Genomic DNA, 57,514 nt, shown 5'->3' with positions numbered 1-57,514 from the left:
TTGGGGACTGGCGATCGCGGCGATGTGCTCCAGTTGCTCGCGCATGACATCGGGACCTCCTACCAGCAGGTTGAGGACCGTCTCGCTGATTACACAGCGGAGAGTCGGTGGCTTCTCGCGGGTCAGAATGTTCTGACGCCCCAGGCGGGCCGTAACGGCTTCGTTGTCGCCCAGTAGGGCGTGTGCGTATGCCTCGGTCTGGAGCAGTCCGGGGACCATTAGCGGCTGGTAGGTCCGGAGCGTGACGGCGACGCTTTCCTTGTCTCGCCACTTCCCGAACCAGGAGGGGAAGACCTGGCCCTTTCTCCAGTCGAGGAGCCGGAGGAGGGCGCCGCCCGTGTCGAGGGCGGCGTCACATGCCTCCGCGAACTCGGGGCTGGCCGGGAGGTGGCCCGTCTCCACCCCGCTGATCAGGGACTCGCTGAAGTGGATCAGCTCGGCGAGCTCTCCCTGAGTGAGGCCCGCCGCCTTCCGGTAATAACGGAGCTCCCTGCCCCATATTGCCTGAGGCGTGTAAAGGTCGGCCACCATGCCCTCCTAACCGGAGTTCAACAAAAGCCTTGTGAACTCCAACCCGCGGCCTTCGTAATCGTTCGACTACCAAACGTAGCCATGTCTCGGCACCCTGAACATACAAAATCCGAGACAGGAAGAAAAATCATGGAAGAGGCCATCAAGGCGAGTGCGGCACTGACCGAATGCCGCTATACGATGAATCCGGCATTTTCTCCATTGGAGGAAAGTGGATACCGTGCGACCCTAGAAACGTCGCCTCGGCTCGCCGATTCGTGCGTGATACGGCGGCCGATTGGAACGCGGCGGACGACGTCCCGGAAATTGCGCGGAGCCGTCCGATATCCAGGTGATCCTGCCGGGCGTCGAGAACACGCGAATGTGGATTTAGGGGATCGCTTTTGGTGTGTTTCTCGTTCAAGGTGCCGTACTCCCGCTGCTCCTCGATCGGCAGCAGCGGGAGTTCCGCGCGGCGTACGTCCATCTGGGCGCGGCTGCCCACGGTGGCGTAGTTGCGCAGGTTGACCGAGCCGCTCAGGAAGCCCGCCACGAAATGGGGGTCGAGCAGGGCGGGGTCGGGGCGGAGCAGGGAGAGGCGCAGGCCGAGGACGGGGGCGCCCTCCCCGGCGACCCGCGCCGCCGGGCGCCGCGTGACATTGGGCACCAGTACGTCACCGGGCCGCACGATGATCTCGTGCTGTACGGCGATGTCCGGCGTGGTCGCGCTCGGCGGGGTGTCGTCGACGACGTCCTCGGCGGTGAGGACGGTAAGGCCGTCCGGGACCTCGGACGGCTCGCCGGGTCGCACCGGGCTCTGGTGGTGGATCGTCAGCATGCCGCGCCGCAGGAGTTCGGCGAGCGGGACCATCGGGAGGTCCTTCGGTCCCCGGGAGGACTCGACGGCCGGCACCAGCTCCGCGACGAGGCGGAGGAGGTCGGCCATCCGGCTCCGCTGCCCGGTGACCCGCTCGGGCGACAGGTCCGCGGGCGGTGGCGCGAGGTACCGGGCGGGGGTGAGGTCGATGTCGTCGTCGAGCACGTCGATGGCCGGGACGGCCCGGCTCACCCCCGGTTCGTCGACGTCCGCACCGGCCTCGAAGCGTTCCCAGGCGTCCACGGCGACCCGCGCGAAGCCCTCCTGCCGGTCGGAGGTGTCGACCATCAGGACGTGACCCGGAGTGCCGGAGTCCGCGGGTCTGCGCAGTATCCACAGGGTCAGGGCGACCGCCATGTTGGGGATGCTGCCGAGCGGGAGCGTGATCACCGCCCTGAGCGCTCCCCGGCGGATCAGCTGGGCGCGGACCCGGCGACCGGACCTGCGGTTGGCCACGGCGGGCGGCATGAGCATGACCGCGATGCCGCCGGGTCCCAGGTGGGAGAGGGCGTGCTGGACCCAGGCGAGTTCGGACTCCATCCGGGGTGGCAGGCCGTACTCCCAGCGGGGGTCGGCGGTCAACTCCTCGTATCCCCAGGCGCGGTCGTTGAACGGCGGGTTGCACACGACCGCGTCCACCAGGGTGCCGGGGAACGCGTCCTGCCGCAGGGAGTCGCCAAAGGAGACGCGCACGGTGGCGGCGTGCAGCGCGAGATGCGCGGCGGTCAGCCGGGCGGTCGCCTCGTCGGCGTCCTGGCCGAGGAGCAGGCGTACACCGCGATCCGAATGGTCGCGCAGTGCCTTCAGCAGCGCCCCCGAACCGCAGGCCGGGTCGAGGACGACCTCGGGGGAAGGGCCGCAGAGCTCGGCCATGAGCCGGGCGACCGGCTCGGGGGTGGCGTACATCCGCTTGGTGTGCAGTTCGAAGTAGCGCTCGCGGAGGAAGGCGAAGGTCTTCCCGGCACCGTCCTCGGCGGCCAGGGTGGCCACCCGGCGCAGCAGTGGCAGCCGCCCCCGGATGAGGCACTTCGTCGGTGGCGGGTTCCGCATCGGCGCGGCGCACGCGGCCAGGACCCGTTCGGGAAGCACGGCGGCCACGGCCGCGTCGTCGGCGGCGGAGAGCGCCGCCCAGTCGTCGCCCTCCCGGTCCAGGTAGACCAGGAAGGCGCCGAGGTCGGCGATCAGGTCGGCGAGATCCTCCTCCGGCACGCCCGCGCGCAGGTCCTGCCAGAGCCACTCGCGCGCCGGGAGCACCCTGCCCTCGCTGTGGCCGAGCAGCCACTCCTTGATCTCGCCGAGGGAGAAGGCGGGGCTGGTCGCGGTGCCGCCGACGGGGTGGGGGAAGTCGTCGTGCCGACGGCGCCAGTTGCTCACCGCGGCCCGGCCCACATCACCCAGCCGGGCGATGTCCGCCGCGGTCACCTGGACGTCCCTGTCCACCTGGTCCTCCGTGTCGGTCGCCTGGACGCCCTTGTCCACCGGCTCCCCATTATCCGCCGCGGTCATCTGGACATCCTTGTCCATCGGCTCCTTCATATCGGTCTCACCGTGCCCGATCGTCCCGTTCGCCGATTCTTCGGGCGCGGTGTCCGTGTCGATGGGAACGTACCTGAGTTTGTCACCTCCATACAGCGTCCTCAAAGTTATTGGTCGATTCCATCAACACGTGTTTTACTGAATTTCATTGGATACTAAACATCTTCATGGAAGGAACCGATGCCACGTGATCACCCCCACCACGCGCATCGACCGGTTCCAGGCCCGCGCGTCACGCGGCAGGCGGCGCCTCCGCTCCGGGCGGGCCGTGCACCTGCTGGACATCGAGAACCTGACGGGGGCCAGCCGCCCCACCACCCCCGCGGTCGCCGAGGTCATGACCCTCTACCGGCGGATCGTCCCGATCGGCCCGATGGACCAGTTCGTCGTCGCGGTCAACCACGGCGCGCTCGTCGCGGTCGGGATCGCCTTTCACGGTGTGCAGTTGCTGGCCCGTTCCGGCCCCGACGGCGCCGACCAGGCCCTGGCCGAGGCCGCCCGGGGCGACCGGATGGACCAGCGGTTCGACCGGGTCGTGATCGGCTCGGGCGACGGTTACTTCGCGGACCTGGCAGCCTGGCTGGCCGAGTGCGGTGTGCACGTCACGGTCGTCTCCACGCCCGAATCACTCAGTCGCCGCCTGTGCGCCGAGGTGCCCGCCGTCATCACGCTGGAATCGCCGGCGGCACAGGTGGCCTGACCTTGTGCCGGGGGCGTCGAGCGCGACGCCCTCCCTGATCGAACCGCCGACGCCAGGCGTCACCGGCATCTGAGCGGCCCGGTCTCCCGCCGGGACGCGACCTGGTGGAGCGTCTCCTCGCGGGAGGCCTGGTTCCGTGCGTCGCCGACGGCCGTGGGAAACCCGTCGGTCACGACCGGTGCCACTCGATCGAGGCCGTGGCGCGGCGCTCGGCCAGCCATTCGGTGAACGCCACCCGCCCGGCCGCGGCCAGGGTCCGCTCGTCCGCCGACGCGTCCGCGCGCCCCAGGACGACCCCGGTGAGGAAGGTGCCGGCATGGGCCACCGGCCCGACGACGTCTCCCGGCTCGGCGTCACGCAGCGGCTCGGGCAGCTCGAAGGCGAGGCGCTCGGCGATCGTCGTCTCGATCTCGTCGTTGGGACCGCTGAAGGCCGCGCCGAGGAGCTCCATCGGATCGCCGGCCATGTCCGCGAGGCGCTGCTCGGATCCGATGCTCCAGAGTGCGCGTACCCGGTCGAACTTCCTGGGGTGCGCGGCCAGGTAGGCCGGGCCGAGCTCGGCCTCCCTGCGGCGGCGGAACTCGTCCGCCGCGGCCTGCAGTTCCTCGTCGCCGACCGGCGTGTCGTCGTGCCGGATCTCGTTCAGGATCAGGCACTGGTCGACGATCTCGTCGTGCGGAGTCGCGTCGCGGTGTGACAGCGAGCGGATCATGGTGAGCGCCTGGGCGGCCGACAGGTGTATCTCGTCCACGCTGACCAGCCGGCCCGCCGCCCGATGCGTGGAATGGCCGATCAGCTGGGGAACGCCGTCGTCGGCCTGCGTGGTGAGCGCGACCGTCCCGCCTTCCGGATCCTGGAGCAGCAGGTGGAAGTCGACCACCGAGGTGCCGGGACGCTCGTCGACGACGAGCTCCGCCTTCAGCTCGGGGTGGTCGGCCGCCCACGCGGCGGCCGACCGCCGGGCCTGCGGCACCTCTGCGCGGAGGCGAGGTAGGCCGCGCAGCAGCCGCATCCCGGAGGCGAGCGTCGTTCCGAGGTCACTCATCGAATACCTCCAGTGTGGAGACCCGAGCCTTGGCTCTGGGAAATCAAGCTCGTCTCGTCATGAAGGCGCGGCGGAACGGGAATCCCGCTCCGCCGCGCCCAGGCGATCAATGCCCGACCGGCCGGGGCCGGGAGGGGGGCGTGTGCCGCGCCTTCCCCCCTCCCGGCCCCGGCCGGTTCGGCACCTTCCGAAAGGAAGGCGCTTGTCGGCCGAGGTACCTCCGGCGGGTTCGGCACCCTGGGAGAGGTCTCTCTCCCGGACGCCTGACCTACCTTCCGGCATCCTCGGCAGGTGGAGCGCCGCCCTGGACGGGGTATGTTCCCATCCGGGGCGGCGAGCTTGTTGTCGGCCGACCCACCACTCGCCGACCTGGCCCTGGCCGTCGCGCCAGGACAGGGTCACCGGCCGCCGACGACCTCGCCCGGTTCGGCACCCTCGAACGGGAGTTCGTCGATATCGATCCTGGACATGCCCGGCCCCTCCGCGGATCGGGCGCGGTGTTCCTCGTCGAGTGCGGCGCCCGGTGTCTTCCCTTACGGCGAAGACGCTAGCCACCGGCTCTTGCGATCATCTGAAAGTTGACTTGGTAACCACTGACAGTGCTGGTCACAATGGCGAACGGGCCTGTGACGGGCCGGTGTGGCAGGGGGTGACGCGGGGGCCGGCCGGAGGTCCTTACCCGTCTCCACCACAACTGTGTTCTCTTCTGTCACTCGGGTGAGCGCCCGTTTGGCGAACAGGACGCCGACATTCTGGAATGATCGCGTAGATATCCTGTCGGACATCGAGACTGACGGACAGTGACTGATGCCCCCCATCGATCAAATCACCACCTTCGCATCCGACCAGCCGGTGTTAACGATCATCATCGGCGTGTTCGCTCTCGTCCTCCTGGTCGCGGCCTACTTCGTGCTCCGCGCCGTCCAGCGGATGGCGGTCCGCTTCTTCCACTCCCATGTCGCGCCCCGTCCGGTGGAGGACATCCTCACCGTCGTCGCCGCCAGCATCGCGACGGGTGTCTCCGCCCAGGGCATGTGGCGCTTCTCCGGTGACGTGCTCGGCTTCGACGGCCCGCTGCGGCTGCTGCTCTTCGCCTTCATTGAGGTCGCCGTCATCACCAGCGCGGTCCGGGCCCGCCGCAACATGCGGGAGAACTTCTCGGCCGGCATCGACGGCATCGCGGTGTGGGCGCTCACCGGCCTGACCGCGGTGCTGTCCAGCATGGACGCCCGCAGCATGGCCGAGGCCATCTTCCGGCTCGCCGCGCCCCTGGTGGCGGCGTGGCTCTGGGAGCGCGGCATGGCGATCGAACGCCACCGGATCAGCGGGCGCTCGCGCATCAACTGGCGGCTCACCCCCGAGCGGGCGCTGGTCCGCATCGGGCTGGCCGAGGTCAGCGACCGTACCGCGAGTGAGGTCGACGCCCACCGCAGGCTGACCCGGGTCGCGCTGGCGGCCAAGCGCGCCCGCGCGCTCCGCGAGTCCGGGGCGTCCAACCGGAAGATGCGCGTGGCCCTCGCCAAGCTGGACCGTGCCATGGACCGGGCGGTGGAGCACACCGGCCTGGCCGTCGACTCGGTACGCCAGGAGGCCCTGCTCTCCCAGATCGGCGCCCTCTACAACACCTCCGCCCTGATCGACCTCACCCCGCCGGTGCCGTGGGAGCCCGAGCCGATGCGCCCCGCGGTGGCCGCGGGGCGGTCGGTCATCGACGACGATGACGACGAGGTCCAGGTGCTGGACGGCCCGCCGCCGGTCGTCGACACGGCGCAGCGCGCGGCCCTGATGCGGGCCGCGCGGGAGTACTGGGACAAGCAGATCGAGCGGAGGTTCGTGCCCCGGGCGACGGACATCGCCCACGAGACCGGCGTCTCCCTGGCCACCGCCCGGGAGTACCGGGCGCTGTGGAAACTGGAGCCCAAGGCTCACGCGCTGCTGGAGGCGGCCTTCCACGAGCACGGGATCATCGACACCGGCACCTTCCCCGCCATCGAGACCGAGCAGGTCCTGACCGTGAACGGCTCGTCCGCCCGCTGACCCCCGTACCGAACGGTGAGCCCCCGGCCGCGACGCGCGGACGGGGGCTCACCGGCTCAGGTCGACTCGCGCACGATGAGGTCGGTGGGCAGTATCACCGGCTCCACCCGCTCGGCGCCGTCGATCAGGGCGAGCAGCAGGCGGACCGTCTCCTCGGCGACCCGCTCCAGGGGCTGGCGGATGGTGGTGAGCGGCGGATGGGTGCTGAGCGCCACCGCCGAGTCGTCGAAGCCGCCCACCGCGACGTCCTCGGGCACCCGCCGTCCGGCGGCGCGCAGCGCGGCGAGCGCGCCCGCGGCCATCAGGTCGGAGGCGACGAACACCGCGTCGAGGTCGGGGGCACGTTCCAGCAGCCGGGCCATCGCGCTCTCCCCGCCCAATTGGGTGTAGTCGCCGTGCTCGATGAGCTTCCTGCTCGCCTTCCTGCCGAGGATGTCGGCGAAGCCCTCCAGCCGCAGCGCGCCGCCGGGGGTGTCGAGCGGGCCGGTGATGGTGGCGATCCGCCTGCGGCCCCGCTCGACCAGGTAGCGCGTCATCTGCCGGGCACCCTCGCGGTCGTCCGCCGCGGCGTAGGGGATCACGTTCTCCCTGCCGATGACCGCCCCCTGGGCGACGGCGGCCACCGGGATGTCCACCAGCGCGTCCACCAGCCTGTCGCCCGCGTGGGTGGAGACCAGGAAGACCCCGTCGGCGTGGCCGCCCCGCAGGTAGCGGACCACCCGGTCGCGGTCGCCGTCGTTTCCGGCGATCATCATCACCAGCGATATGTCCCGTTCGGCGAGCCGTCGGGTGGCGGTGCGCAGCAGCACGCTGTAGTTGGGGTCCTCGAACAGCCGCTCCTGCGGCTCCGACAGGACCATCACCACCGAACCGGTCCGCTGGGTGACCAGGCTGCGGGCGGCCCGGTTGAGCACGTAGCCGGTCTCGGCGATGGCACGCTTGACCGCGGCGTACGCCGCGGGGCTGACGTACCGGTCGTCGTTGAGCACCCGGGAGACCGTTCCCCGGGAGACCCCCGCCACCGCCGCGACGTCATGAATGGTCGGACGCTTCGCCATGCTCCCATTTTCCCCTCGACCGGGCGAGGCCCGGTCGGACCCGGCCACTAGCTTTTCAGGCCCCCACCTGCCAGATCGGTCCGCCAGTAACGCTGCATGGTGAGGAAGAGCGCGATCAGCGGGATGATCGACAGTAGCGTGCCGGTGAGGATCAGGTTGTAGAGCGACGGCTGGTTGGCGCCGGCCGCGAGCAGCGTGTAGAGCCCGACCGTCAGCGGGAACATCTGGTCGTCGCCCAGCATGATGAACGGCAGCAGGAAGTTGTTCCAGATCGCGACGAACTGGAACAGGAAGATGGTCACCATGCCCGGGATCATGAGGGGCAGCGCCACCCGGCGCAGCAGCAGCCAGTGCCCGGCGCCGTCGATGCGCCCGGCCTCCAGCAGGGCGTCGGGGACGGCGGCGGTGGCGTAGATGCGCGCCAGATAGATGCTGTACGGGTGCAGGATCTGCGGGAGCAGGACCGACCAGTAGGTGTCGGCGAGCCCGATCCGGGAGAAGAGCAGGTACTGCGGGATGGCCAGTACCACAGCGGGCACCAGGATGCCGCCGATCAGCAGGTTGAAGATCAGGTTCCGGCCCCGGAAGCGGTACTTGGCCAGCGTGTAGCCGGAGACCGCGGAGACGGCGGTGGAGAGCAGGGCGCCGCCGCCGGCGTACAGCAGTGTGTTGAGCATCCACAGCCAGAACACGCCGTCGCGGTAGGCGGCCAGGTCGGCGAGGTTGGTGAGCAGCCCGGTGCCGGGGGCGAAGGTCGAGGTGGAGAAGAGCTCCGCCTTCGACTTGGTGGCGGCCACCAGCACCCAGCTGACCGGCAGCAGGCAGTAGAGCGCGCCCAGCAGCAGGATCGCGGTCGGTGCGATCCCGTACGGGCGGCGTCGCGCGGCCACCCTCAGGTGTCCCTTCGCGGTGAGGGTCGTGGTGGCCATCAGCCCTCCCCGAAGGCGCGGTCACGGACGACGCGCAGGAAACCAAAGGACAGGACGAGGGAGATCGCCGCGATGACGATCGAGGTGGCGGCGGCCGAGTAGAGGTCGCCGGTGACGAAGGCGTCGCGGTAGACCTTCATGAGCGGGCTCCAGGTCGAGCTGATCGTGTTGGTCAGCGGCCGCAGCGTGGTCGGCTCGGTGAACACCTGGATCGTGGCGATGATGGAGAACACGGTGGTCAGGATGATCGCGGGCAGCAGGATCGGGATCTTGATCCGCAGCGCCGTCTGGATCTCGCTCGCCCCGTCGATCCTGGCGGCCTCGTAGTAGGACCTGGGGACGGCGCGCAGGGCGGTGTAGAGCACCAGCATGTTGAAGCCGACGCCGCCCCAGACCGCGATGTTCGCCATGGAGAGGACCACGGTGCCCGAGCCGAGCAGGTCGACGTCGAGCACCTGGCGGATCGGGCTGAGACTCGGCAGGTAGAGGAAGCCCCACAGCAGGGTGGCGGCCACGCCGGGCACCGCGTACGGCAGGAAGACGGCGATCCTGGAGAAGCGGGCGAGCCGCACGTGCGCCGAGTCCAGCAGCAGCGCGAAGAGCAGGGCGAGCCCGAGCATGACGACGAGCACCAGCAGGCCGTAGCCGAGGACGCGCAGCCAGCCGGCCCACAGCTCGCCGTCGGCGAGCGTCGCGGTGTAGTTGTCGAGGCCGGCGAAGACCTCGCGGCGCGAGCCCTTGCCCAGGCCCAGCCCGGAGACCTTGGTGCGCCGCAGGCTGAGGTAGGCCGTGTAGCCGATGGGGACGGCCATGAAGAGCGTGAACAGCGCCATGGCCGGTGCGAGGAAGAGGTAGGGGACGGCGCTCGCGGTGCGGGCGCCGCCGGGCCGCTTTGTCATCGGGGTCATTGGGCGAGCTGGAATCCGGACTTCTGCATGTCGGCGACCGTCGCCTCCTGCATCTTGCCGACGGCCTCGGAGAACGCGGACCTGTCCTGTACGGCCTTGTCGAAGGCGTCCTTGAAGGCGTTGTACGTCACGTTGACGTTCGGCCCGAAGGTGAAGCCACGCGCGGTGGCGGAGATCGCGGCGGCCCGCTGCCAGAAGTCCGGCTGGTTGGAGAAGTAGTCGGGGGCCTCACCGAGCATGGTGCCGCCCTTGGCGGCGGCCGGGTAGACCGCCCCCTCCTTGACGAGCAGGCCGAGCGCCTCGGGGTCGGTGTTGAGCCAGGTCGCGAACTTCGCGGCGGCCGCCCGGTTGGGGGACTTGGCGGCGACCGCGGTGGAGGAGCCGCCCCAGAAGCCACTGGCGTTCTCGCCGGTGCCCCACTGCGGCAGCGGGGCGATCGCCCACCTGCCCTTGGCCTTGGGGGCGTTGCTGGACAGCACGCCCGGCGCCCAGACGGCCGAGGGCCAGGTCAGCAGCTTGCCGTCGTTGAGCGCCTTGTTCCACTCGGGGGTGAAGTACGGCTGGTCGTCGATGGCGCCCTCTTTGACGAGGCCGCCCCAGTAGTCGGCGACCTTTCTGGTGGCGTCGTCGTTGACCGCGACCTTCCAGGACTCGCCGCTGATCGACCACCACTGGGCGCCGGCCTGCTGGGCGAGGCCGACGAAGGCGCCGGGGTCCTTGCTGGAGAAGGTGCCCAGGAAGACCTTGGGGTCCTTCTTGTGTACGGTACGGGCGGCCTCGGCGTACTCGTCCCAGGTCTTGGGGACCTCGATGCCGTACTTGTCGAACAGGTCCTGGCGGTAGTAGAGCATCATCGGGCCGCTGTCCTGGGGGAGCGCGTAGACGGCGTCGGTGCCGAGCGTGACCAGCCCCCAGATGCCCTCGCCGAACTCGCCCTTCGCCTGCGCCACGTCACCGGAGAGGTCGGCCACCGCGTCGGCGGCGACGAAGGAGGGCAGCATCTGGTACTCGGCCTGGACCAGGTCGGGGGGGTTGCCCGCCTTGGCGGCGGTCAGGAACTTGGCGGCCGCGTCGTCACCGCCGGCCTGCTTGCTGACCGTGACCTGGATGTCGGGGTTGGCGCTGTTCCAGGCCGCCGCGATCTTGTCCATGTTGGGAACCCATGTCCAGTAGGTGAGCTTGACCGGCCCCGCGGGGGCCGAGCTCTGCGCGGCCGGGGCGGCCGGCTCCTGGGCGGCGCCGGAACATCCGGCGGCCAGGGTGGCGGCGAGAGCCGCGGCCGCCGCCACTGCGAGCCGGTTTCTCTGCATGGTTCCTCCGTGTCAGGGATGCCGTGTCGGGGGGTGCTGAATCGGGGGTGCTGGATCGGGGGTGCCGAGTCGGGGTGTGGGGCCCGCTGTGCGGAAGTGTCTGTGAACGTTCACAGACTGAAATCCGAGATGTCGCCCTGTCAATGCTCGTTACGCTCTTGTTAATCGCCTGACCGCCTCGGTGTTCCTGCGGCGACTCTTCCCTGGATGTCGGGTTTCGATTACTGTGCACGTTCACAGAGATGAGCCAAGGGGGAGCAGTTGCCTGGATATCCCGTCCTGCCGGAGGGCATCGCGTACGGAGGGGACTACAACCCCGAGCAGTGGCCGGAGGAGGTCTGGCACGAGGACGTCCGGTTGATGCGCGAGGCCGGGGTGAACCTGGTCAGCCTCGGCATCTTCGGCTGGAGCCTGCTGGAGCCGGAAGAAGGGGTCTACGACTTCGGCCGGCTGGATCGGATCATCGACCTGCTCGGCTCCTCGGGCATCAGGGTCGACCTCGCGACACCGACCTCCTCCCCGCCCACCTGGTTTCGGACCGCCCACCCGGGCAGCCACCTGGTCGACCGCGCGGGCCATGTCATCGCCGGAGGCTCCCGGCACAGCTTCTGCCCCAGCTCCCCGGAGTACGCCGCCGCCTCGGAACGGATCGCCGACCGGCTCGCCGCCCGCTACGCCGGGCACCCGGCGGTCGTCATGTGGCACGTCCACAACGAGTACGGCTGGGCGAACGCGCGCTGCTACTGCGAGACCTCCGCGGAGGCGTTCCGCGACTGGCTGCGCGAGCGGCACGGGGACGTGGCGGCGCTCAACGCGGCGTGGGGGACCACGTTCTGGGGGCTGACCTACGGTTCGTTCGACCAGGTGGAACCCCCGAGACTCGCGCCGGTCGGCCAGCTGACGGCCCTGCAGCTCGACTACGCGCGCTTCTCCGTCGACGCGCACATCGCCAACTTCCGCCGCGAGCGCGACGCCATCCGCCGCTTCAGCGACCTGCCGGTCACCACCAACTTCATGATCCCCAACTGTGAGCCGATGGACTACTGGCGGTGGGCGGGCGAGGTGGACGTCGTCTCCAACGACCACTACCTCGACGCCGGGCGGGCCGAGGGCCACATCGAGCTCGCCATGGCGGCGGACCTCACCCGCTCGGTGGCGGGCGGCCGGCCGTGGATGCTCATGGAGCACTCCACCGGCGCGGTCAACTGGCAGCCGCGCAACCTCGCCAAGCGGCCGGGGGAGATGCGCCGCAACAGTCTCGCCCATGTCGCCAGGGGATCGGACTCGGTGCTCTTCTTCCAGTGGCGCGCCTCCCGCTACGGCGCGGAGAAGTTCCACTCGGCGATGCTGCCGCACGCCGGGACCGACTCCGAGCTCTGGCGCGAGGTGGTCGCCCTCGGCGCCGAGCTGCGCGAGCTGGCGCCGGTGCGCGGCTCCCGCATCGAGGCAGAGGTCGCGCTGGTGTGGGACTGGGAGTCGTACTGGGCGCTCGAACTGGAGTGGCGGCCCTCGGTGGACCTGAGGTTCCGCGAGCGGGTGGAGGCGTACTACGAGGCGCTCTGGCGCGAGCACGTCACCGTCGACTTCGTCCACCCCGCGGCCGACCTCTCGGCGTACCGGATGGTCGTCGTGCCGAGCTCCTACCTGCTCACCGAGGCCGCGGGCAAGAACCTGCACCGCCACGTGGAGGCCGGCGGCCACCTGGTCGTCTCCTGCTTCTCCGGGATCGTCGACGAGAACGACACGATCCACCCCGGTGCCCACCCCGGCGCGCTGCGCGACGTGCTCGGCCTGTCGGTGGAGGAATTCCACCCGCTGCCGGAGAACGGCACGGTCGCCGTCGGCGACGACGGGCTGACCGGCCGGATCTGGTCCGAGCGGGTCCGCCTGGCCGGAGCGCGTACCGTGCGCGCCTTCACCGGCGGACCGGACGCGGGCCATCCCGCGGTGACCCGCCACGAGCTGGGAGCGGGCACCGCCTGGTACGTCGCCACGGCCCTCGACCCCGGCGTGGGCCAGGACACGGAGAAAGACCTGCGTGCGATCCTGCGCACGGTCCTCGACGCCGCGGGCGTGTCCCGCCCGCGCGGCCTGCCCGACACCCTCGAAATCCTGCGGCGGGGCCGCCACCTCTTCCTTCTCAACCACGGCGACGAGCCGGTCACCGTTCCCGGCGTGAGCGGGACCGGAGTTCTCGACGGCGCCGAGCACGCGGGTTCGGCGACGGTAGCGGCCGGCGGCGTCACCGTCGTCGAGCTGGCGGGGGACGCATGAGCTCCCCCGGTGCCGCGCCGGCCACCTGACCGCGGCGCGTCACCGGGGGTCTTCGGGGAACTGTCCGCACCACTCCATCCCAGAGCGAGGACACATGAGGAAGACCCTGGTGGCGCTGCTGCTCTGCGCCGCCGCGACGCTCACACCCCTGGCGGCCCCGGCCGCCGTCCTGGCCGCCTCGACGGTCACCAACGGCGGCTTCGAGACCGGAGGCGCGACCGCCGCGCCGACCGGCTGGAGCACCACCGGTTCGGCCGCCGCCGACTTCACCGAGTCCGGTGGCCGCACCGGCTCCTACCGACTGTCCCACTGGGCCACCGGCGCCTACACCGTCGAGACCCACCAGACGCTGACCGGCCTGACCTCCGGCACCTACACGCTCCGGGCCTGGGTCAGGTCGGGAGCCGCGAGCCAGAGCTGGATCGCGCTGCGCAACTGCGGTCCCGCCGAGCAGAGGACCTACCTGCCGGTCAGCTCGTCCGAATGGATCCAGATCGCGGTCACCCAGACCGTGACAGGCGGCCAGTGCACGGTGAGCCTCGGCTCCGCCGCCGCGGCGGGCGGCTGGGCCAACTTCGACGACGTCACCTTTGCCGCAGGGTCGGCGACGCTGGCGATCAGGGGCGCCGACACCTCCAGCCTGCCCAAGTCCGAGGCCCTCGGCGGAAAGTACCGCACCGCCACCGGCACGCGGGGCGACGCACTGGCCATCATGCGCGCGGCCGGGCTCAACCACGTCCGGCTGAAGGTCTGGGTCAACGCGGCCGACGGCTACAACGACAAGGCGCACGTGCTGGCCCTGGCACGGCGGATCAAGGCCCAGGGCATGGGGCTGCTGATCGACTTCCACTACTCCGACACCTGGGCCGACCCCGGCAAGCAGTACAAGCCCGCCGCGTGGGCGGGATACAGCCTCGCCCAGCTCAAGACCGCCGTCTACAACCACACCTACGACGTGCTGAACGCGCTGAAGGCGCAGGGCACGACCGCCGACCTGGTCCAGGTCGGAAACGAGATCAACGACGGCATGCTCTGGGAGGAGGGCCGCAGCTCCACCTTCGGCAACCTCGCCCAGCTCCTCAACTCCGGCTACAGCGCGGTCAAGGCGGTCTCGGCCTCGACCAGGGTCGTGCTGCACGTGGCCGAGGGCGGCAACAACTCACTCTTTCGCTGGTGGTTCGACAGCGCCGCCGCCAACGGCGTGAACTACGACGTGATCGGCGTCTCCTACTACTCCTACTGGCACGGCACGCTCGGCGCGCTGCAGACCAACCTCAACGACATCGCCTCCAGGTACGGCAAGCCGGTCCTGGTCGTCGAGACCGCCTACCCCTTCACCACGGGCAACGACGACGGCCTCACCAACATCATCACCGCGGCGACGCCGTATCCCGGCTACCCGGCCTCCGCCGCGGGCCAGTCGGCGATGCTGCGCGACGTGATGAGCGTGGTGCAGGCCGTGCCGAACGGCCGGGGGCTGGGCGTCGTGTACTGGGAGCCCACCTGGACCGCGGTGCCCGGCAACGGCTGGGACCCGGCCGATCCGTCCTCGGGCAACGGCTGGGAGAACCAGGCACTGTTCGACTTCTCCGACCGGGCGCTGCCCGCGCTCACCCAGTTCACCCACCAGTAACGCGTAAGGCTCCCGCGGGCATCGCCCGCGGGAGCCGCATGTGCTGCTCCGCCCCAGGTCCGGGTCAGGACGGACCTGGGGCGGACGGATCAGACCGCGATCCGGCCGGCGCCGGCGCCGCCGGTCACGATCGACTTGACGCCTGAGGCGGTGTCGAGCGAGTAGGAGTAGGGGATGGAGGCGACGCTGCCGCCCGCGTCCCCGGCACCGGAGTTGACGAAGTGGTTGTTGCGGGCGACCAGGTTGCCGGCCGGGGACGAGCCCTCCCCGCGGTGGTAGGGGTCGGGGGTGTTCTCGAAGTAGTTGCCCTCGACCAGGACGCCGGCGTTCTTCGTGGACGCCACGCCGTACCCGCCGCCGCTGCCGACGTTGCCGTAGTAGTTGTTGTAGACGTGCACCGGGTTGCCGAAGCGGACCCGCGGATGGCGCTGGTTGGTGCCGTTGAACCAGTTGTGGTGGTAGGTCACCCGCAGGTGCCCGGTGTCCTCGCCGGCGTTGCCGTCGTCGTGGCCGAGCAGCATGGTCTTGTCGTGGCTGGAGAACTTGTTCCAGGAGACGGTCACGTAGTCGCTGCCGCGCTTGACGTCCACGGCTCCGTCGTAGCCGTTGCTGAAGGAGTTGTGGTCGATCCAGACCCGGGTGGAGTACTGGACCTGGATGCCGTCGTCGTTCCAGTCACGGAAGGTCAGGTTGCGGACGATGACGTTGGACGCCTCGGAGATGTTGAACCCGCAACCCGCGATGGTGGCGCCGGAGTTGCCGAGGATCGTCTTGTTGGAGGCGACCTTGAGCATCCCGGAGCAGGAGATCGTGCCCGACACCCGGATGACCGCCGCGCCGCTCGCCGAGAGCGCGCTGGTCAGCGCGGAGGCGCTGCTGACCGTGGTCGCCGGGGTGTTGCCGCCGCCGGTGGTGCCGCCGCCCTGGGTCGCCCAGCCGACCAGACCGGTCTGGCTGCTCGGCGGAGGCGTCGTGGGAGTGGAGGTGGGGGTGACGGTCGGCGTCGGGTTCGAGCCGCCCGCGGGGACGAGCCGCCACTGCTTGGTCGCCACCGAGTCGCAGGAGTTCTGCTGTACGAGGGCGCCGGAGGAGGTGGAGTTGTCGGCGGTGTTGAGACACTTGCCGCTGCCTGCGTTGACCACCCGGTAGTTCGACCCCGACTCGGTCAGGTTCCAGGTCTGGGAGGACGCGCCCGAGCAGCTCTCCTGCTGGACGGCCTTGCCCGCGGAGGTGTCGGCGTCCTTGACGCCCGCGCACTTGCCGCTGTGCGTGGCCTTGAGCTGGGTGCTGCCCCCGGACACGGCCCAGGTCTGCCCGGCGCCGCCGCAGCCGCTCTGGGTGAGCTGGACGCCGTCGGACGAGCTGCCCCCTGGAACGGTCAGGCAGAGGCCACTGCCGTCGTTCACCAGAGTGTAGTTTCCCGCGGCGGGAACGGCGGCCGCGGCGGCGGAGACGCCCGCCACCGTTCCGGACAGGGCGAGGGCCGCGGCGGCGATGACCGCGCCGGCCGTTTTTCTGGTCAGTCTGTACCGCACAGTTGAGCTCCTTGCTGGTCCGGCAGGCCGGTGCGGCCTGCGTTTCGGAATCCCCCCAGCGAGCACTCGCCGTTCACACATGCGATCCGCAGACATGTGAGCGAACAATCCACAAGCTAGGTAAGCGCTTTCCCGCTGTCAACCCGCCGGTGGAACTTTCATGACGGATGCTGTTGCCGCATCGTTCGCCGTCACGTTCCGTGACCGGCGGAGGAGGTGGCGGCGCCCGGATGTTCCTCGCGCCCTCCGCCTACCGCGGCCGGCCGGACCGCGCCTCGGGGGCGTCACCGGTCACCGCGGGGGCGGGGCCTAGTCGACCTCGGCGCTGCCGTTGACGCGGAGCTTGCGGCGGGCACGCTCGTAGAAGCTCGTGGCGCCGAGCCGGACCACCCACGCGGCGGCGCGCATCGCGGTGACGGTGAGCTCGTCCCCCGGCGACAGGTGCGCGCCCACCGCGCCGTCCACCTCCAGTGCCAGCCGGCCGCTCGTCGGCAGCAGGCCGAGCACGACCTGCTCGTCCGCCGACAGCACGAGGGCCCGGTTGAACGACGAGTGCGCCGCGGCCGGGACCACGAGGAAGCCCTCGACCGTCGGCGACACGATGGGGCCACCCGCGGAGAAGCTGTAGGCGGTCGACCCGGTGGGGGTCGCGACGATCACCGCGTCGGCCGCGTAACGCACGAAGGGGTGCCCCTCCACGGCGATCGACATCGCGGACAGCCCGTGGCCCGGTATCCGCACCAGGGCGATGTCGTTGAACGCGGTCACCGAGGTGCCGTCGGGCAGGGTGGCCCGCACCGCCATCCGGGGTTCGATCGTGTAGGCGTGGTCGTCGATGGCCGACAGCGCGAAGGGCAGCTCGTCGACGTCGATCTCGGCGAGGAACCCCAGCCTGCCGAGGTTGACGCCGAGGATCGGAGTCCGCCGCCCCGAGATGAGCCGCATGGTGCGCAGCATCGTGCCGTCGCCACCGAGGCTGACGAGCAGGTCGGCGCGGTCGACCAGGGTGGCGCCGTCGACGGACACCGCGCTGCAGTCGATGCGCCCGACCTCGTCGGGCAGCCCGAGCACCGTGACGCTGCGGGCGCGGGCCCACTCCACGATCGTGTCGATGGCCACCTTCGAATCGCGCTGCGGATGCAGCACCAGTCCCACGGTCTTGACCATCCCCATGGCTCACACTGTACGGCGATTCGCCGTCGGGTCCGCGCGGCGGAACCCTGGCGCGCTGCCATCCGGCCGTGGGCCGGTGCCCACCGGGGCCCGGTGGGAACGGATGGTGATCCAAACTGAACACACAGTGAAATGCCAGGAAAGATGGGTAGCCTGCCTGGGCATGAAGTGGCAGCGTAAGGCCAATGACGCCCTTGTCGGGCTCACCGGATTCCAACTTAACCGGGTAGGGAAAACCGGTTCGTCGGCGGATGCGGGGGTCCCGGCCGTGGAGGAGCCGTTCGGCCCGCCCGCCGACCCGAAAGTCGACCGGCTGCTGGTGGCGCCGATCTTCGTCCTCTCGCCGGTGAGGTCCGGCTCCACGCTCCTGAGGGCGATGCTCAACGCCCACTCCATGCTGCACGCCCCGCACGAGCCGCACGTGCGGCGGCTGAGGGTGGAGTTCGGCACCTCGCTGGCGGAGCGGGCGATGAGGGCACTCGGCCACAACCGGGCCGACCTGGAACACCTGCTGTGGGATCGAGTGCTCCACCGCGAGCTGGTCAGGAGCGGCAAGACGTTCTTCGTGGACAAGACACCGGCCAACGCCTTCGCCTACCAGCGCGTCGCCGCGTGCTGGCCGGACGCCAGATTCGTCTTCCTGCTGCGCCACCCGGCGTCCATCGCCAGGTCGTGGTACGAGGCGGGGGCGGGCAGGCGGACGCCGGAGGAGGCGGCACTCGACGCCCTGCGTTACATGAAGGCGGTGCAGCGGGCCCGGGGGGCACTCAGCGGGTGCACCGTGCGTTACGAGGACCTGACCGCCGCCCCCGAGGCCGAGGCGCGCCGCGTCTGCGACTTCCTGGACGTTCCCTGGGAGTCGGAGATGCTGGCCTACGGCGAGCAGGCCGTGCTGGAGAAGGGGCTCGGCGACTGGAAGGACAAGATCCGGTCGGGGCGTGTGCAGCCAGGGCGCGACCTGCCGGGGCCGGAGGAGATACCCGACTCGCTCCGGTCGATGTGCGAGAGCTGGGGATATCTGCCTGCTGTCACGGAGCCCACATGACGGCGCCGGAGACCACGAGGATCCGCTACCTGCTGCTGCACGCGTACGGCATGGGCGGGACGATCCGCACGGTGATCAACCAGGCGAACGCGATGGCCGCGGCCGGCCACGAGGTCGAGATCGTCAGCGTGGTACGGCGGAGGGAGAGACCCCAGTTCGAGATCGACCCGCGCATCCGTCTCCTGACGCTGTCGGACCAGCGTGAGGGCAGGCCCGTCGACTCCACGGGGCGGCGGGTGTGGCGGTGGATCCGAGGCAGGATCGTGCCCGCCGGCGAGTTCGCGGCCTCCTACTTCACCGAACGCGTGGAGCGGGCCGTCATCGACTACGTCTCCGCGCTCACCGGCGGCGTCCTGGTGACCACCCGCCCGGCCCTGAACCTCATCTCGGCCCGTCGTGCTCCCGCCGGCATCGTCAAGGTCGGGCAGGAGCACATGAACCTGGCCACCCACCCCGAGGCGGTCCGCTCGGAGATCGGCCGCCATTACGGCAAGCTGGACGCGGTGGTCGTGCTCACCGAGACCGACAGGAGGGAGTACCAGGAGCTCCTGCCCGGCACGCGTGTCGAGCGTGTCCCCAACGCGGTCTGCTCCGTGCGCCGGACACCCTCCCGAAAGGACGACAGGCTCGTGGTCGCGGCCGGGCGGCTGGTCGGGCAGAAAGGCTTCGACCTGCTGATCCCCGCGTTCCGGCGGGTTGTGGACCGTCATCCGGACTGGCGGCTGCGCATCTACGGCACCGGCAAGAAGAAGGGGCAGCTGTGCGAGCTCCTGAAGGAGCACGGGCTGGGGGACAACGTCACCCTGATGGGACGGACCGGCCGGCTTGACGAGGAGCTGGCCAGGGCATCCTTCTACGTCCTCAGCTCGCGGTTCGAGGGGTTGCCGATGGTGATGATCGAGGCGATGACCCACGGGCTGCCCGTCGTGGCCTTCGACTGCCCGACCGGCCCGGCCGACGTGCTCACCCCCGAGGTCGACGGGCTGCTCGTCCCTCCCTGCGACGTCGACGCGCTGGCGGCGGCGATGGTCCGGCTCATCGAGGACCGGGAGCTACGGCGGCGGATGGGAGCGGCCGCGGCCGTCGCCGCGCACGAATACACCCCCGAAACGGTCATGCCGCTCTGGGAGAAACTATTCGCCGAACTGCTGGATCGAGGGTCGAAACAGTCATGCTGACCTGATCTGCTGGCTTCTGCTGAATTTAGGGAAAAATCCATCCTTTAGCGCCCTCGCAGCTGCCCTGCTGCGAGGGCGCTAAAGGATGAAGGTGACTCCCATGCCGCAGGCCCTGTCGATCGGGAGCGCTTCTTGATGTTTTCCCTGTTCTGTCGGTAAATGACGGATGCATGCCTGAGATGAGAAATATCAGCAGGCCTGACAGCAGAGGGGAATCGAGGCGGATCCGCGACCTGTCGGGACTCCGGTGCGAGCCGGGGTGTCGAGAATAAGACATTTAATATTTTTCGGGCATTTGACGATGGAGTCTTTGTTTATTGTTGGCTCGATCGTATTCAATGCTTGACAATATATTTAAGGGCAACCCAAAATTGGGGCGTCCATGATGGCGGGTCGAATTCGGATCCGCGCATCGGGAGGTCGGTGCTCTGCCGTTTCTGTCGCGGTTGACCGACGTTTCCTCCTGGTTGATTCATGTCTTCGCTTCCCCTGTTGGTACGAGCACGGATCGGTGGTGTGTGTTGTGACGGAGTTCGAGGCTGGCCGGTCGCAGCTGAGTCTGAGTACGGACGCCGCGCGTAACCTGGCGACGACGACCAAGTCGACTCCCCAGATGCAGGAGATCACCTCGCGGTGGCTGCTGCGGATGCTTCCCTGGACGCAGGTGTCGGGCGGCACCTACCGTGTCAACCGGAGGCTGACCTACACGATCGGCGACGGGCGGGTGAGCTTCACCAATTCCGGGTCGCAGGTGGCGGTCATCCCCGCCGAGCTGTGCGAGCTGCCCCTGCTGCGCGGGTTCGACGACTCCGACACCCTCGACGCGCTGGCGGGCCGGTTCGTCCAGCGGGAGTTCCGGGCGGGCGACGTGCTCGCGGAGTCGGGGCAGCCGGCCGACGAGGTGGTGATCATCGCACATGGCAAGGTCAACAAGGTCGGCACCGGGCCGTACGGCGACGAGATCGTGCTGACGGTGCTGGCCGCGGGCGACCACTTCGGCGACGAGACGCTGGTCGGCGCGGACGGCGAGTGGCCGTTCACCGCGAGGGCGGTCACCAGCGGCACGGCGATGGTCCTGCCCCGGCACGCGTTCCTGGAGCTGGCCGAGCGCTCCGAGGAGCTCCAGGCCCACCTGCGGCGGCGGGAGACCGCCACCAGCGGGCCGCAGAACAAGTACGGCGAGGCCGCCGTCGAGGTGGCCGCCGGGCATGCGGGAGAGGCCGACCTGCCGGGCACGTTCGTCGACTACGAGCTCAGCCCGCGCGAGTACCAGCTGAGCGTCGCGCAGACGGTCCTGCGGGTGCACAGCCGGGTGGCCGACCTCTACAACGACCCGATGGACCAGGTCGAGCAGCAGCTCCGGCTGACGATCGAGGTGCTGCGCGAGCGGCAGGAGCACGAGCTGATCAACAACCGTGAGTTCGGGCTGCTGCACAACGCCGACCTCAAGCAGCGGATTCACACCCGCAGCGGGCCGCCCACCCCCGACGACCTCGACGAGCTGCTCAGCCGCCGCCGGAGCACGAGCTTCTTCCTGGCACACCCGCATGCCATCGCCGCCTTCGGCCGCGAGTGCAACGCGCGCGGGCTCTACCCGCAGGGCGTCGACGTCGGCGGTAGCGGGGTGCCCGCCTGGCGTGGCGTTCCCATCTTCTCCTGCAGCAAGATCCCCATCACCGGCACCCGCACCACGTCGATCCTGGCCATGCGCGTCGGCGAGGACAACCAGGGCGTCATCGGCCTGCACCAGACCGGCATCCCCGACGAGTACCAGCCCAGCCTGTCGGTCCGGTTCATGGGCATCAGCGAGAAGGCGATCATCTCCTACCTGGTCAGCGCCTACTACTCCGCGGCCGTTCTGGTGCCCGACGCGCTCGGCATCCTGGAAGACGTCGAGATCGGCCACTGAGGCTGGGATCTCCGATCCCGACGGACGCGTTTCCCGCGGGCCCGCCCGGGCCCGGCACCTCGGCCGTTCTGGCCGCATCGCTTCTTGGAACGGCCGAGCGAGGAAGAGCAGGCATGACGACCACTGAGATGAGGACGGACGGGCGGTCCGCGGACGAGGTGCTGACCTGGAGCCGGAACACGGTCGAGGCGACCCTGCGTCCGGCGATCGACACGCTGTCGGCCCCGATGAGGCGCATCGCCGGTTATCACTTCGGCTGGTGGGACGAGCGGGGCCGACCGTCCACGGCAGGCGGCGGCAAGGCGCTCCGTCCCGCGCTGGCCCTGCTGTCGGCCGAGGCCGTCGGGGGTGCCGCGGCCCTGGCGCTTCGACCGGCGGCGGCGGTCGAGCTGGTGCACGACTTCTCTCTGCTGCACGACGACGTGATGGACGGTGACCGGACCCGCCGCCACCGTCCCACGGCCTGGGCCGTCTTCGGGGTCAGCCCGGCGATCCTGGCCGGTGACGCGCTGCTGACGCTGGCCTTCGGCGTGCTTGCGACCGGCGGGCACGCGATCACCGCCGAGGCGACCCGGGTCTTCGGCACCGCGGTCCAGGAACTGCTTGAGGGCCAGAGCGCGGACGTCGCGTTCGAGGGACGTCACGATGTCGGGCCGGCCGAGTGCCTGGGCATGGCGGCCGGCAAGACCGGCGCCCTGCTGGGGTGCGCCTGCGGGCTCGGCGCCCTGTTCGGGGGCGGCGGCCCGGAACAGGTCGAGCACCTCACCGCCTTCGGCAGGGACCTGGGGCTGGCGTTCCAGCTCGTCGACGACCTGCTGGGCATCTGGGGAGATCCCGAGGTGACAGGCAAGCCGGCCCACTCGGATCTGCGCAGCCGGAAGAAGTCCATCCCGGTCGTCGCCGCCCTGACCTCGGGCACCCCCGCCGGACATGAGCTGGCCGGTCTCTACCACCGGGAGCGGCCGCTCTCCGACGCCGACCTGGTCCGCGCGGCCGAGCTCGTCGAGACCGCGGGGGGGCGAGCCTGGACCCAGCGGGAGGCCGATGAGCTGCTCGCGCGGGCCCTGCGTCACCTGGGGTCCGCGGGCGCGCTGCCCCGGCCCGCCGCCGAGCTGGCCGCACTCGCCCGTCTCGTCACCCGCCGCGACCGCTGACCGGGACCGGCACAGGTTCACATCACCTGCCGGGACCGTGGGCCGGAGCCGTTCCACGGTCCCGGCACGGTCGTGGCCGCCGGTCGGCGCCTCTACCGGGCCGGACACCTCTGCGGGACACCCGCGTCCGGACGGACCCTGACGGCGCCCGCGGCTCAGACGAAGGCGCCGATACCGGTGATCGCCCGCCCCACGATCAGGCTGTTGATCTCACGTGTCCCCTCGTACGAGTAGATCGCCTCGGAGTCGGCCACGAACCGGCCGACGTCGTAGTCGAGGACGATGCCGTTGCCGCCCAGGATCTCCCGCGCCCACCCCACGGCCTCGCGCATCCGTGCCGTGCAGAACGCCTTGGCCATGGCCGAGTGCTCGTCCTTGTAGACGCCCGCGTCCTGAAGTTGTGCCAGCCGCACCACCATGCCCAGCGAGCAGGTGACGTTGCCCAGCATCCGCACGAGCAGGTCCTGTACGAGTTGGAACCCCGCGATCGGCCGCCCGAACTGCTCACGCGTCTTGGCGTACTCCAGTGCGAGCTCGTAGGCGCCCATCATGCAGCCCACCGCCTGCCAGGCCACGCCTCCCCGGGTCTGCCGCAGGATCGTGGCGGTGTCGCGGAAGCCGTTCGCCTTCTCCAGCCGGTTGATCTCCGGCACCAGGCAGTTGGTGAGCGCGATATCGGCGTTCTGCACGGTCCGCAGGGCTATCTTGTTCTCGATCTTCGTCGCGGCGAAGCCGGGCGTGCCCTTCTCCACCACGAATCCCTTGACCTGGCCGTCGGCCTCGTCCTTTGCCCAGACCACGATCAGGTCGGCGAAGGTCGCGTTGCCGATCCAGCGCTTGGCGCCGTTGAGCACCCACACGTCGCCCTCGCGCCTGGCCGTCGTGCGTAGCCCCGCCGCGACGTCGGAACCGCCCTCGGGCTCCGTCAGCGCGAACGCTCCGATCTTCTCCATCGCCGCCATCGGCGGCAGCCACCGTTCCCGCTGCTCGTCCGAGCCCAGCCGGTCGATGCTGCCCATCGCCAGGCCGTTGTGGACGCCGAAGAAAGTGCCCATGGACGGGTCCACCCGATTCATCTCCAGCACCACGAACCCGGTCAGCAGGCTCCGCGCACCCCGATAGGGCAGGCCCGCGATATCGAGTTCGGCGAAATCGGGAATCACCTGGTGGGGGAAGTGCGCGTTGGTCCACGCCTCGTTCGCAATGGGTGCGATCTTGTTCGCCATGAACTCCCGCACCCGGAGCAGGATCTCCTTCTCGTGCTTCTCCAGCAGTTCGGAGTAGTCGTAGAAATCACCGGTCGTCATCGTCGCGGCTTCCCTCCGGTCGTCGTGCCCGCTCACCTGCCCAGGAGGTGGGGGATCAACCGGTGACGCCACTCACAGACCACGGACCGGGCCATCACCGTCGGGAGACGACGGCGGAGGCCCGGGTCGCCCCGGGCCTCCGCTTCGACCGCCGTCAGGCGGGACTACCGGTGGTAGCTGTACACGCGCACCCAGTCGGACCGGCTCCTGCTCTCGGAGAGGTCGTCGGTTCCGTCGAAGATCGCACGGTACTCACCGCTCTTGGTGGCGCGGGCCTTGGCGCGGAACGTGCCCTTCCAGCCGGTGTCGGCGGAGGTCACGTACTTCCACGCACTGGAGCCGCGCTTGCGGAAGTAGATCTCCACCTCCTCGCCCCGCACGTCCCTCCAGCGGCGGTCGTTGACCTGGAGACGACCGGTGAAGTAGACCCAGCGGCCCTTGCGGACGGATTCGGGACTGGCGGAGAACCGGTAGACGCGGGTCTCGGCCTTCTCCTTCTGCTCGTGCTTGACGGAGAAGCTGACCTCGTCGGTGACCTTCTTGCCGTTCTTGTCGTACGCGTCGGCGATCGCGACCCAGCGGCCCTCGAAGTCGGACTCGTCGAAGCTGGTCGTGAAACGCCACAGGTCGCCCTGGTGGAGGATCCGGGGCTCGCGCGCGTCCTGGGTGCGAAGCTGGTCGGAGACCGGCTTGAGACGCAGTTCGACGCGCTCGGCCTCGGTGGTGCGGACCTCGATGGTGACCCTCGTGTCGTCGTCACCCTGCACGACGACCGGATTGGGGTTGATGCTGTCGATGTGCACACTGAGGGCGACTCGCTCCGCGGAGGCCGTTCCGGCGGACATGAGCAGCGAGCCGCTTACGGCTGCGGACAGCAGGCCGATGGCGATTCGTTTCATCAAGATTATTTCCTTTTCTCCCCGTTGGCAGAGACGGTCGGGAGTGACCGCCTCCTCCCTATAAGACGGCCCAGAAGTAAGCGATGTTGCTCAAAGTCCCAAAAAAAATAGCTTTAAGTCTCCGTAAGGTAACGTTTCTCTGAAGGAATGGGCAGGTCAATAGCCGATCGCCACCCCCAGAAAAGTTTTTTCCAGAAAAGGAGATATGTCCGATTTGTCGGGAATAAGGGGTGGGGGGCGTGCGGCGCCCGTCTGGGACGGCTCGCCCTCGAACCAGACATACCGGGCGTGGCGTGGTGGTCGCCGAGGACGGATAACGTTTACGCATGAGTGCCACCATCGTCGCCAAGGACCTGGCCGCCGGACACGGCGACCGAGCGCTTTTCACCGGGCTCGACCTGGTGGTCGCCCCGGGCGATGTCGTCGGCCTGGTCGGGGTGAACGGCGCGGGGAAGTCCACCCTGATGCGGATCCTCGCCGGGCTGCTGCCCCCCGAGCACGGCTCCGTACGGCTCAGCCCGCCCTCGGCGTCGGTCGGCTACCTGCCGCAGGAGCGCGAGCGCCGGGCGGACGAGACGGTCGCGGACTTCCTGGCCCGCCGCACCGGGGTGGCCGCCGCGCAGCGCGCTCTGGACACCGCGACCCAGGGGCTGGTCGAGGGCCGTCCGGGTGCCGACGACGAGTACGCCGCGGGTCTGGAGCGCTGGCTCGCCCTGGGCGGTGCCGACCTGGAGGACCGCGCGGGGGAGGTGGTCGCCGAACTCGGCCTCGCCGTGGAGCTCGACCGGCCGATGACGGCGCTCTCCGGGGGGCAGGCGGCGCGGGCGGGCATGGCCTCCCTGCTGCTCAGCCGCTACGACGTCTTCCTGCTGGACGAGCCCACCAACGATCTCGACCTGGAGGGGCTGGAGCGGCTCGAACGGTTCGTCACCGGTCTGCGCGCCGGAACCGTCCTGGTCAGCCACGACCGCGAGTTCCTGGCCAGGACCGTGAACCGGGTCGTCGAACTCGACCTCGTCCAGCAGTTGATCCGCCTGCACGGCGGTGGTTACGAGGCGTACCTCGCCGAGCGTGAGGTCGCCCGCCGGCACGCCCGCGACGAGTACGAGGAGTACGCCGGCACCGTCGCCGGCCTCAAGCAGCGCGCCGGGGTCCAGCGTGCCTGGATGGAGAAGGGCGTCAAGAACGCGCGGCGCAAGGCACCGGACAATGACAAGGTCGGCCGCAACTTCCGTACCGAGACGACCGAGAAGCAGGCCGCGAAGGCCCGTCAGACCGAGCGGATGATCGAGCGGCTGGAGGAGGTCGAGGAGCCCCGCAAGGAGTGGGAGCTCCGGATGGAGATCGCGGTCGCCCCCCGCTCCGGAGCCGTCGTCGCGACGCTGCGCGGGGCGGTGGCCCGGCGCGGCGCGTTCACTCTCGGTCCGGTGAACCTGCAGATCGGCTGGGCCGACCGGGTGGCGGTCACCGGTGCCAACGGCTCGGGCAAGTCCACGCTGCTCGCCGCGCTTCTGGGCCGGATCCCGCTCCAGGAGGGAGCCGCCTCACTCGGTCCCGGCGTGGTCGTCGGCGAGGTGGACCAGGCGCGCGGGCTGTTCCTCGGTGACGAGCCCCTGGTGGACGCCTTCGGAGCCGCCGTGCCCGACATGGTCCCCGCCGAGGTCCGTACACTACTGGCCAAGTTCGGGCTGCGCGCCGCTCATGTGCCGCGCCCGGCCGCCACCCTGTCACCGGGGGAGCGGACCAGGGCCGCGCTGGCGCTGCTCCAGGCGCGCGGGGTGAACCTGCTCGTGCTCGACGAGCCGACCAACCACCTGGATCTGGCCGCGATCGAACAGCTGGAGTCCGCACTCGCCTCCTATCCCGGTACGCTGCTGCTGGTCACCCATGATCGCCGGATGCTGGACGCGGTGCACACCACCCGGCGCATTCACGTCGACGTCGGCCGGATCACCGAGAGCTGAACGGGACGGTTGTCGGCCCCTTGACTTTTGACGTAAATTTCGCAAGTTTACGCAAATAATTGCTTCCCTTGCCTTATAGTTTCATCATGACGCGACGGCTTGCAGAAGTGGCCAAGAAGGTCGGGATGAGCGAGGCGACGGTCAGCCGCGTGCTCAACGGGAAGCCCGGGGTGTCCGAGGCGACCCGCGAGGCCGTTCTCACCGCGCTCGACGTGCTCGGCTACGAGCGGCCGACCCAGTTGCGGGGGGACAGGGCGAGGCTGGTCGGGCTCGTCCTCCCCGAGCTGCAGAATCCCATCTTTCCCGCTTTCGCCGAGGTGGTCGGCGGGGCGCTGGCTCAGCAGGGGTTCACCTCCGTGTTGTGCACCCGCACGCTGGGCGGCGTCTCCGAGGCGGAGTACGTCGATCTGCTGCTCCAGCAGCAGGTGTCGGGGGTGGTGTTCGCCGGGGGCCTGTTCGCCCAGGCGGACGCCTCACACGAGCACTACGAGTTGCTGCGGGAGCGGCGCCTGCCGACCGTGCTGGTGAACGCCGCGGTCGCGCATCTCGCCTTCCCGCAGGTCTCCTGCGACGACGTGGCCGCCGCCGAGATGGCGCTGGGCCATCTGCGGTCGCTGGGCCACGAGCGGATCGGCATGGTGCTCGGCCCCCCCGATCACGTGCCCTCGCGGCGCAAGCTGGACGCGGCGGGGCTCGATCCGGAGTTCGTGGAGCACACCATGTTCTCCCTGGAAGGTGGGCACGCGGCGACCGCGCGGCTGATCCGCAAGGGCGTGACCGGCGTCATCTGCGCCAGCGACGTGATGGCTCTGGGTGCGATCAGGGCGGCCCGCAGGGCGGGACTCTCCGTGCCCGGTGACGTCTCGGTGATCGGCTATGACGACTCCGCGCTGATGAACTGCACGGACCCGCCGCTGACGACGCTGCGCCAGCCGATCGACGCGATGGGGCGCGCGGTCGTCGATCTCCTCGCTGCCCAGATCGACAAGGCGCTGGTCCCGGCCGACGAGCTGCTGTTCGAGCCCGAGCTGGTGGTCAGGGCCTCGACCGGCCCGGTGAAACGCTGAGGGAACTCGCTGTTTTCACAATCATTTGTCACTAGCTTTCTTATCTGTGTTAAAGGCTTGCGGAAACATGCCTTAAGAGAGGGATTTAGTGTTCAATAATTTCTGAAATTTGCGCCTCAGGTGTTCGCCTCCACTACCGATCGGCCCATTGGAGGGCGATGTGCTCACTCTGGGGCGTCATGGGGCTCGTCTGGCACTTTGGTGGTTGCCGGGTTATCTGTGGGCCGCCTTTTTACCGTTTCGGTCGCGCTGCGTAGTTGCTGATCTCTTAAGGTGATCGCAGCGGGTGTGGAAGATCCATTACTTGCTCATCCCCCCGAAGACTCCGTCATTCGGAAGGAAGAGACCTTGCGTAAGAGATTCGCCGCACTCACCTCGGCCGGGGCGGGCGCCCTGCTGTTCATCCTGGCGGCACCGGCGGTGGCGGTCCCCAGCGCCGACACCATCGTCACGTTCAGCGTGACACCGGGAAGCCTGGACATCACCGCGACGGCCGGTCCGATCAACATCGGCTCCGCCGCGCCCGCCGGCTCGGTCACCGGGCAGATCGGCCCGGTGTCGGTCTCCGACACCCGTGGCGGGGTCACCTCGGCCTGGACCGCGTCGGTGTTCGCCACGGACTTCACCGTCGACGACCTGACCGTTCCCTTCGCCGCGGTGCAGTACTGGTCCGGCCCGGCGACCGCCACCAGCGGTGGCGGCACCTTCGCTCCCGGTCAGCTCACGGCGGGCGACGCCGTCGCGCTGACCGGTACGAAGGATACCGCCGTGACGGCCTTCAGCCATGCCGGGGGCACCGGCGGCAGCACGGCCACCTGGAACCCCAGCCTGATCGTCAACGTCCCCATCACGGCCGAGGTGGGCGCCTACAGCGGGACGGTGACACATCAGGTGGCTTAACCGGCTCGCTGGAGCGTTCATACCGACGCTGCTGGCCGCGCTGTTCTCCAGCGCGGCCGGCGCGAGCCCGGTCACCGCCGACCCTCGGGGCACGATCGGCATCCGCCTCCTTGAGGCGCCGGTCAGCCACCGCAACGACCCGCGCGCGCTCTCCTACATCGTCGACCATCTCCACCCGGGCACCACCATTCAGCGAAAGCTGGAGGTTTCCAACACCTCCAAAAGGACCCAGCGAATCCGCCTGTATCCGGCCAGCGCCGACATCGTGCGGAACACCTTCAGCGCGCCGCCGGGTCAGGTCCGGAACGAGCTGGCGAGCTGGATATCACTCGACCGCCCGTCGATCGACGTGGCACCGGGCGGCAAGGAGGTCGCGCAAGTAAAGATCACAGTGCCGCCCGCCGCCTCGCGTGGCGAGCGGTACGGCGTCGTCTGGGCGGAGAGCGTGGCCGAACCCGACGCCACCAACCCCGTGCGCGTCATCAACCGTGTCGGAATCCGTGTCTACCTCGACATCGGGCCCGGTGGCGACCCGCCCTCGGACTTCCAGATCGAGAAGCTGACACCCATGCGCGGCCCGGACGGTAGTCCGCAGCTGGCGACACTGGTCCGTAACACCGGCAAACGGACGTTGGACATGAGCGGGACGCTCACACTGTCGGACGGGCCGAGTGGCCTGCAGGCCGGGCCCTTTCCCGCCGATCTGGGAGTCACGCTGCTTCCGGGGGCCGCCGCTCCGGTGATCGTGAACCTGGACCCGCAGGTGCCGAACGGCCCCTGGAAGGTGAAGCTGACCCTGATGAGCGGCATGGTGAAACGGGCGGTCACCGCCACCATCACCTTCCCCGCGACGGGCACGGGCCCGTCCGTCACGCCCGATCAGGACTATCTGCCGATGGCGGGGCTGATCGCGGGACTGGTCGTGCTGCCCGCGACGGCACTCGGATTCATGGTGCGCCGCAGGCGCCGGGCCGCCTCCCCGGTGAGCTGACGCTCTCTCCCGGGAGGCGGCTCCGGCCGCCGGTCACTTCGCGACGTAGAGGACCTTCCAGGTGCCCTCGTACAGGCAGTTCAGCGAGGGCTTGGCGGCCTTGGCCTCCGAACAGACCTTCAGTTCGAGCTCGTAGAGGTCGCGCTGGGTGAACGCGAACGACTTCGGAGTGCCGTACGAGCAGTCGACGACACTGCGGTGCTTGAACGGCAGGTTCCCGTCCGCGGTCCGGTAGGTGAGGCGGAAGACCGCCCAGCCGCAGGAGGACCCCTTGGTCAGGTCGTAGACCTTGCCGGAGATCCGGCTCGTCGCGGCGGCCGGGATGTCGGCGTGGTCCTCGCCGGAGACCGTCAGTGAGCCGTGCGTCTTGGCCTTCCGGCCGGGAGCGTACCGGACACCCCACTGGATGGTGCCCTGGGTGGCGCTCTGCGCGGCCGCCGCGTCCTCGGTGGCCGGGCCGGTCGCGGCCTGGGCGGCCACCGGAGTGATCGATATGAGGATGGCGGAGAGGGCGAGTCCCGTCAGGGAACGGGTGATCGTCATGGGAGGGGTTCCTTTCCGGCTGCGATGCCCACAGTGTGAGATGGGCTGCTTTCAACCGGGTTGACCGCCGTCTGCAAACGAGTATCAGCCGCCTATCAGAGGGAAGGGGGACCGGCAGGAGGTGGGCACATGGAAGCGCTGGGAATCGACATCGGCGGGTCGGGGATCAAGGGCGCGCCGGTGGACGTCGCCACGGGGCGGCTGACGCGAGAGCGGTTGCGCATTCCCACACCGAAGCCCGCCAAGCCCAGAGCGGTGGCCGAGGTGGTGGTGCGGATCGTCCGGCACTTCGACTGGGACGGGCCGGTGGGCGTGACCTTTCCCGGAGTCGTGGTCGACGGGGTCGCCGGATCGGCCGCCAACGTGGACAAGGACTGGATCGGCACGAACGTGCGAGAGCTGTTCTCCGCGGAGACCGGCCTGCCGACGACGGTGCTCAACGACGCCGACGCGGCAGGCCTGGCCGAGGTGGAGGCAGGGGCGGCCAGGGGCAGACCGGGGGTGGTCATGCTGCTGACCTTCGGCACCGGGATCGGCAGTGCCCTGCTCATGGACGGCCGGCTGGTGCCCAACACCGAGCTCGGCCACCTGGAGATCAGGGGAAAGGAGGCGGAGAAGCGTGCCTCCGACCACGCGCGGGAGGCACACGATCTCGGCTGGGACGAGTGGGCCGACCGGGTGACCGAGTATCTCGAACACCTTGAGGTGCTTTTCTCTCCCTCGCTGTTCGTCATCGGCGGCGGGGTCAGCAAGAAGGCCGACAGGTTCCTGCCCCGGATCAGGATACGCACCCCGATCGTCCCCGCGGCCCTGCAGAACGAGGCGGGCATCGTGGGCGCGGCCATGGCGGCCCTGCGAAAGCAGCAGAACCAGCCCGCCTAGCGCGAGCCGGGTTTCGGTAGCCCGGCGGTTGACACCGCGCTGCCGCCGGGCTCGACGGGGAGCGGTCCACGCCGCCGTCGAACGTGCCGGATGTCAGGTGGCGAGGAGGCCGCGGGCTTCCGCGAGGAGTTCGAAGGAGCGCAACCAGGCCTTCCGGTCGGGGGAGGCGGAAACGGTGATCAGCTCGTCGGCCTGGAAGTTCTCGGCGAAGCGGTGGAGATAGTCCGTCACCTCGGCCGGGGTCCCGATGGCGGAGTAGGTGGCCATCTGGAGGATCTGCTGCCCCGCGGGGGAGGCGAGGATGCCGTCCGCCTCCTCCGGCGTGAACTTCCGGCCCCGGCCGAGCAGCAGGCTGACCCGGCTGCGCTTCATGGCCAGGAAGTGCTCCTGCGCCTCGGCCGTGGTGTCGGCCGCCAGGACGTTGACGCCGGCGATGACGTACGGGCGATCCAGCTGCCGGGACGGCTTGAACTCGCGCCGGTAGAGCGAGACGGCGTCCTGGAGCGCGTTCGGCGCGAAGTGGGAGGCGAAGGCGTACGGCAGCCCGAGTGCGGCGGCGAGCCTGGCTCCGAACAGGGAGGAGCCGAGGATGTACAGCGGCACGTCGGTGCCCTTGCCCGGCGTCGCGTCGACGCCCGGGATCCGGGACTCGCCGGTCAGGTATCCCTGCAGTTCCAGGACGTCCTGCGGGAAGTCGTCCGCGGCCATCGGGGTGCGGCGCAGGGCCCGTGCGGTCTGCTGGTCACTGCCCGGCGCCCGGCCGAGACCCAGGTCGATACGTCCCGGGTGCAGCGTTTCGAGGGTTCCGTACTGCTCGGCGATGGTCAGTGGGGAGTGGTTGGGGAGCATGACGCCGCCGGCTCCGAGGCGGATCGTCCGGGTGTGCGCGGCCACGTGGGCGATGAGGACGCTGGTCGCCGAGGACGCGATGGTGGGCATGTTGTGGTGCTCCGCGTACCAGATCCGCCGGTAGCCCCACTCCTCCGCGCGCTGGGCCAGGGTCACGCTGGCCCGCAGGCTGTCGGCGGCCGTCTCTCCCTCGCCGATGTGCGCCAGATCAAGGATGGAGAGTGGAGGAGCCATGGGAAGCAAGCCTTTCGTCGCGGGGAGGGAGGAGCGTGCCCTCCTTCGAGTGCTGTTCAACGGCACCGGTGCCGCGGTTATTTCAGCGCCGCCCGCCGGGCGGGCACCGGGATCCACCCGCCCGGTTGTCTGGAAGGATGGTTAGGGATATTGTTGACAATCTCGTAACTAATTACGTTGGCGGCTCGGGCGCCATTCCGGTGGAGTGTTGACGATCAAGCGGACAGCCGGGCCGGGTCGCCGTCTCGGGTATGAGGAGGACGGGTATGCCGACCAAGGGCCCTCTGCTGGTCATCACCGCTCATCCAGGTGATTTCGTCTGGCGTGCGGGTGGGGCCATAGCCCTGGCCACTCGGAGCGGGCAGCGCGCGGTGATCGCCTGTCTCAGCTTCGGCGAGCGCGGTGAGTCCGCCGGCCTGTGGCGCCAGGGACATGGGCTGGAGGAGGTCAAGGCGGTCCGGCGCGAGGAGGGTGAGAAGGCCGCCGCCGCGCTGGGCGCCGAAGTGCGCTTCTTCGACGCCGGTGACTACCCGTTGATCGAGACGCCGGAGCTGACCCGTTCGTTGATCGACCTGTACCGGGGTCTGCAGCCGACCGTCGTGTTGACACACGCGCCGAACGACCCGTACAACATCGATCACCCGGTCGCGGGAGAGATCGCCCGCAAGACGCGAATCCTCGCTCAGGCGCCCGGTGTGCCGGGTGACGGCGAGGTGATCGGGGCTCCTCCGGTGTTCTGTTTCGAGCCGCACCAGCCCGAGGTGTGCGACTTCCGGCCCGACGTCCTGCTGGACATCACGCCGGTGTGGGACCAGAAGCTCGCGGCGATGCGGAGCCTCGGCGCGCAGGGCCACCTGGTGGAGTACTACAGCGATCTGGCACGCCGGCGCGGGGTGCAGGCCAAGCGCAACAGCGGCCCGAACCTGGGACTGCCCGTGGAGACGTTCGCCGAGGCCTACCAGCGGGTCTACCCGCAGGTCACCACAGAGCTGGACTAGGAGGACTCGCGTGGCAGGGCACTATGTCGTACGGAATGTGACGCGTCCCGACCCGGACGTCGTCAAGGGGTTGCGCGAAGCCGGGGTGGCCACGGCGCACGAGGCGGCGGGGCGTACCGGGCTGGTCTCTTCGGATGTCAGCCCCCGCCAGGACGGCGCGGTGATCGCGGGCCCCGCGGTGACGGTGTCGAGCCATCCGGGCGACAACCTGATGATTCACGCGGCCGTGGAGATGTGCCAGGAGGGCGATGTCCTGGTGGTGACGACGACGTCCCCGTCCACCGACGGCATGTTCGGCGACCTGCTCGCCGCGTCCCTGCTCTCCCGCGGCGTGGTGGGGCTCGTGACGGACGCCGGTGTGCGCGACATCGCCGCCCTGCGAGAGATGGGGTTCCCCGTCTGGGCACGCGCCGTCTCGGCGCGGGGCACCGTCAAGGCCACCCCCGGTTCCGTCAACGTGCCCGTCGTCTGCGGTGGTCAGGTGGTGCGGCCCGGCGACGTCGTGGTCGCCGACGATGACGGGGTCATGTGCGTGCCCGCCCGGTCGGCGGCGGAGGTACTGGCCAGGTCACGGGCCCGGATCGCGGCCGAACGGGACAAGCGCGCGGCCCTGCGGTCCGGCGTGCTCGGCGTCGACATGTACGGCCTGCGCGAGCTGCTGACCCGGCTGGGCGTCGAGTACGTCGACGAACACCCCGAGGGTGCCCTGTGAGACCGCGGGTCGCCTTTCTCGGACTCGGTGAGGCCGGCTACGCCATCGCCTCGGGTCTCAGCGACCAGGCGCACGTCACCGGCTTCGACCCCGCCTGGACGGGCCGCCCGGCCGAGTTCACCGCCTCGGCCTCCGCCGCCGAGGCCGTGGCCGGCGCGGACGTGGTCATCGCGCTCACGGCGGCCGTCGACGCGCCCGGCGCGCTGGAGTCCGTTCTCGGCAGGACCACGGACACCGCGATCTACCTCGACCTGTCGACGGCGAGTCCGGATCTCAAACGCGACCTCGCGGCCACCGCGACCGCGCACGGGCTGACCTTCGCCGAGGGGGTCTTGATGGCGCCGGTGCTCCGGCTGCTGGTGAGGACCCCCGTCCTGGCCACGGGCCCCGGTGCCGGGCGGGCCGCCGAGCTGCTCTGCGCCTGCGGGATGGACGTCACCCCGCTCGGTGGGGAGGTCGGCGAGGCGGCGGCGCGCAAGCTGCTGCGCAGCATCGTGGTCAAGGGCCTGACCGCCCTGATGGTCGAGTCGCTGCGGGTGGCGGAGTCACAGGGGCTGGGGCAGTGGTGCTACGACCATCTGGTCGACACCCTGACCGAGCTCGACGGTGACGTGGTCCACAGGCTTCTCGACGGCACCGTGGCGCACAGCGTACGCCGGGTGGCCGAGATGGAGGCGGCAGCCTCGATGGCCAGGGCGGCGGGGGAGCCCGCGGCGATGGCCCTGGCCACCGCCGAGGTCCTGAAGTCGGTGCCCGGCCAGGGGGTTCCACGGTTCGAGACGGCGCCGTGAACACCGTGGAGGAGATCGAGGACGCGGGGATCCGGTGCATGCTGATGCGCGGCGGAACCTCGAAGGGGGCCTACTTCCTCGCGGAGGACCTGCCCGCCGGCCAGGCCCGCCGCGATGACCTGCTGCTCCGGCTGATGGGCTCGCCCGACACCAGGCAGGTCGACGGGATCGGCGGCGGTCACCCGCTGACGAGCAAGGTCGCGGTGGTGTCGCGCTCGGCCGATCCGCGGGCCGACGTCGACTACCTGTTCCTGCAGGTGCAGGTCACCGAGGCCCGGGTCTCGGCACAGCAGACGTGCGGCAACCTACTGGCCGGCGTCGCACCGTTCGCCATCGAGCGCGGACTGATTCCGGTGGACGGCGACACCACCCGGGTGCGCGTCCGGATCGTCAACGGCGGCGGCATGGCCACCGCCACCGTGGACACCCGCGGCGGCCGGGTGAGGTACGCGGGCAGCACACTCATCTCGGGCGTACCCTTCGGCTCGGCACCGGTGACCCTCGATTTCGAGGGCACGGAAGGCTCCGTGTGCGGCAGCCTGCTGCCCACCGGGTCGGTGCGGGACCGGATCGCCGGCGTGGAGGTGACCTGCGTCGACAACGGCATGCCCGTCGTGCTGATGGCCGCCGAGGCGCTCGGGGTGACGGGATACGAGTCGCCGTCCGAACTGGAGGGCGACGCGGCGCTGAGGGCGAAGGTCGAGGAGATTCGCCTCCAGGCGGGCCCGCTCATGGGACTGGGCGACGTGCGCGCGACCACGGTGCCCAAGATGTCGCTGGTGGCCGCCCCCCGCGACGGAGGCGTCATCTCGACCCGGACGTTCATCCCGCACCGGGTCCACACCTCCATCGGAGTGCTGGGAGCGGTCTCGGTCGCCACCGCCGTACTCCTTGAGGGCTCGGTCGCCGCCGAGATCGCGGTGAGCGGGCCACCGGGAGACATCCTGCGGATCGAGCATCCGACCGGCTTCTTCGACACCTCGATCGAGGTGTCGGGTAGCGGAGCGCGGCTGCGCGTGCACCGGTCGGGAGTGCTGCGCACCGCGCGCAAACTCTTCGACGGGCTCACCTGGCCGCGCCGGCCCTGACCACCGGCCCCGCGGCCGTGATTTCCGGCACGAGGCCGCCGCGGGCCCACCTACCCTGAGGAGATCCGATGCAGTCAGAAGCGTTCCGCGACATCGCCCATGTGGGATCCGTCGAGCTTTTCACCTCGGTGCCGGAGGAGACCCGTGACTTCTTCGTCGACCTGATGGCGATGAAGGAGGTCCACCGGGAGGGTGACTCGATCTACCTGCACTCCTGGGACGACTACGAGCGGTACACGGTGAAGGTCACCGGCGCCGACCGGGCCGGCGTCGGCCGTACGTTCCTGCGGGCGGCGAGCTCGCAGGCCCTGCGGCGCCGGGTCGAGGCCGTCGAGAGGGCCGGCTTCGGCGCCGGGTGGAGCGAGTCGGAGTTCGGGCTCGGGCCCGTCTACCTCTTCACCGACCCGGACGGCCACCAGATGGGGCTGTACTACGAGACGGAGCGGTATGTCGCGACCCCGGAGCACCGGCCGTCGTTGAAGAACCAGGCCTCGGCGTTTCCCGGAAGAGGGGCGAACGTCCGGCGCCTGGACCATGTGAACTACCTGGCCGCCGATGTGCCGGCCGCCTCCGGTTTCATGTCCGGCGTGCTCGGGGCCCGGCCCACCGAGCAGATCGTCACCGACGACGGTGAGATCGCCGCCATCTGGTACTCGGTCTGCAACAAGTCCTACGACCTCGTCTACACCTCCGACTGGCGCGGTGCGCGAGGGCGCCTGCACCATGTGGCGTTCGCGACCGACACCCGGGAGGACATCCTGCGGGCAGCCGACGTCTTCCTGGAGGCCGGCATCCACATCGAGACCGGCCCGCACAAGCACGCCATCCAGCAGACGTTCTTCCTCTACGTCTGGGAGCCCGGAGGCAACCGCATCGAGCTGTGCAACGCCGGTGCCCGGCTGATCCTGGCCCCGGACTGGGAGGTCATCACCTGGACCCAGGCCGAGCGGGCCAAGGGCCAGGCATGGGGGCTGAAGACCATCGACTCGTTCCACACCCACGGCACCCCCGTGATCGAGTGATGCGCCCGGCATTCCCGGAGGGCCGAGGGCGTACAGATCATGTCGCCGGCTTCGGAACCTATAATGTTGACGCCTTCAGTTGCCGCCCTACGGTGACCGAAATGGGAGGAAGGTCATGGGAGCGGACGATCTCCAAGATCTGGTCGCGAAGATCCGCCGCTCGGTGCTGACCGGGCAGTTCGCCGCAGGGCAGCGCCTCATCGAATCCGAGCTGTGTGACTTCTACCAGGTCAGCCGGTCCACCGTGCGGCAGGCGCTGCGTGAACTCGTCGCCGACGGCCTGGTCGAGGTGCAGCGCAACAAGGGAGCGCGGGTCCGTATGATCTCCACCGCCGAGGCGGTGGAGATCACCGAGGTGCGGATGGTGCTGGAGGGCCTGCTGGCGGCGAAGGCGGCGGAGCGGGTGACGCCCGAACAGGCCGAGAGACTGCTCGGAATCAAAGAGGCGATGCGCGAAAGGGTGGCGGCACATGACCCGCTGGCCTACTCCGATCTCAACGCCGCACTGCACGCGCTCATCCAGGAGATCGCGGGGCAGTCGACCGTCCGCAACATCCTCGTCCGGCTGCAGGGCCAGCTCGTCCGTCACCAGTTCCGGCTGTCGCTGCAACCCGGGCGGTCCACCGTCTCCCTCGGGCAGCACGAGAAGATCGTCGATGCCATCGTCGCCGGTGACCCGGCCGCTGCCGAGGCCGCGATGCGGGCACACCTACGTGACGTGATCACGCAGATCTCGCGATTCCAGACCCCCGACGTCGACGTGGCGGTGCTCGCCGAGGCCTGATCCGCCGCGTACACCCTCGGGCCTGTTCTCGGTGTCCAGGCCCGCTTCGGCATGCCCGCACGAAGGTCCGCCCAAACTGCTCACAAGCTTGGTTCGCCGTTTGGTGAAAAAATCGTTGACAATCGCGTACATGATTTATAGCGTCGTCCTCATAAAGCAGCCTTATGGTCGGGGAGAGCAGCCGCCGGTCGGTTGTCGTCCCTCAGTGCGGTAGCACCGCTACCGAAACCCGTACGGGTCCGGAGGTTTCCGCGTCGCCGCCCGCCGGTGGACGGTGAGGGAAGACTCGCCCAGCCGACGTGCCTCCCGCGACCACGACGAGCGCCGACGTCAATTCCCCCCAACTTCACCGACGTCCTGGAGAAGTACCGTGATCAGATTCCGTGTAGCCATGGCAGCTGCCTCAGTCCTGTTCCTCGCGGCATGCGGGGGAGGGCAGGCGGGACCGTCGGGCGCACCCGCCGCCGGTGCTTCGTCCGGCCCCACCTCGGTGAAGGTCAGCGTCATCCCCATCGTCGACGTGGCCCCCATCTACCTCGGCGTGGAGCAGGGCTTCTTCGAGGAGGAAGGCCTGAAGCTGGAACTCGCGCCCGCCCAGGGCGGTGCCGCCATCGTGCCCGCCGTCGTCAGCGGTCAGGTGGAGTTCGGGTTCAGCAACCTGACCTCGCTGGTCATCGCCCGTTCCAAGGGACTTCCCCTCAAGGTCGTCGCACCCGGCGCGGGGTCGACGGGGGAGCAGGGCAAGGACTTCGGCGGGGTGGTGGTCAAGGCCGACAGCCCGCTGAAGTCGGCCGCCGACCTGGTCGGCAAGCGCGTCGCGGTCAACACGCTGGGCAACATCAACGACACCACGGTCCGGGCCTCGATCCGGGCCGCCGGCGGAGACCCGAAGAACGTGAACTTCGTCGAGCTGGCCTTCCCGGACATGCTCGCGGCCCTGGAGGCGGGAAACGTCGACGCGGTCCAGATCGTCGAGCCGTTCCTGGCGACCGCGCTGAAGAACGGCGACCGCGTGATCGCGTCGAACTACGTGGACGCCGCTCCCGGGCTGACCATCGCCGGGTACTTCACCTCCGAGCAGACCGCCACCGCCAAGCCCGACCTGGTGAAGCGCTTCACCGCCGCGATGCAGAAGTCGCTGAAGTACGCCACCGACAACCCTGACGCCGCGCGCAAGGTGCTGCTCACGTACACGAAGATTGACTCGGCGCTGACCGGCTCGCTCACGCTCCCGACCTTCCCCGCGGAGATCAACACCAAGTCGCTGGAGACGTTGATCCAGCTCGCTCTGCAGGACGGCCTCATCCAGACCGCGCCGAACGTCAACGAGCTGCTGCCGTGACGATGCGGGGACGGGACGAGGGCCGCCGCCGTCCGTTGCCCGTCTGGCTGCTGGGCCTGATCGGTCTGGCAGGGTTCGTGGCGATCCTGGAACTGGTGCCCAGAGCCGGGCTGGTGGACGAGCGGTTCCTGCCGCCGTTCAGTGACATGCTCTCGGCGTTGGCGGCGCAGGCCGGGACGGCGGAATTCTGGCAGGCCCTGCTGGAGACGTTGCGCGGCTGGGCGATCGGCCTCTCGGTCGCGATGGCGGCGGGTGTGGTGCTCGGGATCCTGATCGGCGGCATCCCGCTGCTGCGGGCGGCGATGACCTCGACAATCGAGTTCCTGCGCCCGATCCCCTCGGTGGCGTTGATCCCGCTGGCCGTGCTCCTGTTCGGCACGGACATGCGCTCGACGCTGCTGCTGGTGGTGTACGCCGCCTTCTGGCAGGTGCTGGTGCAGGTTCTGTACGGGGTGCGGGACGTGGACCCGGTCGCGCGGGAGACCGCGCGCTCGTACCGGTTCAGTCCGCTGACCCAGGTCCGCACGGTGATCTGGCCGACCGCGCTGCCGTACGTGATGACCGGGTTCCGGCTGGGGGCCGCGGTGGCACTGATCCTGGAGATCACCGGTGAGCTGATCATCGGATCCCCCGGGCTCGGCAGGCAGATCGCGGTGGCACAGACCTCGGGTGCGGTGGCGTCGATGTACGCCCTGGTCATCGTGGTCGGTCTGGTGGGTGTGGTGGTCAACGTGATCGCGCGCGCCGGTGAACGCCGGTCGCTGCGTTGGCACCCCTCGATCCGTACGGAGGTGCCGTAGTGAGGGATCCGGGTAGGGGCCTGAGGATTCTGCTGCTACCGGCTCTGCCGGTGCTGCTGGTCGCGACCTGGTGGCTGACGACGGCCGACAGCACGAACTTCTTCTGGCCGCCGCTGGAGCAGATACTTCGCACGTTCGGCGAGACCTGGTTCACCGGCAGGTTCACCGCCGATGTGCTGCCCAGCCTGGCGCGGCTGCTGGTGGGCTACCTGGTGGCCGTGGCGCTGGGGGTGGGGCTGGGCACCGAGATCGGGTCCTGGCGGACGCTGCGGGCCCTGGTGGAGCCGGTCCTGGAGTTCTTCCGGGCGATCCCCGCACCGGTGCTCGTACCGATCCTGATGCTGTTCGCCGGTATCGGGAACGAGATGAAGGTGCTGGTCATCGTTTCCGGATGTGTCTGGCCGGTGCTGCTGAACACGGTGGAGGGAGTGCGCGCCCTGGACGAGGTACTGCGCGACACCGCCCGCTGTTACCGGCTGCGACCCCGATCGAGGCTCGTCCATCTGGTGCTGCGGGGAGCGAGCCCGCAGATCGCCGCCGGAGCGCGGCAGGCACTGTCCATCGGCATCATCCTGATGGTGATCAGTGAGATGTTCGCCGCGAGCAACGGCGTGGGGTTCACCATCATCCAGTTTCAGCGCAGCTTCGCGATCCCGCAGATGTGGACCGGGATCATCATGCTCGGACTGATCGGCGTCGTCCTTTCGGTGATCTTCCGGGCGGTGGAGAGCCGGGCACTGAGCTGGTACACCGGTCTGCGCATGTCGCAACGGACAAAGGGCTGACATGACCACCACACCCATCGGCGCCACCGCGCTGCTCGACGTACGTGACCTGCGCAAGGTGTACAGCGGCGGGAGCCGCAGTGTCGAGGCGGTCCGCAACCTGACCTTCAGCATCGCGCCCGGAGAGCTGGTCTGCATCGTCGGGCCCTCCGGGGCGGGCAAGACCACCCTGCTGAGATGCGTCGCCGGGCTGCTGAACAGCACCGCGGGCGAGGTGGTGCTCGACGGCGAGAAGGTGACCGGCCCGCCCCGCGGAATGGCCGTCGTGTTCCAGGAGTACGGCCGAAGCCTGTTCCCCTGGATGACCGTGCGGCAGAACGTCGAACTCCCGCTGAAGGAGAAGAAGGTCCCCAAGGCCGAACGCCGGCGGCTCGTCGAACAGGCGCTGGAGGCCGTCGGCCTGGCCGACGTCCACAACGCCCACCCCTGGCAGCTGTCGGGCGGCATGCAGCAGCGGGTGGCCATCGCCCGTGCGGTCGCCTACGAGCCGCACATCCTGCTGATGGACGAACCCTTCGCCGCCGTCGACGCGCAGACCCGCGCCGACCTCGAAGATCTCGTCCGCACTCTGTGGCGGCGCCTCGGGGTCACCGTGCTGTTCGTCACCCACGACATCGACGAGTCGGTCTATCTCGGCCAGCGCGTCATCGTGCTGTCCAACTCGCCGACGGTCGTGCTCGAAGAGGTCGCCGTCGACCTGCCGGACGATCGCGACCAGCTCACCACCCGCTCCCTGCCCCGTTTCGCCGAGCTCCGGGCCCATGTCTACGAGCTCATCCAGCGCGCCAAGCGCGGCGACCGCCCCGCGGGCTGAGCAGGCCGGCGCACCGGCCCGGACGGTCTCCTTCCGGCCACGGAGACCGGAGGCGACGCGGCGGGGGCGCCGTCCGGGCGGTCGCGGTGGGCAAGGAGATCCACGCACCATTCCGGACCGGTCGTGAACAGGGCTCTGAAACTTTCATCGGGTTAGAAACCCGTTCGGTGAGGTCAGGGGCCGGGGCGGTCCTAATTCAGGGGCCCCAACGTGCAACAAGCTGTACACACGGGTGAAACATCCGGACTATGGGAGCGCTCCCACCATCGTCCTGGAGATGATCACGTATGAGAGTCAATTCGCGTCGCCACGCCTGGCGTAATCGGGCGGCGACCACGGTGGACCCTCGGGTTCAGCTTCCCGACGACCACCCAGAAGGTCACCCAGGGCTGGAGCGCCACCTGGGCGCAGAGCGGCCAGGCCGCCTCCACCAGCATCGGCTTCAACGGCAGCTGGTCCGGTACCAACCCCAAGCCGAGCTCCTTCACGATCAACGGTGTGGCCTGTGGCGGGACCACCCCCGGCAACCAGCCGCCCACGGTCAGCCTGACCAGCCCCGCCTCGGGCGCCTCCTACCAGAGCGGTGCCGCCGTACCGCTCACGGCGACCGCCAGTGACGACGGCGCGGTCAGCAAGGTCGAGTTCTACGTCGACAACGCGCTGGTCGACACCGACACCACCGCCCCCTATTCCTACTCCGCCACGGGCCTGGCGGCCGGCTCCCACACCGCCAAGGCCAAGGCGTACGACAACGCCTCCCCGGCGCTGTCCACCGAGACCGCCGCGGTCCCCTTCACCGTGGCCGGCACCTCGACCCCGTCGATCGTCGCCTCCCCGACCTCCGTCAGCGTCCCCGAGGGTGGCTCCGCGACCGTCGGCTTCAAGCTCAGCCAGGCACCGAGTGGCGGCGTCACGGTCAACCTGAGCAAGACCGGTGACAGCGACATCACCATCTCGCCCTCCACGCTGAGCTTCACCACCGCCAACTGGAACACGGCGCAGAACGTGACGGTCTCGGCGGCCCAGGACGCAGACCAGACCAACGGCACCGCCACCATCACGGCCGCCGCCAGCGGCTACACCGGCGCCACGGTCACCGCCACCGAGGCCGACGACGACGGCAACCCGCCGGTCGGTCACGTCGACAACCCGTACGCCGACGCCACCGGTTATGTGAACCCCGACTGGTCGGCCAAGGCCGCCGCCGAGCCGGGCGGCAGCGCGGTCGCCAACGTCTCCACCGGTGTGTGGCTGGACCGCATCGCCGCCATCGCCGGCTCCTCCTCGGCCATGGGCCTCCGCGCCCACCTCGACGAGGCGCTCCGCCAGGACGCGGCCAACGGCAGCAAGCCGCTGACGATCCAGTTCGTCATCTACAACCTGCCCAACCGGGACTGCTCGGCGCTGGCCTCCAACGGTGAGCTGCTCATCGCCGAGAACGGCCTGAACCGCTACAAGACCGAGTACATCGACCCGATCGCCGCGATCATGGCCGAGCCCAAGTACGCGGCCCTGCGGATCGTGTCGATCGTCGAGATCGACTCGCTGCCCAACCTGATCACCAACCTCAACTTGGCCAAGTGCCAGGAGGCCAAGGACAGCGGCGCCTACGTCAACGGCGTCCGCTACGCCCTGGACAAGCTGCACGCGATCAGCAACGTCTACACCTACATCGACGCCGGTCACCACGGCTGGCTCGGCTGGGACACCAACTTCGGCCCGTCCGCCGACCTGTTCGCGAGCACCGTCTCCGGCACCGTCAAGGGCTTCGACAGCGTGGACGGCTTCATCACCAACACCGCCAACTACTCGGCTCTCAAGGAGCCGCACTTCACCATCAACACCCTGGTCAACGGCCAGAGCGTCCGCCAGTCCAGCTGGGTCGACTGGAACTTCTACGTCGACGAGCTCTCCTTCGCCCAGGGCTTCCGGAACACGCTCATCCAGAAGGGCTTCAAGTCGAACATCGGCATGCTGATCGACACCTCCCGTAACGGCTGGGGAGGCTCGGCCCGCCCGGCCGCTGCCAGCACCTCCACCGTCGTGAACACCTTCGTCAACGAGTCGAGGGTGGACCGCCGGATCCACGCCGGCAACTGGTGCAACCAGAGCGGTGCCGGTCTGGGCGAGCGCCCGCAGGCCAGCCCCGCCGCCGGTCTGGACGCCTACGTCTGGATCAAGCCCCCGGGTGAGTCCGACGGCTCCAGCAAGGAGATCCCGAACAACGAGGGCAAGGGCTTCGACCGGATGTGCGACCCGACCTACACCGGCAACGCGCGCAACGGCAACAGCATGAGCGGTGCCCTGGCCGACGCGCCGATCTCCGGCCAGTGGTTCTCCGCCCAGTTCCGTCAGCTCCTGCAGAACGCCTACCCGGCGCTCCCGTAGTCCGCTGATCCCGGGCCCCGCCCCCCGCGGGGCCCGACCTGCGAAGCTCCGCCGCCCCCACCGGGGGCGGCGGAGCCGTTCTCTTTTCCGGCGGGGCGGATATTGGGATGCGGGGAGGCGGCGGGTCGGGCAGCATGGACGGTTGGGGCTTCACACGGGGGCCTTCGAAGGGCACGCGTGAGCCGTCAGGCGCGGGCCGAAAGTATCCTGGGTTTCAGTATGGGAACGCCTCCTTTGACATCTCCGCTCTCCGAGCTGCACACCCGCCTGCCCGAGCTCACGCTCCGTGACCAGCGGCGGTTACGACGCAGGCTCGACGGGGCCCGCAAGGTCAGAAACCGGGCCGCGCAGCAGAAGATCACCGCCGAGATCGCCGCCGACATCGAGCGGGCCGAGCGCCGGGTCGCCCGGCGTCGCGCCGGCGTCCCCACGGTCACCTATCCGGAGGCGCTGCCGGTCAGCCAGCGCAAGGACGACATCCTGGAGGCGATCCGCGACAACCAGGTCGTGATCGTCGCCGGCGAGACCGGCTCGGGCAAGACCACCCAGCTGCCGAAGATCTGCCTGGAGCTCGGCCGGGGCGTCAGGGGGCTGATCGGGCACACCCAGCCCCGCCGGATCGCCGCCCGTACCGTGGCCGAGCGCGTCGCCGAGGAGCTCGACACCCCGCTCGGCGACGCCGTGGGCTACAAGGTGCGCTTCACCGACCAGGTGAGCGACGGCACGCTCGTCAAGGTCATGACGGACGGCATCCTGCTGGCCGAGCTGCAGAACGACCGCGACCTCGACCAGTACGACACGCTGATTATCGACGAGGCGCACGAGCGCAGCCTCAACATCGACTTCATCCTGGGCTACCTCAAGCAACTCCTGCCGCGCCGCCCCGACCTGAAGGTGATCATCACCTCGGCGACCATCGACCCCGAGCGCTTCTCCAAGCACTTCGGCGACGCGCCGATCGTGGAGGTCTCCGGCCGGACCTACCCCGTCGAGGTGCGTTACCGGCCGATCGCCGAGGACGACGACCAGATCCAGGCGATCGGCAACGCCGTCGACGAGCTGTGCGCCGAGGGACCCGGCGACATCCTGGTCTTCCTCAGCGGCGAGCGGGAGATCCGCGACACCGCCGAGGCGCTCGCCAAGCGCAAGGACGCCGAGATCCTGCCGCTGTACGCCAGACTGTCCGCCGCCGAGCAGCACAAGGTCTTCCAGCGGCACACCAGGCGCCGGGTCGTGCTGGCCACCAACGTGGCCGAGACCTCGCTGACCGTGCCCGGCATCAAGTACGTGGTCGACCCCGGATTCGCCCGCATCTCCCGCTACAGCCACCGCACCAAGGTCCAGCGCCTCCCCATCGAGGCGATCTCCCAGGCCTCGGCCAACCAGCGCAAGGGCCGCTGCGGCCGGGTCTCCGACGGCATCTGCATCCGGCTGTACGAGGAGGACGACTTCGTCACCCGGCCGGAGTTCACCGACCCGGAGATCCTCCGTACCAACCTCGCCTCGGTCATCCTGCAGATGACCTCGATCGGCCTGGGCGACATCGGGGCCTTCCCGTTCGTCGAGCCGCCCGACCAGCGCCAGGTCAGGGACGGCTACGACCTGCTCCAGGAACTGGGCGCCTTCGACCAGGGGCGGCAGATGACCCCGCTCGGCCGCAAGCTGGCCGGGCTTCCCGTCGACCCGCGACTGGCCCGCATGGTGCTGGAGGCCGACCACAACGGCTGCGTCCGCGAGGTCATGGTCATCGCCTCCGCCCTGTCGATCCAGGACCCGCGCGAGCGCCCGGCCGACAAGCAGCAGGCCGCCGACGACAAGCACCGCCGGTTCGCCGACAAGGAGTCCGACTTCGTCTCGTACCTGAACCTGTGGAACTACCTGCAGGAGCAGCAGAAGGAGCTCTCCTCCAGCGCGTTCCGGCGCCTGTGCAAGGCGGAGTTCCTCAACTACCTGCGGGTCCGCGAGTGGCAGGACGTCTACGGCCAGCTACGCCAGATGTCGAAGACCCTCGGCATCGCCCTCAACAGCACCCCCGGCGACGAGCAGAGGATCCACATCTCCCTGCTCTCCGGCCTGCTCTCCCACGTCGGCGTCAAGGACATCGACAAGAAGACCGCGGAGCCCGGCGCCCGCCGCGGCGCGAACGAGCCGCGCAGGCCGATGACCGAGTACGTCGGCGCGCGCAACGCCCGGTTCGCGATCTTCCCGGGTTCCGCGCTCGCCAAGAAGCAGCCGCTCTGGGTGATGTCCGCCGAGCTGGTGGAGACCTCCCGGCTCTGGGCCCGGGTCAACGCCAAGATCGAACCCGAGTGGGTCGAGCCGCTCGCCGCGCACCTGATCAAACGCACCTACTCCGAGCCGCACTGGGAGAAGAAGCAGGGCTCGGTGATGGCGTACGAGAAGGTCACCCTGTACGGGGTGCCGATCGTGGCCCAGCGCAAGGTCAACTACGGCCGCATCGACCCCGAGCTGAGCCGGGAGCTGTTCATCCGGCACGCCCTGGTCGAGGGCGACTGGGAGACCCATCACGCCTTCTTCGCCGAGAACCGCAAGCTCCTCGAAGAGGTCGAGGAACTGGAGGAGCGGGCCAGGCGCCGCGACATCCTCGTCGACGACGAGACCCTGTTCGACTTCTACGACCAGCGCGTTCCCGCCGACGTCGTCTCCGGCCGGCACTTCGACTCCTGGTGGAAGAAGGCCCGCGCCGACCAGCCCGACCTGCTCAGCTTCGAGAAGTCGATGCTGATCAGCGAGTCGGCCGGCGACGTCAGCCGGCGCGACTACCCCGACGTGTGGCGCCAGGGCGGCCTGCGCTTCCCGCTGACGTACCAGTTCGAGCCCGGCACCGACGCCGACGGCGTCACCGCGCACATCCCGCTCGCGCTGCTCAACCAGGTCAACGTCGAAGGGTTCGACTGGCAGATCCCCGGACTGCGCGAGGAGTTGCTCACCGCGCTCATCCGCAGCCTGCCCAAGAACATCCGGCGCAACTTCGTCCCCGCCCCCAACTACGCCAAGAAGGTCCTGGAGCGGGCCGAGCCCACCCAGGAGCCGCTGCTCGCGGTGCTGGAGCGCGAGCTGCTCAACCTGACCGGCTTCCAGGTGACCCGCGAGAACTGGCAGCCGGACCTGGTCCCCGACCACCTCAAGATCACCTTCCGGGTGATCGACGGCCGCAAGCAGAAGCTGGCCGAGAGCAAGGACCTGGCCGACCTCAAGCGGCGCCTCGCCCCCAAACTCCGCCAGACCCTCTCCAAGGCCGCCGACGGCCTGGAGAGAACCGGTCTGACGGGGTGGACCGTGGGCGCGCTGCCCAAGACGTTCGAGCAGCGCAGGATGAAGGCCTATCCGGCACTCGCCGACGAGGGCGCCACCGTGGCGGTACGAATGTTCGAGACCGAGGCCGAGCAGCGCCGGGCCATGTGGGAGGGCACCCGCAGGCTGCTGCTGCTCAACACCCCGTCCCCGGCCAAATGGGTGCTCGGCCGCCTCGGCAACCAGTCCAAGCTCGCCCTGAGCCGGAGCCCGCACGCCGGCGCCGTCGCCCTCTTCGACGACTGCATCGCCTGCGCCGCCGACCATCTCATGAACGAGTACGGCGGGCCGGTCTGGGAGGAGTCCGCCTTCACCGCCCTGCGCGACAAGGTGCGCGCCGAACTCTTCGACACCACGGCAGAGGTGGTGGCCAGGGTCGAGAGCATCCTCAAGGTCTGGCACACCGTCTCGACGCTGCTGCCCGAGTCCCGCTCGACGCCCGCGATCGAGGACATCCGCGACCAGGTGGCCAACCTGGTCTACCCGGGCTTCGTCACCGAGACCGGCCACAAGCGCCTGCCCGACCTGCTCCGCTATCTCAAGGGAGCCGAGCGGCGGCTGGAGAAGGTGCACGAGGACGCGTTCCGCGACGGGGAGCGGATGGACAAGGTGCACGACATCGAGGACGACTACCACGAGCTGGTCGAGAAGCTCCCCCCGGCCCGCCGCTCCGACGACGACGTCCGGCAGATCCGCTGGATGATCGAGGAGCTCAGGGTCAGCTACTTCGCCCAGACCCTTGGCACCCCGTACTCGATCTCCGACAAGCGCATCCGCAAGGCGATGGAGAAACTCTGAGCCGGTTCGCCCGCCTGGGCGGGGGAGCGGCTGTCGTGCCACAGTGCTGTGCACCGCAACGCGGTCGTCTTCAGCGGGTCCCCGGGACTGTGGCATTCGGGCAGACCTCCCGGTAGGACGATTCGGGGATCAGCCTTGTCCACTCCTCCTGGGAGAGGGTGGTTCCCAGCCGGGCACAGAGCGTGGCGGTGGCCTGCCCCGGATCCGCGGGAAACTGGTTGAACGCCTTCACGATGTCGGCGCCGGGGCGTCGTTCAGTCAGCCCTGGTGTCGTACGTCGCGCGGTTGGCGATCACGTCGTCCATGTGGGTCTCGGCCCAGGTTTTCAGGCCGCGTATCATGCGATGCAGCGAGATGCCCAGGTCGGTCAGCTCGTACGTGACCGTGATGGGCACGGTGGGCACCACGGCGCGGCTGACGAGTCCGTCGCGCTCCAGCGAGCGCAGCGTCTGGGTGAGCATCTTCTGACTGACACCCGCCAGCATGCGGGACAGCTCCGAGTAGCGCATCGACCGGGGCTCGCCGGCGCAGTCGTCACCTGGCCGATGCGGGCCGTCGCTGCCGAGGGCAGCGAGGATCAGTGCAACCCATTTGCCGGAGATCCGGTTGAGCAGTTCGCGGCTCGGACACGCCGCCAGGAAAGCGTCGTACTCCACCTTGGACTGTGCCCGCTGCCGGGCCGCCGTCGTTGTCGCCACTGCCGGCTCCTTTGCTGCCTTAAGGTGCCCTACGCACTTTTAGGTGCCTACTTCCCTTTAGAAGGTTACTCCCCCAGGCTGGGTGGCACCTTCGCAGCACACCACGAAAGACAGAGGTACGAACATGCCCTCCCGCTCCCTTCCCGGCGGCACCTGGACCTTGGGCGACCTGTCCGTCTCCCGGTTCGGCTACGGCGCCATGCAGCTCGCCGGCCCCGGGGTCATGGGTCCGCCGGCTGACCGCGACGCCGCACTCGCAGTCCTCCGCGAGGTCAGGGACCTCGGGATCACGCACATCGACACCGCAGGCGCCTACGGGCCGCGCTTCACCAACCAACTCATCCGTGAAGCGCTGCACCCCTACCCCGAAGCGCTGCACATGGTGACCAAGGTCGGTGCCGACCGCGACCAGCAGGGCGGCTGGCCCCCGGCCCGCAAGCCCGAGGATCTGCGTCGCGCCATCCACGAGAACCTCGAAGATCTCGGCGTCGACGTGCTCGATCTGGTCAACCTCCGACTGGGTGACGCTCAAGGACCCCAGCCCGGCTCGCTCGCCGCGCCCTTCGAAACACTCGTCGAGCTCCAGCAGCAGGGCCTGATCCGGCACCTCGGCGTGAGCAACGCGACGGCGGAGCAGGTCGCCGAGGCACGCGCGATCGCGCCGATCGTGTGCGTGCAGAACATGTACAACCTCGCCTACCGCCAGGACGACAAGCTGATCGACGAGCTCGCCGAACAGGGCATCGCCTACGTGCCCTTCTTCCCACTCGGCGGCTTCAGCCCCCTGCAGTCCTCGGCGCTTTCCAGCATGGCCGACCGGCTGAATGCGACACCGATGTCCGTCGCCCTGGCCTGGCTGCTGCAGCGGTCGCCGAACATCCTGCTCATCCCCGGAACCTCGTCAACGGCGCACCTGCGCGAGAACGTCACCGGCGCGGGACTCCGGCTCTCCCCCGAGGACCTCGCCGAACTCGACAAGATCGGCCGCCAGTGAATCCGATCAAGAAGGAACTCGTCCATACCCGGTGCCGCGCATGGCGGACTTCCTCAGCCGACGGCCAGGCGATCGACGAGGAGTTTCAGTCGAGGGACAGCCCTGTGGCCGGAGTCGTCCGGGCGGCCCGGCGTGCCGGGAGAACAGCGGCGAGGAGTCCGGCCAGGGCGGCGATGAGGACGACGACGCCGAGTGAGAGCCAGGGGACCCGCATGGTGGCGTCGCTGAGAGCCCGCGTCACGAACGTCTCGTAGCCGACCCAGGCGAACCCGACGCCGATCACGGTGCCGAGCAGGGTGGCCACCACCGACAGCAGCACCGCCTCGGTCGCCAGCATCCGCCGCAGCTGCCTGCGGGTGAGCCCGAGCGCGCGCAGCATCGCGTGTTCGCGGGCGCGTTCGAGCACGGAGAGCCCCAGGGTGTTCGCGATCCCGATCAGGGCGATCACGACGGCGATGCCGAGCAGGCCGAGCGCTGACCAGGTGTAGATTCCCAGCTGTTGGTCCAGCGACTCCCAGGTCCGCAACCCGTTCTCGATCGTCGCACCAACCGGATCGGCCAGCTCGTCCAGATCACTGCCGAGTCGAGCCGGATCGGCGCCGGAGGAGGCGCGGATCCAGATGGCATGCGGCTCGGGGGCGTCGGTGAGCGTCGCCAGTGTCTCGGGCGCGACCACGCCCGCCGGGCCCCAGCCGGTGCCGACGGCGACCTGCAACCGGGCTTGCCGGTCGCCGACGCGCACCGTGACCCGGTCACCGGGCCGGAGACTCAGGTCCTTGCCGAAGGCCTCGGAATCGACTCTGATCTTCTCCGGCTCCACCCGGGCGAACGCCCCGCCGTCGCGGGCCACGTGCATCGCGGCCGGCGCGGTGACAACCAGGATCGGTTCGTCGAGCCCGGTCACCCGGGCCACGGCGCCGCCCACTGGAACGGCCTGCTCCACACCGGGAGTGTGATGTACCCGGTCGAGGAGGTCAGTGGTGACCGGCTCCTTGGGCGAGGTGAGCGCGACATCGATGGGGTGGTCCCTACCGATCTGCTCATCCAACGACGAACGCCACGTGGTCATCCCGGTGAGTACGGCGGTCGTCAGGGTGACGCCGACCAGCAGGGAGGCGGTGGTGGTGGCGGTCCGCCGCGGATTGCGCACAGCGTTCTTGGTCGCCAGCCGCCCGGCGGGGCCGAGCAGCGCGCCGATGATCCGGACCAGGCGGGGAACGAGCACCGGCCCGAAGAGGAGTACGCCGGTGAACACCGATCCTCCGCCTGCCACCATGAGCGCCGTACTGTCCTGGGCCATCGCCACCCCGAGCAGGGCCGGCCCGGTGACCAGGAGGATCGTAGCGAGCGCCAGCCGCACCAGGCCGGTGGCCGTGTGTACGTCGACCGCGGCATCCGGGCGCAACGCCGCCAGCGGGCTCACCCGGACCACACGCCGGACCGGCAACCAGGACGCGACCATGGTGACCGCCAGGCCGATGGCGAACCCGCCCAGCAGCCAGAGCGTGGGCAACTCGGCGGCACCCACCGGGACGGTCGGCGCGAGGGTGCCGATCAGGGCGATCAGCCCGTAGCCGAGACCGACGCCGGCCAGTGTCCCGGCCAGTGACGCGAGCACCCCGACGACGGCCGCCTCGCGGCGTACCGAACGCACCACCTGCCGCCGGGTCGCGCCGACGCAGCGCAGCAGCGCGAAGTCGCGGAGTCGTTGCGCCAACAGGATGGAGAACGTGTTCGCGATGACCAGGACCGAGACGAAGAGCGCGATGCCGGCGAACAACAGCAGCATCACCGACAAGCTGTTCACCCTGTTCTGGACATAGGTCAGCCGCTCCGCGGCGAAACCCTCCGGCGACTGCGCCTTCGCACCTTCCGGGAGCTGACCTACCTCCCCGCGCACCGCCACCGCGTTCAGATGGAGGTGGTCGCGCCACCGCAGCAACTGCGGCCAGGTGACGTACATCGAGGCCTGGGCCGGGGGTGAGGGCGACTCCACCAGACCGACCACTCGTACGTCGCGCGCGGCGGCGCCCTCGCCGATCCGAACCCGGTTGCCGACCGCGATGTTCTCGGCCAGGGCGAAATACACGTCCACCACCGCCTCGCCCGTGCTCGCTGGGAAGCGACCCGAGCTGAGCTCCTGCCAGCGCCACTCCTCCAAGATGGCGATCGGCCCCACGGTCGTTTCGGAGAGCCGCCGGCCGTTCGCGCGCGCCGGCAGCGTTGCCCGGCCGGTCGCGGCCGCGTTCTCACCGTGTCGCTCGGTGAATGCGATCGCGGCCTCCGGGTCCAGCTCGAACGATGGCCACCCCGCCGCCGAGACCACGTGGTCGGCATTGCGGTACGGCGCCCCCAGGCCGTCCATGAGTCCGCTGTATGCCCCGGACGTGAGCACACCGACCACAACGACGAAGGCGACGGCGACGGCGACCGCGACCACCGCTGCGACGTACCTGCGGAGGTGGGTGCGCAGCGACGCGAGGAAGACGGTACGCATCAGACGATCCGCCCGTCCTGCATGGTGACCACGTCGTCGGCGTACGCCGCCGCGTCCCGCTCGTGGGTGACCATCACGACGGTCTGGCCGAGTTCGCGCGCCGACCGGCGCAGGTGGTCCAGCACCTCCGCCGACGTAGTGCTGTCCAGGTTTCCGGTGGGCTCGTCGGCGAACAGCAGGTCCGGCTGGGTGACCAGTGCCCGGGCGATCGCGACCCGCTGCTGCTGGCCGCCGGACAGCTCCGCGGGCCGGTGGCCGAGCCTGTCGGCCACGCCGAGGGTATCGGCGAGCGTGTGCACGCGCTCCCGCGCCGCGTCGTCGATCCGGCGACTGCCCAGCTCAAGCGGGAGCATGATGTTCTCTCCCGCGGTGAGCATCGGCAGCAGGTTGAACGACTGGAACACGAAGCCGACGTGCTCGCGGCGGAAGATCGTGAGCGCGTCGTCGTCGAGTGACCCGAGGTCGATGCCGGCCACGGTGACGGTGCCGCCGCCGGCCTGGTCGAGTCCGGCCAGGCAGTGCATCAGCGTGGACTTGCCCGATCCGCTCGGCCCCATGATCGCGGTGAACCTGCCTCGTGGGAGGTCGAGGTCGACGCCGCGCAGGGCATGCACCTGGGCATCGCCCCGGCCGTAGGTCTTGGTCAGGCCTCGCGCGCTGGCGGCCTGCCGGGTGGTGGTCGTCATGCCGCCAGTCAAGGCAGCGTGGTGTTGCCGGCACGTATGTGGTTTTCGATATGCCGACGATATGCGCCGGCTCGTAGCCTCGGAGCATGCGTGTGTTGATCGTTGAGGACGAACGCCTTATGGCAGAGGCCATCCGCGACGGCCTACGCCTGGCAGCGATCGCGGCAGACATCGCAGGTGACGGCGACACCGCTCTGGAACTGCTGAGCGTCAACGCCTACGACATCGCCGTCCTCGACCGAGACATTCCCGGACCCTCCGGCGACGAGATCGCCCAACGCATCGTCGCCTCCGGCAGCGGCATGCCGATCCTCATGCTCACCGCTGCCGACCGTCTCGATGACAAGGCCACCGGGTTCGAGCTCGGCGCCGACGACTACCTCACCAAGCCGTTCGAACTCCAGGAACTCGTGCTCAGGCTCAGAGCACTCGACCGCAGGCGCGCGTACAACAGGCCGCCCGTGCGAGAGATCGCAGGTCTGCGACTGGATCCGTTCCGCCGAGAGGTCTACCGCGACGGCCGCTACGTCGCGCTGACCAGGAAGCAGCTCGCCGTGCTCGAAGTCCTCGTCGCCGCCGAAGGCGGTGTCGTCAGCGCCGAAGAACTCTTGGCGCGGGCCTGGGATGAGAACGCAGACCCGTTCACCAACGCCGTGCGCATCACGGTCTCGGCACTGCGCAAACGGCTCGGCGAACCCTGGATCATCACCACGCTACCCGGCACCGGATACCGCATCGGCACTCAACCAGACACCGGAGGTGAGGGGGACCGTGGATAGAGCGCCCGGGTTGAGCGTTCGCCTCAAATTCACCCTCAGCTATGCCGGATTCCTCATACTTGCCGGAGCCCTGCTGCTCGTGGCGGTGTGGGTGTTCCTGCGTAGGATCATCGCGGGGTTAGTTCCCAAACGCTTCATCCTCCTGCACGACTTCGCGCCGGCCATGGGCACGGTGCTGGTCTTCATGCTGGTGTTCGGTCTCCTGGGAGGATGGATTCTCGCCGGCCGCATGCTCGCCCCGCTGGCCCGCATCACGGACGCCACCCGCATGGCCGCGGACGGGTCACTCTCCCACCGGATCCAGTTGGAGGGCCGCAAAGACGAGTTCCGTGAACTCGCCGACGCCTTCGACGCCATGCTCGCACGGCTCGAAGCACACGTCGCCGAACAGCAGAGATTCGCAGCCAACGCCTCCCACGAACTGCGCACCCCGCTTGCGATCTCGCAGGCACTTCTCGACGTGGCCCGCCACGATCCGACACACGACCATGGAGAACTCGTCGGCCGCCTTCGTGCCGTCAACGCCCAGGCGATCGACCTCACCGAGGCGCTACTCGTGCTCAGCCGCGCTGACCAGAGGTCCTTCACCCGAGAACCTGTCGACCTGTCCCTACTCGTAGAAGAGGCCGTCGAAACACTGCTCCCGCTCGCCGAGAAACGCGGTGTCACCATCGATGCCTCCGGTGACATCACCCCGGCTATCGGGTCGCAAGCGCTCCTGCTGCAGATGACGACGAACCTTGTGCACAACGCCATCGTGCACAACCTGCCCGAGCGGGGCACCGTGTGGGTCAAGACCAGCGTCCGCCCCGAGACCGCGGTGCTCACTGTCGAAAGCAGCGGCGAGAAGCTCTCCTCGCAGTTGGTCTCGACACTCACCGAACCCTTTCAGCGCGGCACCGAAAGAATACGCAATGACCACGCAGGCGTCGGACTGGGCCTGGCAATCGTCAAGAGCATCATCCAAGTACACGACGGATCCCTCACTATCGTCCCGCGTCCTACGGGCGGACTCCGTATCGTCGTTCAACTGCCCACCCCACCACCACATACCGCCAAAAAGTCAGGTTGAGGTGCCCCCGGCACATCGGACAGGAGCGAGACGTGTTCACCCGCTGGTGGCTCCGCCGCGCCGTATCCCGGTGCCGACCCCTCGCTGGGTGGGGCAGGTCGAGTCGGTGTCGTTACAGGAAGATCGAGGTGTCGAGGTCGAAGTCGACGGGGGAGGGGATCCGGAGCGGCTTGCCCATCTCGGTGTGGGTCATGGTCCGGTAGCTGCCGTCCTCGGGATCGCTGAGGACGGTGACCGTGGGCGGCGAGGCGACGGGGTCGACGATCAGCATGATCGGGATGCCGCAGCCCGCGTAGATCCGGGGCTTCGTGCCGCGGTCCATCTCCATGGAGCCGGGCGAGACGATCTCCGCCACCAGGATCAGCCCCGAGGAGAGGATCTCCCGATCTCCCCAGAGGGGAGCGTTCACGGGGACCAGGCAGTAATCAGGGACGATGGTGTCTCGTGGACCTTCGACGCAGATGTCGACATCGCCGGAGAAACTCTCCCAGCTGTTCTTGTCCTCCACGGAAATCAGGGCTCTGCTGAGGCATCGTGCTATACGCGCGTGCCGGGGGGTCGCGGAAGGACTCACGATCAGGTTCCCGTCGATGACTTCGGCCCGTAGGCCACGGATAGGGGGAAGGGACTCGAAGATCTCCCTCGGGGTGCGAGGTAGTGGACGGTCCTCAGGTGCGGCGGGCTGAGCGGGCGGCTGAGGCGCGGTGCGCGGGGCGGATCGCTGAGACGCTGTCATCACCATGAACCGGTATCCCTTCGTGTCCGAACATGCACTCTAAGTGTTCCATGGGGCGCCGTCGGTCATGAGAGAAATGCGCGGCGATGATGGATCGGCTGCGGCGCGGTCGGGAGTGATGCCGCTGTCGCGGGACCTCGCTGACCTTTCGCCACCGAAATGCGGGCCGGTGTTCCGGTCTTCGGGTGGGGAAGGACGTCAGAGGAAGATCGAGGTGTCGAGGTCGAAGTCGACGGGGGAGGGGATCCGGAGCGGTTTGCCCAGCTGGACGCGTGTGACGGTCCGGTAGGCGCCGTCCTCGGGGTCGCTGAGCACCGTTGCCGTCCCAGGGGTGGCGATCGGGTCGACGAGCAGCATGATCGGCACCCCGCCCGTGGCGTAGATGCGGGGCTTGTCGTCGCGGTCGGTTCGGGCGCTCCCCGGGGAGACGACCTCGGTGACCATGATCAAATCGGAGGAGCGCAGCTCCAGGGCACCCCAACGCGGGCAGTCCGCGGGGGCGATGACGAAGTCGGGGGTGAGGCTGTCCCGGGGGCCGTCGATACAGATGTTCACCCCGCCCACGTGTGCTCGCCAGTCGCGCTTCATGACGACCGGCTGCAATGCGTAGGAGAGGAGTGTCGCGCTCCAGCTGTGCTCGGGGGTGCCCACGGGGCTCACGATCAGACTCCCGTCGATGACTTCGGCGCGGAAGCCGGGGGTGGGGGGCAGCGTTTCGAGGAGATCCCGCGCGGTGCGAGCGGGTGGCGGATCCTTCGGGGAAACATGGTGTGAGGGACGTCCCCGTGTCGTTGCCGTCATCGACTTATCTCCCTCCGTGTTCGAGTAAGCACACTAAGTGTCGCATGGGCTCTCTTTGGATCCGGGACACATGCCCTCCGGTTATGGATCAGCTTGGCGAGAGGGGCGGTGGTGCCGGTGTCCGGGCGCGTTCGTACGAGGGTGCTCGCCCTGGAGTGGTCCCCGGGTGTCCGTTTTGCTGGGCCGGGCTAGGATTCGGACGGGTTCGGGAAGGGGGGCGGCGTGGTCAGGGCGCTGGTGTTCGATGTGGGTGAGACGCTGATCGACGAGACGCGGATCTGGTCGCGCTGGGCCGACCGGCTCGGCGTCACCCGGTTCACCATGCTCGGTGTGCTGGGCGGCATGGCCGCGCTCGACCGGTCGTTCGAGGACGCGTTCGGGCTGCTGCGGCCCGGGTTCGACGTCGAGGCGGAACAGGAGGCGTGGAAGCGGGACGACCCCGCCGGGCTCCGGGTGAACTTCGACGCCGATGACCTCTATCCGGACGTACGGCCCGGCCTGGCGGCGTTGCGCGACCTCGGATACGAGCTGATCATCGCGGGCAACCAGCCGCCGCAGGCCTACGACGCGCTGGCCGCGATGGATCTGCCCGTCGACGCGATCCACACCTCCGACGGCTGGGGTGTCTCCAAGCCCGATCCGGGGTTCTTCGCGAAGGTCGTCGCGGTGTCGGGGCGGGAGGCCGGCGAGATCCTCTACGTGGGCGACCGGCTCGACAACGACGTCCGGCCCGCCCGCGCGGCCGGAATGTGGACCGCGCTGATCCGCCGGGGCCCGTGGGGTCACCTGCACGCCGCCCGCCCCGAGGCGGCCGAGGCCGACCACGTCATCGACGACTTCCCCGGCCTCGTCGCGGCACTGGGAGGCGGGGTCGCAGGTTGATCGCGGGCCGCTCGCGGAGCAGGGGGCGGGGTCGTGCACATCGGGCCATGTGCCTGCGCGGAATCGGCTACCCGGTCGTGGATGCTTCGCGGAGCCGGACACATGGCTTTGACGGCGTCCTCGGTGAGGACACCGCGAAGGACTTCCCTAACGAGCCGGATCAGTCGGGTTCGATGTGGATGGCGCGTTCCTCGGCTGACAGGTCTCCGCTGTCGGGGCCGACATCCCGGGCGTACTCCTCGGATGTCTCGTCCGGGCCGATACCCTCATTGGGCGCCACCAGGC

48 protein-coding genes and 1 pseudogene (1 of these 49 only partly in view) are annotated in these 57,514 nt (G+C 69.3%); 30 read left to right on the top strand and 19 right to left on the bottom strand.

What is annotated here, in order from left to right; translation table 11 throughout:
• Together IG98_RS0128630 and IG98_RS0128625 are read right to left on the bottom strand one after the other, a co-directional pair.
• The coding region (locus IG98_RS0128630; RefSeq protein WP_030918877.1) for a helix-turn-helix domain-containing protein at positions 1-531 on the bottom strand (531 nt) is incomplete at its 3' end.
• A 142-nt stretch (positions 532-673) separates the two neighbouring features.
• A complete protein-coding gene (locus IG98_RS0128625; protein WP_157594570.1) occupies positions 674-2,911 on the bottom strand; it encodes an N-6 DNA methylase in 2,238 nt (745 codons plus the stop codon).
• A gap of 199 nt (positions 2,912-3,110) precedes the next feature.
• Between IG98_RS0128625 and IG98_RS47440 the strand changes: the two genes are divergently transcribed.
• Entirely contained in the window at positions 3,111-3,623 is a 513-nt protein-coding gene (locus IG98_RS47440; RefSeq protein WP_030918873.1) for an NYN domain-containing protein, read from the top strand.
• Between the two features lie 169 nt (positions 3,624-3,792).
• Here the strand turns inward: IG98_RS47440 and IG98_RS0128610 are convergent, their stop codons facing one another.
• On the bottom strand, positions 3,793-4,668 hold the full coding sequence (locus IG98_RS0128610) for a hypothetical protein (protein ID WP_030918870.1): 876 nt from the start codon (positions 4,666-4,668) through the stop codon (positions 3,793-3,795).
• Positions 4,669-5,541: 873 nt separating this feature from the next.
• On the opposite strand from IG98_RS0128610, the gene IG98_RS0128605 reads away from it, so the two are divergent.
• Positions 5,542-6,705, top strand: a complete 1,164-nt coding sequence (locus tag IG98_RS0128605) for a hypothetical protein (RefSeq protein WP_245651751.1) — start codon at positions 5,542-5,544, stop codon at positions 6,703-6,705.
• A gap of 56 nt (positions 6,706-6,761) precedes the next feature.
• Here the strand turns inward: IG98_RS0128605 and IG98_RS0128600 are convergent, their stop codons facing one another.
• Genes IG98_RS0128600 through IG98_RS0128585 form a run of 4 tightly spaced genes read right to left on the bottom strand, consistent with a single transcriptional unit; the run spans position 6,762 to position 10,910 of the window.
• Positions 6,762-7,763 carry a LacI family DNA-binding transcriptional regulator gene (locus IG98_RS0128600; protein ID WP_030918864.1) on the bottom strand — a complete coding sequence of 334 codons (1,002 nt, stop codon included), beginning with the start codon at positions 7,761-7,763 and terminating at the stop codon, positions 6,762-6,764.
• Between the two features lie 47 nt (positions 7,764-7,810).
• Positions 7,811-8,692 (bottom strand): carbohydrate ABC transporter permease, encoded by an 882-nt coding sequence (locus IG98_RS0128595; protein ID WP_030918862.1) that lies wholly within the window; start codon positions 8,690-8,692, stop codon positions 7,811-7,813.
• Complete coding sequence (locus IG98_RS0128590) at positions 8,692-9,591, bottom strand: carbohydrate ABC transporter permease (RefSeq protein WP_211264134.1); 900 nt, start codon at positions 9,589-9,591, stop codon at positions 8,692-8,694. The genes IG98_RS0128595 and IG98_RS0128590 overlap by 1 nt, the downstream gene beginning before the upstream one ends.
• A gap of 5 nt (positions 9,592-9,596) precedes the next feature.
• Positions 9,597-10,910: an ABC transporter substrate-binding protein gene (locus IG98_RS0128585; protein WP_030918854.1), complete on the bottom strand. Its 1,314-nt coding sequence runs from the start codon at positions 10,908-10,910 to the stop codon at positions 9,597-9,599.
• A gap of 261 nt (positions 10,911-11,171) precedes the next feature.
• Here IG98_RS0128585 and IG98_RS0128580 point away from each other — a divergent pair, with 261 nt between their 5' ends.
• On the top strand, positions 11,172-13,184 hold the full coding sequence (locus tag IG98_RS0128580) for a beta-galactosidase (protein ID WP_030918851.1): 2,013 nt from the start codon (positions 11,172-11,174) through the stop codon (positions 13,182-13,184).
• Positions 13,185-13,278: 94 nt separating this feature from the next.
• The gene (locus IG98_RS0128575) at positions 13,279-14,817 is read left to right on the top strand and encodes a glycoside hydrolase family 53 protein (protein WP_030918847.1); all 1,539 of its coding nucleotides are present in this window, start codon (positions 13,279-13,281) and stop codon (positions 14,815-14,817) included.
• An 89-nt stretch (positions 14,818-14,906) separates the two neighbouring features.
• On the opposite strand, the gene IG98_RS0128570 is transcribed toward IG98_RS0128575, so the two are convergent.
• Both IG98_RS0128570 and IG98_RS0128565 read right to left on the bottom strand, forming a co-directional pair.
• Entirely contained in the window at positions 14,907-16,352 is a 1,446-nt protein-coding gene (locus IG98_RS0128570) for a pectate lyase family protein (RefSeq protein ID WP_030918844.1), read from the bottom strand.
• 309 nt (positions 16,353-16,661) lie between these two features.
• Entirely contained in the window at positions 16,662-17,525 is an 864-nt protein-coding gene (locus IG98_RS0128565; RefSeq protein WP_030918841.1) for an NAD(+)/NADH kinase, read from the bottom strand.
• A 163-nt stretch (positions 17,526-17,688) separates the two neighbouring features.
• On the opposite strand from IG98_RS0128565, the gene IG98_RS0128560 reads away from it, so the two are divergent.
• The 4 genes from IG98_RS0128560 (at position 17,689) to IG98_RS0128545 (ending at position 22,811) form a co-directional block, all read left to right on the top strand.
• Positions 17,689-18,570, top strand: coding sequence for a sulfotransferase family protein (locus IG98_RS0128560; protein ID WP_030918838.1), 882 nt, complete (start codon positions 17,689-17,691; stop codon positions 18,568-18,570).
• Positions 18,567-19,748, top strand: a complete 1,182-nt coding sequence (locus IG98_RS0128555; RefSeq protein WP_030918835.1) for a glycosyltransferase family 4 protein — start codon at positions 18,567-18,569, stop codon at positions 19,746-19,748. The genes IG98_RS0128560 and IG98_RS0128555 overlap by 4 nt, the downstream gene beginning before the upstream one ends.
• A gap of 523 nt (positions 19,749-20,271) precedes the next feature.
• Complete coding sequence (locus tag IG98_RS0128550; RefSeq protein ID WP_030918832.1) at positions 20,272-21,657, top strand: family 2B encapsulin nanocompartment shell protein; 1,386 nt, start codon at positions 20,272-20,274, stop codon at positions 21,655-21,657.
• Between the two features lie 113 nt (positions 21,658-21,770).
• The gene (locus IG98_RS0128545; protein WP_030918829.1) at positions 21,771-22,811 is read left to right on the top strand and encodes a family 2 encapsulin nanocompartment cargo protein polyprenyl transferase; all 1,041 of its coding nucleotides are present in this window, start codon (positions 21,771-21,773) and stop codon (positions 22,809-22,811) included.
• A gap of 155 nt (positions 22,812-22,966) precedes the next feature.
• On the opposite strand, the gene IG98_RS0128540 is transcribed toward IG98_RS0128545, so the two are convergent.
• Both IG98_RS0128540 and IG98_RS0128535 read right to left on the bottom strand, forming a co-directional pair.
• Positions 22,967-24,118, bottom strand: coding sequence for an acyl-CoA dehydrogenase family protein (locus IG98_RS0128540; RefSeq protein ID WP_030918826.1), 1,152 nt, complete (start codon positions 24,116-24,118; stop codon positions 22,967-22,969).
• Between the two features lie 164 nt (positions 24,119-24,282).
• Positions 24,283-25,017, bottom strand: a complete 735-nt coding sequence (locus IG98_RS0128535) for a hypothetical protein (RefSeq protein WP_030918823.1) — start codon at positions 25,015-25,017, stop codon at positions 24,283-24,285.
• A 326-nt stretch (positions 25,018-25,343) separates the two neighbouring features.
• Here IG98_RS0128535 and IG98_RS0128530 point away from each other — a divergent pair, with 326 nt between their 5' ends.
• The 4 genes from IG98_RS0128530 to IG98_RS0128515 all read left to right on the top strand — a co-directional run bounded on the left by IG98_RS0128530 (position 25,344) and on the right by IG98_RS0128515 (position 29,939).
• Entirely contained in the window at positions 25,344-26,981 is a 1,638-nt protein-coding gene (locus IG98_RS0128530; protein WP_030918819.1) for an ABC-F family ATP-binding cassette domain-containing protein, read from the top strand.
• Positions 26,982-27,067: 86 nt separating this feature from the next.
• Positions 27,068-28,048 (top strand): LacI family DNA-binding transcriptional regulator, encoded by a 981-nt coding sequence (locus IG98_RS0128525; RefSeq protein ID WP_030918816.1) that lies wholly within the window; start codon positions 27,068-27,070, stop codon positions 28,046-28,048.
• Between the two features lie 348 nt (positions 28,049-28,396).
• Complete coding sequence (locus IG98_RS0128520) at positions 28,397-28,948, top strand: hypothetical protein (RefSeq protein ID WP_030918814.1); 552 nt, start codon at positions 28,397-28,399, stop codon at positions 28,946-28,948.
• A gap of 265 nt (positions 28,949-29,213) precedes the next feature.
• Positions 29,214-29,939, top strand: coding sequence for a hypothetical protein (locus IG98_RS0128515; protein WP_157594569.1), 726 nt, complete (start codon positions 29,214-29,216; stop codon positions 29,937-29,939).
• Positions 29,940-29,972: 33 nt separating this feature from the next.
• Here the strand turns inward: IG98_RS0128515 and IG98_RS0128510 are convergent, their stop codons facing one another.
• Positions 29,973-30,482 carry a hypothetical protein gene (locus IG98_RS0128510; RefSeq protein ID WP_030918808.1) on the bottom strand — a complete coding sequence of 170 codons (510 nt, stop codon included), beginning with the start codon at positions 30,480-30,482 and terminating at the stop codon, positions 29,973-29,975.
• A gap of 129 nt (positions 30,483-30,611) precedes the next feature.
• Here IG98_RS0128510 and ppgK point away from each other — a divergent pair, with 129 nt between their 5' ends.
• Positions 30,612-31,364 (top strand): polyphosphate--glucose phosphotransferase, encoded by a 753-nt coding sequence (gene ppgK, locus IG98_RS0128505; protein WP_030918805.1) that lies wholly within the window; start codon positions 30,612-30,614, stop codon positions 31,362-31,364.
• 93 nt (positions 31,365-31,457) lie between these two features.
• Here ppgK and IG98_RS0128500 read toward each other — a convergent pair whose 3' ends face one another.
• A complete protein-coding gene (locus IG98_RS0128500) occupies positions 31,458-32,447 on the bottom strand; it encodes an LLM class flavin-dependent oxidoreductase (protein ID WP_030918802.1) in 990 nt (329 codons plus the stop codon).
• Positions 32,448-32,713: 266 nt separating this feature from the next.
• On the opposite strand from IG98_RS0128500, the gene IG98_RS0128495 reads away from it, so the two are divergent.
• The 13 genes and pseudogenes from IG98_RS0128495 (at position 32,714) to hrpA (ending at position 48,084) form a co-directional block, all read left to right on the top strand.
• The gene (locus IG98_RS0128495; RefSeq protein ID WP_030918800.1) at positions 32,714-33,445 is read left to right on the top strand and encodes a PIG-L deacetylase family protein; all 732 of its coding nucleotides are present in this window, start codon (positions 32,714-32,716) and stop codon (positions 33,443-33,445) included.
• Between the two features lie 10 nt (positions 33,446-33,455).
• Positions 33,456-34,157, top strand: coding sequence for a 4-carboxy-4-hydroxy-2-oxoadipate aldolase/oxaloacetate decarboxylase (locus IG98_RS0128490; protein ID WP_030918797.1), 702 nt, complete (start codon positions 33,456-33,458; stop codon positions 34,155-34,157).
• Entirely contained in the window at positions 34,154-34,948 is a 795-nt protein-coding gene (locus tag IG98_RS0128485; RefSeq protein WP_030918794.1) for a DUF1932 domain-containing protein, read from the top strand. The genes IG98_RS0128490 and IG98_RS0128485 overlap by 4 nt, the downstream gene beginning before the upstream one ends.
• On the top strand, positions 34,945-36,036 hold the full coding sequence (locus IG98_RS0128480) for a 4-oxalomesaconate tautomerase (protein WP_245651750.1): 1,092 nt from the start codon (positions 34,945-34,947) through the stop codon (positions 36,034-36,036). Before IG98_RS0128485 ends, IG98_RS0128480 begins: the two co-directional genes overlap by 4 nt.
• A gap of 68 nt (positions 36,037-36,104) precedes the next feature.
• Positions 36,105-37,058 carry a VOC family protein gene (locus IG98_RS0128475; protein WP_030918790.1) on the top strand — a complete coding sequence of 318 codons (954 nt, stop codon included), beginning with the start codon at positions 36,105-36,107 and terminating at the stop codon, positions 37,056-37,058.
• Positions 37,059-37,173: 115 nt separating this feature from the next.
• Positions 37,174-37,842 carry a GntR family transcriptional regulator gene (locus tag IG98_RS0128470; RefSeq protein WP_051753066.1) on the top strand — a complete coding sequence of 223 codons (669 nt, stop codon included), beginning with the start codon at positions 37,174-37,176 and terminating at the stop codon, positions 37,840-37,842.
• Positions 37,843-38,233: 391 nt separating this feature from the next.
• Complete coding sequence (locus IG98_RS0128465; protein ID WP_030918776.1) at positions 38,234-39,184, top strand: ABC transporter substrate-binding protein; 951 nt, start codon at positions 38,234-38,236, stop codon at positions 39,182-39,184.
• A 2-nt stretch (positions 39,185-39,186) separates the two neighbouring features.
• On the top strand, positions 39,187-39,984 hold the full coding sequence (locus tag IG98_RS0128460; RefSeq protein ID WP_030918774.1) for an ABC transporter permease: 798 nt from the start codon (positions 39,187-39,189) through the stop codon (positions 39,982-39,984).
• Positions 39,984-40,769, top strand: coding sequence for an ABC transporter permease (locus IG98_RS0128455; protein ID WP_030918772.1), 786 nt, complete (start codon positions 39,984-39,986; stop codon positions 40,767-40,769). Before IG98_RS0128460 ends, IG98_RS0128455 begins: the two co-directional genes overlap by 1 nt.
• 1 nt (position 40,770) lies before the next feature.
• On the top strand, positions 40,771-41,583 hold the full coding sequence (locus IG98_RS0128450; RefSeq protein ID WP_030918770.1) for an ABC transporter ATP-binding protein: 813 nt from the start codon (positions 40,771-40,773) through the stop codon (positions 41,581-41,583).
• 297 nt (positions 41,584-41,880) lie between these two features.
• Positions 41,881-42,030 (top strand): annotated as a pseudogene (locus IG98_RS54640) (cellulose binding domain-containing protein); the annotation flags it as partial.
• A gap of 51 nt (positions 42,031-42,081) precedes the next feature.
• A complete protein-coding gene (locus IG98_RS45425) occupies positions 42,082-43,971 on the top strand; it encodes a glycoside hydrolase family 6 protein (RefSeq protein WP_211264131.1) in 1,890 nt (629 codons plus the stop codon).
• Between the two features lie 219 nt (positions 43,972-44,190).
• Positions 44,191-48,084 (top strand): ATP-dependent RNA helicase HrpA, encoded by a 3,894-nt coding sequence (gene hrpA, locus IG98_RS0128435; protein ID WP_030918762.1) that lies wholly within the window; start codon positions 44,191-44,193, stop codon positions 48,082-48,084.
• 254 nt (positions 48,085-48,338) lie between these two features.
• Here hrpA and IG98_RS0128430 read toward each other — a convergent pair whose 3' ends face one another.
• Positions 48,339-48,782: a winged helix-turn-helix transcriptional regulator gene (locus IG98_RS0128430; protein WP_030918759.1), complete on the bottom strand. Its 444-nt coding sequence runs from the start codon at positions 48,780-48,782 to the stop codon at positions 48,339-48,341.
• Positions 48,783-48,906: 124 nt separating this feature from the next.
• Between IG98_RS0128430 and IG98_RS0128425 the strand changes: the two genes are divergently transcribed.
• Positions 48,907-49,776, top strand: coding sequence for an aldo/keto reductase family oxidoreductase (locus tag IG98_RS0128425; protein WP_030918755.1), 870 nt, complete (start codon positions 48,907-48,909; stop codon positions 49,774-49,776).
• An 85-nt stretch (positions 49,777-49,861) separates the two neighbouring features.
• Here the strand turns inward: IG98_RS0128425 and IG98_RS0128420 are convergent, their stop codons facing one another.
• Both IG98_RS0128420 and IG98_RS0128415 read right to left on the bottom strand, forming a co-directional pair.
• Positions 49,862-52,273, bottom strand: coding sequence for an ABC transporter permease (locus tag IG98_RS0128420; RefSeq protein ID WP_030918752.1), 2,412 nt, complete (start codon positions 52,271-52,273; stop codon positions 49,862-49,864).
• Entirely contained in the window at positions 52,273-52,959 is a 687-nt protein-coding gene (locus IG98_RS0128415; protein ID WP_030918749.1) for an ABC transporter ATP-binding protein, read from the bottom strand. Before IG98_RS0128415 ends, IG98_RS0128420 begins: the two co-directional genes overlap by 1 nt.
• Before the next feature lie 86 nt (positions 52,960-53,045).
• On the opposite strand from IG98_RS0128415, the gene IG98_RS0128410 reads away from it, so the two are divergent.
• The gene (locus IG98_RS0128410; protein ID WP_030918746.1) at positions 53,046-53,738 is read left to right on the top strand and encodes a response regulator transcription factor; all 693 of its coding nucleotides are present in this window, start codon (positions 53,046-53,048) and stop codon (positions 53,736-53,738) included.
• A gap of 10 nt (positions 53,739-53,748) precedes the next feature.
• Entirely contained in the window at positions 53,749-54,810 is a 1,062-nt protein-coding gene (locus IG98_RS0128405) for a sensor histidine kinase (protein WP_281178538.1), read from the top strand.
• Positions 54,811-54,922: 112 nt separating this feature from the next.
• Here IG98_RS0128405 and IG98_RS49160 read toward each other — a convergent pair whose 3' ends face one another.
• Both IG98_RS49160 and IG98_RS47435 read right to left on the bottom strand, forming a co-directional pair.
• A complete protein-coding gene (locus tag IG98_RS49160) occupies positions 54,923-55,546 on the bottom strand; it encodes a Uma2 family endonuclease (protein ID WP_245651749.1) in 624 nt (207 codons plus the stop codon).
• A 198-nt stretch (positions 55,547-55,744) separates the two neighbouring features.
• Positions 55,745-56,347, bottom strand: coding sequence for a Uma2 family endonuclease (locus tag IG98_RS47435; RefSeq protein WP_084195716.1), 603 nt, complete (start codon positions 56,345-56,347; stop codon positions 55,745-55,747).
• Positions 56,348-56,569: 222 nt separating this feature from the next.
• Between IG98_RS47435 and IG98_RS0128390 the strand changes: the two genes are divergently transcribed.
• Entirely contained in the window at positions 56,570-57,229 is a 660-nt protein-coding gene (locus IG98_RS0128390) for an HAD family hydrolase (protein WP_030918731.1), read from the top strand.
• Between the two features lie 160 nt (positions 57,230-57,389).
• Here the strand turns inward: IG98_RS0128390 and IG98_RS54385 are convergent, their stop codons facing one another.
• Positions 57,390-57,514: the 3' end of a DUF5709 domain-containing protein gene (locus IG98_RS54385; RefSeq protein ID WP_281178537.1), read on the bottom strand. The gene runs 181 nt beyond the window's last position; 125 of the gene's 306 nt are visible here — the last part of the coding sequence; its start codon lies off the right edge, out of view; the stop codon is at positions 57,390-57,392.

The organism is Streptosporangium amethystogenes (assembly GCF_000721075.1).
In the GTDB taxonomy this organism is placed as follows: domain Bacteria; phylum Actinomycetota; class Actinomycetes; order Streptosporangiales; family Streptosporangiaceae; genus Streptosporangium; species Streptosporangium amethystogenes.
This window is presented reverse-complemented; position numbering and strand designations above follow the sequence as displayed.

Bases quoted from the DNA above. Each gene is read 5' to 3' on its own strand.
- IG98_RS0128590 (WP_211264134.1), bottom strand. From the start codon at position 9,591: ATGACAAAGCGGCCCGGCGGCGCCCGCACCGCGAGCGCCGTCCCCTAC.
- IG98_RS0128555 (WP_030918835.1), top strand. From the start codon at position 18,567: ATGACGGCGCCGGAGACCACGAGGATCCGCTACCTGCTGCTGCACGCG.
- IG98_RS0128610 (WP_030918870.1), bottom strand. From the start codon at position 4,668: ATGAGTGACCTCGGAACGACGCTCGCCTCCGGGATGCGGCTGCTGCGC.
- IG98_RS0128450 (WP_030918770.1), top strand. From the start codon at position 40,771: ATGACCACCACACCCATCGGCGCCACCGCGCTGCTCGACGTACGTGAC.
- IG98_RS0128535 (WP_030918823.1), bottom strand. From the start codon at position 25,017: ATGAAACGAATCGCCATCGGCCTGCTGTCCGCAGCCGTAAGCGGCTCG.
- IG98_RS0128500 (WP_030918802.1), bottom strand. From the start codon at position 32,447: ATGGCTCCTCCACTCTCCATCCTTGATCTGGCGCACATCGGCGAGGGA.
- ppgK (WP_030918805.1), top strand. From the start codon at position 30,612: ATGGAAGCGCTGGGAATCGACATCGGCGGGTCGGGGATCAAGGGCGCG.
- IG98_RS0128575 (WP_030918847.1), top strand. From the start codon at position 13,279: ATGAGGAAGACCCTGGTGGCGCTGCTGCTCTGCGCCGCCGCGACGCTC.
- IG98_RS0128425 (WP_030918755.1), top strand. From the start codon at position 48,907: ATGCCCTCCCGCTCCCTTCCCGGCGGCACCTGGACCTTGGGCGACCTG.
- IG98_RS0128600 (WP_030918864.1), bottom strand. From the start codon at position 7,763: ATGGCGAAGCGTCCGACCATTCATGACGTCGCGGCGGTGGCGGGGGTC.
- IG98_RS49160 (WP_245651749.1), bottom strand. From the start codon at position 55,546: ATGACAGCGTCTCAGCGATCCGCCCCGCGCACCGCGCCTCAGCCGCCC.
- IG98_RS0128460 (WP_030918774.1), top strand. From the start codon at position 39,187: ATGCGGGGACGGGACGAGGGCCGCCGCCGTCCGTTGCCCGTCTGGCTG.
- IG98_RS0128495 (WP_030918800.1), top strand. From the start codon at position 32,714: ATGCCGACCAAGGGCCCTCTGCTGGTCATCACCGCTCATCCAGGTGAT.
- IG98_RS0128560 (WP_030918838.1), top strand. From the start codon at position 17,689: ATGAAGTGGCAGCGTAAGGCCAATGACGCCCTTGTCGGGCTCACCGGA.
- IG98_RS0128530 (WP_030918819.1), top strand. From the start codon at position 25,344: ATGAGTGCCACCATCGTCGCCAAGGACCTGGCCGCCGGACACGGCGAC.
- hrpA (WP_030918762.1), top strand. From the start codon at position 44,191: ATGGGAACGCCTCCTTTGACATCTCCGCTCTCCGAGCTGCACACCCGC.
- IG98_RS0128585 (WP_030918854.1), bottom strand. From the start codon at position 10,910: ATGCAGAGAAACCGGCTCGCAGTGGCGGCGGCCGCGGCTCTCGCCGCC.
- IG98_RS0128625 (WP_157594570.1), bottom strand. From the start codon at position 2,911: ATGGACAAGGATGTCCAGATGACCGCGGCGGATAATGGGGAGCCGGTG.
- IG98_RS0128595 (WP_030918862.1), bottom strand. From the start codon at position 8,692: ATGGCCACCACGACCCTCACCGCGAAGGGACACCTGAGGGTGGCCGCG.
- IG98_RS47435 (WP_084195716.1), bottom strand. From the start codon at position 56,347: ATGACGGCAACGACACGGGGACGTCCCTCACACCATGTTTCCCCGAAG.
- IG98_RS0128470 (WP_051753066.1), top strand. From the start codon at position 37,174: ATGGGAGCGGACGATCTCCAAGATCTGGTCGCGAAGATCCGCCGCTCG.
- IG98_RS0128415 (WP_030918749.1), bottom strand. From the start codon at position 52,959: ATGACGACCACCACCCGGCAGGCCGCCAGCGCGCGAGGCCTGACCAAG.
- IG98_RS0128475 (WP_030918790.1), top strand. From the start codon at position 36,105: ATGCAGTCAGAAGCGTTCCGCGACATCGCCCATGTGGGATCCGTCGAG.
- IG98_RS0128565 (WP_030918841.1), bottom strand. From the start codon at position 17,525: ATGGGGATGGTCAAGACCGTGGGACTGGTGCTGCATCCGCAGCGCGAT.
- IG98_RS0128545 (WP_030918829.1), top strand. From the start codon at position 21,771: ATGACGACCACTGAGATGAGGACGGACGGGCGGTCCGCGGACGAGGTG.
- IG98_RS0128510 (WP_030918808.1), bottom strand. From the start codon at position 30,482: ATGACGATCACCCGTTCCCTGACGGGACTCGCCCTCTCCGCCATCCTC.
- IG98_RS0128410 (WP_030918746.1), top strand. From the start codon at position 53,046: ATGCGTGTGTTGATCGTTGAGGACGAACGCCTTATGGCAGAGGCCATC.
- IG98_RS0128540 (WP_030918826.1), bottom strand. From the start codon at position 24,118: ATGACGACCGGTGATTTCTACGACTACTCCGAACTGCTGGAGAAGCAC.
- IG98_RS0128525 (WP_030918816.1), top strand. From the start codon at position 27,068: ATGACGCGACGGCTTGCAGAAGTGGCCAAGAAGGTCGGGATGAGCGAG.
- IG98_RS0128465 (WP_030918776.1), top strand. From the start codon at position 38,234: ATGGCAGCTGCCTCAGTCCTGTTCCTCGCGGCATGCGGGGGAGGGCAG.
- IG98_RS0128420 (WP_030918752.1), bottom strand. From the start codon at position 52,273: ATGCGTACCGTCTTCCTCGCGTCGCTGCGCACCCACCTCCGCAGGTAC.